General features: G+C 46.0%; 60 protein-coding genes and 2 pseudogenes (1 of these 62 running past the window's edge). 45 read left to right on the forward strand and 17 right to left on the reverse strand.

The genetic code is table 11. The features are described 5' to 3' along the window. A pseudogene (locus tag AB447_RS23220) lies at positions 1 to 252 on the forward strand (hypothetical protein); the annotation flags it as partial. Positions 253 to 375: 123 nt separating this feature from the next. On the opposite strand, the gene AB447_RS23225 reads toward AB447_RS23220, so the two are convergent. After that, the gene (locus AB447_RS23225; RefSeq protein WP_057957770.1) at positions 376 to 1,806 is read right to left on the reverse strand and encodes a lipase family protein; all 1,431 of its coding nucleotides are present in this window, start codon (positions 1,804 to 1,806) and stop codon (positions 376 to 378) included. Between the two features lie 53 nt (positions 1,807 to 1,859). Between AB447_RS23225 and AB447_RS23230 the strand changes: the two genes are divergently transcribed. Beyond that, complete coding sequence (locus tag AB447_RS23230) at positions 1,860 to 2,204, forward strand: DUF1433 domain-containing protein (protein ID WP_016885213.1); 345 nt, start codon at positions 1,860 to 1,862, stop codon at positions 2,202 to 2,204. A 25-nt stretch (positions 2,205 to 2,229) separates the two neighbouring features. Here the strand turns inward: AB447_RS23230 and AB447_RS26010 are convergent, their stop codons facing one another. The 5 genes from AB447_RS26010 to AB447_RS26435 form a co-directional block, all read right to left on the reverse strand. After that, entirely contained in the window at positions 2,230 to 2,403 is a 174-nt protein-coding gene (locus tag AB447_RS26010; RefSeq protein WP_017474553.1) for a DUF8096 family protein, read from the reverse strand. A 47-nt stretch (positions 2,404 to 2,450) separates the two neighbouring features. Next, on the reverse strand, positions 2,451 to 3,260 hold the full coding sequence (locus AB447_RS23235; protein ID WP_048354882.1) for an ATP-dependent DNA ligase: 810 nt from the start codon (positions 3,258 to 3,260) through the stop codon (positions 2,451 to 2,453). Between the two features lie 415 nt (positions 3,261 to 3,675). Continuing rightward, positions 3,676 to 4,008: a hypothetical protein gene (locus tag AB447_RS23245; protein ID WP_048354880.1), complete on the reverse strand. Its 333-nt coding sequence runs from the start codon at positions 4,006 to 4,008 to the stop codon at positions 3,676 to 3,678. Continuing rightward, complete coding sequence (locus AB447_RS23250; protein ID WP_048354879.1) at positions 4,001 to 4,201, reverse strand: hypothetical protein; 201 nt, start codon at positions 4,199 to 4,201, stop codon at positions 4,001 to 4,003. The genes AB447_RS23245 and AB447_RS23250 overlap by 8 nt, the downstream gene beginning before the upstream one ends. Before the next feature lie 204 nt (positions 4,202 to 4,405). Next, on the reverse strand, positions 4,406 to 4,552 hold the full coding sequence (locus tag AB447_RS26435; RefSeq protein ID WP_172796391.1) for a hypothetical protein: 147 nt from the start codon (positions 4,550 to 4,552) through the stop codon (positions 4,406 to 4,408). A 114-nt stretch (positions 4,553 to 4,666) separates the two neighbouring features. Here AB447_RS26435 and AB447_RS23255 point away from each other — a divergent pair, with 114 nt between their 5' ends. After that, positions 4,667 to 4,885 carry a helix-turn-helix domain-containing protein gene (locus AB447_RS23255; protein WP_023856046.1) on the forward strand — a complete coding sequence of 73 codons (219 nt, stop codon included), beginning with the start codon at positions 4,667 to 4,669 and terminating at the stop codon, positions 4,883 to 4,885. Between the two features lie 1,870 nt (positions 4,886 to 6,755). Beyond that, positions 6,756 to 7,112 carry a hypothetical protein gene (locus AB447_RS27100; protein WP_241494796.1) on the forward strand — a complete coding sequence of 119 codons (357 nt, stop codon included), beginning with the start codon at positions 6,756 to 6,758 and terminating at the stop codon, positions 7,110 to 7,112. A gap of 279 nt (positions 7,113 to 7,391) precedes the next feature. Here AB447_RS27100 and AB447_RS23270 read toward each other — a convergent pair whose 3' ends face one another. Next, the gene (locus AB447_RS23270) at positions 7,392 to 7,937 is read right to left on the reverse strand and encodes a tyrosine-type recombinase/integrase (protein WP_048354877.1); all 546 of its coding nucleotides are present in this window, start codon (positions 7,935 to 7,937) and stop codon (positions 7,392 to 7,394) included. 104 nt (positions 7,938 to 8,041) lie between these two features. On the opposite strand from AB447_RS23270, the gene AB447_RS23275 reads away from it, so the two are divergent. The 24 genes from AB447_RS23275 to AB447_RS23395 all read left to right on the forward strand — a co-directional run bounded on the left by AB447_RS23275 (position 8,042) and on the right by AB447_RS23395 (position 30,182). Beyond that, on the forward strand, positions 8,042 to 9,796 hold the full coding sequence (locus AB447_RS23275; RefSeq protein WP_057957771.1) for a hypothetical protein: 1,755 nt from the start codon (positions 8,042 to 8,044) through the stop codon (positions 9,794 to 9,796). Positions 9,797 to 9,812: 16 nt separating this feature from the next. After that, complete coding sequence (locus tag AB447_RS23280; RefSeq protein ID WP_048356424.1) at positions 9,813 to 10,241, forward strand: phBC6A51 family helix-turn-helix protein; 429 nt, start codon at positions 9,813 to 9,815, stop codon at positions 10,239 to 10,241. Positions 10,242 to 10,243: 2 nt separating this feature from the next. Continuing rightward, complete coding sequence (locus tag AB447_RS23285) at positions 10,244 to 11,881, forward strand: phage portal protein (RefSeq protein WP_057957772.1); 1,638 nt, start codon at positions 10,244 to 10,246, stop codon at positions 11,879 to 11,881. Then, positions 11,878 to 12,699 (forward strand): phage minor capsid protein, encoded by an 822-nt coding sequence (locus AB447_RS23290; RefSeq protein ID WP_048355737.1) that lies wholly within the window; start codon positions 11,878 to 11,880, stop codon positions 12,697 to 12,699. Before AB447_RS23285 ends, AB447_RS23290 begins: the two co-directional genes overlap by 4 nt. Positions 12,700 to 12,702: 3 nt before the next feature. After that, positions 12,703 to 13,257, forward strand: coding sequence for a hypothetical protein (locus tag AB447_RS23295; protein ID WP_053075428.1), 555 nt, complete (start codon positions 12,703 to 12,705; stop codon positions 13,255 to 13,257). A gap of 109 nt (positions 13,258 to 13,366) precedes the next feature. Beyond that, a complete protein-coding gene (locus tag AB447_RS23300; RefSeq protein WP_128748304.1) occupies positions 13,367 to 14,098 on the forward strand; it encodes a phage scaffolding protein in 732 nt (243 codons plus the stop codon). A gap of 54 nt (positions 14,099 to 14,152) precedes the next feature. Further along, positions 14,153 to 15,244, forward strand: a complete 1,092-nt coding sequence (locus tag AB447_RS23305; protein WP_048355736.1) for an SU10 major capsid protein — start codon at positions 14,153 to 14,155, stop codon at positions 15,242 to 15,244. 54 nt (positions 15,245 to 15,298) lie between these two features. Continuing rightward, positions 15,299 to 15,511, forward strand: a complete 213-nt coding sequence (locus AB447_RS23310; protein WP_048355735.1) for a hypothetical protein — start codon at positions 15,299 to 15,301, stop codon at positions 15,509 to 15,511. 14 nt (positions 15,512 to 15,525) lie between these two features. Beyond that, positions 15,526 to 15,912: a hypothetical protein gene (locus AB447_RS23315; protein ID WP_048355734.1), complete on the forward strand. Its 387-nt coding sequence runs from the start codon at positions 15,526 to 15,528 to the stop codon at positions 15,910 to 15,912. Beyond that, complete coding sequence (locus AB447_RS23320; RefSeq protein WP_048355733.1) at positions 15,913 to 16,251, forward strand: hypothetical protein; 339 nt, start codon at positions 15,913 to 15,915, stop codon at positions 16,249 to 16,251. Continuing rightward, a complete protein-coding gene (locus AB447_RS23325; RefSeq protein WP_048355732.1) occupies positions 16,248 to 16,658 on the forward strand; it encodes a hypothetical protein in 411 nt (136 codons plus the stop codon). The genes AB447_RS23320 and AB447_RS23325 overlap by 4 nt, the downstream gene beginning before the upstream one ends. 3 nt (positions 16,659 to 16,661) lie before the next feature. Then, the gene (locus AB447_RS27105) at positions 16,662 to 17,036 is read left to right on the forward strand and encodes a minor capsid protein (RefSeq protein WP_048355731.1); all 375 of its coding nucleotides are present in this window, start codon (positions 16,662 to 16,664) and stop codon (positions 17,034 to 17,036) included. 37 nt (positions 17,037 to 17,073) lie between these two features. Beyond that, a complete protein-coding gene (locus AB447_RS23335) occupies positions 17,074 to 17,637 on the forward strand; it encodes a hypothetical protein (protein ID WP_048355730.1) in 564 nt (187 codons plus the stop codon). Between the two features lie 51 nt (positions 17,638 to 17,688). After that, positions 17,689 to 18,057 carry a hypothetical protein gene (locus tag AB447_RS23340; RefSeq protein ID WP_048355729.1) on the forward strand — a complete coding sequence of 123 codons (369 nt, stop codon included), beginning with the start codon at positions 17,689 to 17,691 and terminating at the stop codon, positions 18,055 to 18,057. Positions 18,058 to 18,492: 435 nt separating this feature from the next. Then, the gene (locus AB447_RS23350; protein WP_326075223.1) at positions 18,493 to 21,228 is read left to right on the forward strand and encodes a phage tail tape measure protein; all 2,736 of its coding nucleotides are present in this window, start codon (positions 18,493 to 18,495) and stop codon (positions 21,226 to 21,228) included. Between the two features lie 17 nt (positions 21,229 to 21,245). Next, a complete protein-coding gene (locus tag AB447_RS23355) occupies positions 21,246 to 22,088 on the forward strand; it encodes a phage tail family protein (protein ID WP_048355728.1) in 843 nt (280 codons plus the stop codon). Positions 22,089 to 22,097: 9 nt separating this feature from the next. Continuing rightward, entirely contained in the window at positions 22,098 to 23,474 is a 1,377-nt protein-coding gene (locus AB447_RS23360; RefSeq protein ID WP_048355727.1) for a phage tail protein, read from the forward strand. A 15-nt stretch (positions 23,475 to 23,489) separates the two neighbouring features. Next, positions 23,490 to 26,045 (forward strand): peptidase G2 autoproteolytic cleavage domain-containing protein, encoded by a 2,556-nt coding sequence (locus AB447_RS23365; protein ID WP_057957773.1) that lies wholly within the window; start codon positions 23,490 to 23,492, stop codon positions 26,043 to 26,045. Positions 26,046 to 26,056: 11 nt separating this feature from the next. Continuing rightward, entirely contained in the window at positions 26,057 to 27,526 is a 1,470-nt protein-coding gene (locus AB447_RS23370; protein WP_053071213.1) for a phage baseplate upper protein, read from the forward strand. Between the two features lie 50 nt (positions 27,527 to 27,576). Further along, positions 27,577 to 28,386, forward strand: a complete 810-nt coding sequence (locus tag AB447_RS23375) for a DUF6270 domain-containing protein (RefSeq protein ID WP_048355726.1) — start codon at positions 27,577 to 27,579, stop codon at positions 28,384 to 28,386. A 60-nt stretch (positions 28,387 to 28,446) separates the two neighbouring features. Further along, positions 28,447 to 28,752 carry a hypothetical protein gene (locus AB447_RS23380; RefSeq protein WP_241494797.1) on the forward strand — a complete coding sequence of 102 codons (306 nt, stop codon included), beginning with the start codon at positions 28,447 to 28,449 and terminating at the stop codon, positions 28,750 to 28,752. A gap of 18 nt (positions 28,753 to 28,770) precedes the next feature. Next, entirely contained in the window at positions 28,771 to 29,508 is a 738-nt protein-coding gene (locus AB447_RS27110) for a peptidoglycan-binding protein (RefSeq protein WP_048355880.1), read from the forward strand. Positions 29,509 to 29,528: 20 nt separating this feature from the next. Beyond that, a complete protein-coding gene (locus AB447_RS23390; RefSeq protein WP_048350429.1) occupies positions 29,529 to 29,759 on the forward strand; it encodes a phage holin in 231 nt (76 codons plus the stop codon). Between the two features lie 120 nt (positions 29,760 to 29,879). Further along, complete coding sequence (locus AB447_RS23395) at positions 29,880 to 30,182, forward strand: hypothetical protein (protein WP_048355881.1); 303 nt, start codon at positions 29,880 to 29,882, stop codon at positions 30,180 to 30,182. A 51-nt stretch (positions 30,183 to 30,233) separates the two neighbouring features. Here AB447_RS23395 and AB447_RS23400 read toward each other — a convergent pair whose 3' ends face one another. Then, complete coding sequence (locus tag AB447_RS23400; RefSeq protein WP_048355882.1) at positions 30,234 to 30,443, reverse strand: helix-turn-helix domain-containing protein; 210 nt, start codon at positions 30,441 to 30,443, stop codon at positions 30,234 to 30,236. Between the two features lie 130 nt (positions 30,444 to 30,573). Here AB447_RS23400 and AB447_RS23405 point away from each other — a divergent pair, with 130 nt between their 5' ends. Further along, complete coding sequence (locus AB447_RS23405; RefSeq protein ID WP_048355883.1) at positions 30,574 to 31,389, forward strand: helix-turn-helix domain-containing protein; 816 nt, start codon at positions 30,574 to 30,576, stop codon at positions 31,387 to 31,389. A gap of 541 nt (positions 31,390 to 31,930) precedes the next feature. After that, a pseudogene (locus AB447_RS27325) lies at positions 31,931 to 32,530 on the forward strand (peptidoglycan recognition protein family protein); the annotation flags it as partial. A 28-nt stretch (positions 32,531 to 32,558) separates the two neighbouring features. Here AB447_RS27325 and AB447_RS23420 read toward each other — a convergent pair. Beyond that, positions 32,559 to 32,843, reverse strand: coding sequence for a hypothetical protein (locus tag AB447_RS23420; protein ID WP_048354377.1), 285 nt, complete (start codon positions 32,841 to 32,843; stop codon positions 32,559 to 32,561). Positions 32,844 to 32,848: 5 nt separating this feature from the next. Continuing rightward, a complete protein-coding gene (locus AB447_RS23425) occupies positions 32,849 to 34,567 on the reverse strand; it encodes a ribonuclease YeeF family protein (RefSeq protein ID WP_048354376.1) in 1,719 nt (572 codons plus the stop codon). 259 nt (positions 34,568 to 34,826) lie between these two features. Between AB447_RS23425 and AB447_RS23430 the strand changes: the two genes are divergently transcribed. The 3 genes from AB447_RS23430 to AB447_RS25550 all read left to right on the forward strand — a co-directional run bounded on the left by AB447_RS23430 (position 34,827) and on the right by AB447_RS25550 (position 36,373). Continuing rightward, on the forward strand, positions 34,827 to 35,924 hold the full coding sequence (locus AB447_RS23430; protein WP_172796392.1) for a response regulator aspartate phosphatase: 1,098 nt from the start codon (positions 34,827 to 34,829) through the stop codon (positions 35,922 to 35,924). Then, complete coding sequence (locus AB447_RS27330; RefSeq protein WP_269430267.1) at positions 35,924 to 36,055, forward strand: hypothetical protein; 132 nt, start codon at positions 35,924 to 35,926, stop codon at positions 36,053 to 36,055. Before AB447_RS23430 ends, AB447_RS27330 begins: the two co-directional genes overlap by 1 nt. Before the next feature lie 96 nt (positions 36,056 to 36,151). Further along, positions 36,152 to 36,373, forward strand: a complete 222-nt coding sequence (locus AB447_RS25550) for a hypothetical protein (protein ID WP_048354375.1) — start codon at positions 36,152 to 36,154, stop codon at positions 36,371 to 36,373. Between the two features lie 63 nt (positions 36,374 to 36,436). On the opposite strand, the gene AB447_RS23435 is transcribed toward AB447_RS25550, so the two are convergent. The 5 genes from AB447_RS23435 to AB447_RS23460 form a co-directional block, all read right to left on the reverse strand. Then, entirely contained in the window at positions 36,437 to 36,868 is a 432-nt protein-coding gene (locus AB447_RS23435) for an SMI1/KNR4 family protein (RefSeq protein WP_048354374.1), read from the reverse strand. Positions 36,869 to 36,900: 32 nt separating this feature from the next. Further along, positions 36,901 to 37,329, reverse strand: coding sequence for a hypothetical protein (locus AB447_RS23440; RefSeq protein WP_048354373.1), 429 nt, complete (start codon positions 37,327 to 37,329; stop codon positions 36,901 to 36,903). A 430-nt stretch (positions 37,330 to 37,759) separates the two neighbouring features. Beyond that, a complete protein-coding gene (locus tag AB447_RS23450; RefSeq protein ID WP_048354372.1) occupies positions 37,760 to 39,289 on the reverse strand; it encodes a glycoside hydrolase family 32 protein in 1,530 nt (509 codons plus the stop codon). An 83-nt stretch (positions 39,290 to 39,372) separates the two neighbouring features. Further along, positions 39,373 to 40,827, reverse strand: coding sequence for a glycoside hydrolase family 68 protein (locus AB447_RS23455; RefSeq protein ID WP_048354371.1), 1,455 nt, complete (start codon positions 40,825 to 40,827; stop codon positions 39,373 to 39,375). Between the two features lie 347 nt (positions 40,828 to 41,174). Continuing rightward, positions 41,175 to 42,269 carry an NADH-dependent flavin oxidoreductase gene (locus AB447_RS23460; RefSeq protein ID WP_048354370.1) on the reverse strand — a complete coding sequence of 365 codons (1,095 nt, stop codon included), beginning with the start codon at positions 42,267 to 42,269 and terminating at the stop codon, positions 41,175 to 41,177. Positions 42,270 to 42,441: 172 nt separating this feature from the next. Between AB447_RS23460 and AB447_RS23465 the strand changes: the two genes are divergently transcribed. The 8 genes from AB447_RS23465 to AB447_RS23500 all read left to right on the forward strand — a co-directional run bounded on the left by AB447_RS23465 (position 42,442) and on the right by AB447_RS23500 (position 51,416). Continuing rightward, positions 42,442 to 42,765: a winged helix-turn-helix transcriptional regulator gene (locus AB447_RS23465; protein ID WP_048354369.1), complete on the forward strand. Its 324-nt coding sequence runs from the start codon at positions 42,442 to 42,444 to the stop codon at positions 42,763 to 42,765. 99 nt (positions 42,766 to 42,864) lie between these two features. Continuing rightward, positions 42,865 to 44,583: a PrpR N-terminal domain-containing protein gene (locus AB447_RS23470; RefSeq protein WP_048354368.1), complete on the forward strand. Its 1,719-nt coding sequence runs from the start codon at positions 42,865 to 42,867 to the stop codon at positions 44,581 to 44,583. Positions 44,584 to 44,731: 148 nt separating this feature from the next. Further along, a complete protein-coding gene (dapA, locus tag AB447_RS23475; RefSeq protein WP_057957778.1) occupies positions 44,732 to 45,619 on the forward strand; it encodes a 4-hydroxy-tetrahydrodipicolinate synthase in 888 nt (295 codons plus the stop codon). 13 nt (positions 45,620 to 45,632) lie between these two features. Further along, a complete protein-coding gene (locus tag AB447_RS23480) occupies positions 45,633 to 46,799 on the forward strand; it encodes an iron-containing alcohol dehydrogenase (protein ID WP_048354367.1) in 1,167 nt (388 codons plus the stop codon). A gap of 3 nt (positions 46,800 to 46,802) precedes the next feature. After that, entirely contained in the window at positions 46,803 to 48,083 is a 1,281-nt protein-coding gene (locus AB447_RS23485) for a four-carbon acid sugar kinase family protein (RefSeq protein ID WP_048354366.1), read from the forward strand. Positions 48,084 to 48,086: 3 nt separating this feature from the next. Further along, a complete protein-coding gene (gene pdxA / locus AB447_RS23490) occupies positions 48,087 to 49,085 on the forward strand; it encodes a 4-hydroxythreonine-4-phosphate dehydrogenase PdxA (protein ID WP_057957774.1) in 999 nt (332 codons plus the stop codon). A 27-nt stretch (positions 49,086 to 49,112) separates the two neighbouring features. Next, the gene (locus AB447_RS23495; protein WP_048354365.1) at positions 49,113 to 50,063 is read left to right on the forward strand and encodes a phosphoglycerate dehydrogenase; all 951 of its coding nucleotides are present in this window, start codon (positions 49,113 to 49,115) and stop codon (positions 50,061 to 50,063) included. Between the two features lie 69 nt (positions 50,064 to 50,132). Continuing rightward, the gene (locus AB447_RS23500) at positions 50,133 to 51,416 is read left to right on the forward strand and encodes an MFS transporter (RefSeq protein ID WP_048354364.1); all 1,284 of its coding nucleotides are present in this window, start codon (positions 50,133 to 50,135) and stop codon (positions 51,414 to 51,416) included. A 39-nt stretch (positions 51,417 to 51,455) separates the two neighbouring features. On the opposite strand, the gene AB447_RS23505 is transcribed toward AB447_RS23500, so the two are convergent. Further along, positions 51,456 to 51,980, reverse strand: a complete 525-nt coding sequence (locus tag AB447_RS23505; RefSeq protein ID WP_048354363.1) for an NAD(P)H-dependent oxidoreductase — start codon at positions 51,978 to 51,980, stop codon at positions 51,456 to 51,458. A gap of 394 nt (positions 51,981 to 52,374) precedes the next feature. Continuing rightward, positions 52,375 to 52,833 carry an HTH-type transcriptional regulator SlrR gene (slrR, locus tag AB447_RS23510; protein WP_048354362.1) on the reverse strand — a complete coding sequence of 153 codons (459 nt, stop codon included), beginning with the start codon at positions 52,831 to 52,833 and terminating at the stop codon, positions 52,375 to 52,377. A gap of 236 nt (positions 52,834 to 53,069) precedes the next feature. On the opposite strand from slrR, the gene AB447_RS23515 reads away from it, so the two are divergent. The 4 genes from AB447_RS23515 to AB447_RS23530 all read left to right on the forward strand — a co-directional run. Further along, complete coding sequence (locus tag AB447_RS23515) at positions 53,070 to 53,822, forward strand: YveK family protein (protein WP_048354361.1); 753 nt, start codon at positions 53,070 to 53,072, stop codon at positions 53,820 to 53,822. After that, the gene (locus AB447_RS23520; protein ID WP_172796393.1) at positions 53,812 to 54,495 is read left to right on the forward strand and encodes a CpsD/CapB family tyrosine-protein kinase; all 684 of its coding nucleotides are present in this window, start codon (positions 53,812 to 53,814) and stop codon (positions 54,493 to 54,495) included. The genes AB447_RS23515 and AB447_RS23520 overlap by 11 nt, the downstream gene beginning before the upstream one ends. Before the next feature lie 256 nt (positions 54,496 to 54,751). Beyond that, positions 54,752 to 56,569 (forward strand): polysaccharide biosynthesis protein, encoded by a 1,818-nt coding sequence (locus AB447_RS23525; RefSeq protein ID WP_048354359.1) that lies wholly within the window; start codon positions 54,752 to 54,754, stop codon positions 56,567 to 56,569. Between the two features lie 11 nt (positions 56,570 to 56,580). Then, positions 56,581 to 57,671, forward strand: the 5' portion of a protein-coding gene (locus tag AB447_RS23530) for a glycosyltransferase family 4 protein (RefSeq protein WP_048354358.1). Its footprint extends 58 nt past the window's final position; only the first 1,091 of its 1,149 coding nucleotides appear in the window; the start codon lies at positions 56,581 to 56,583; its stop codon lies off the right edge, out of view.

Raw genomic sequence — 57,671 nt, forward strand, 5'->3', positions numbered from 1 at the left:
AATCCTTTCGAAAAGAATCCGAAGCATATCCGTTGGTTCAATAAGAAAGAGCTAGCGGCGGCGATCGGAGTAACACCGGATACGCTTGGCCGACGGCTGAAGCAGATGAAATTCGATGGGGAGTTCGTTGTCGCGCGAATAAAGGTTGGAAGTGAGCCGGAAAGGTATACGTTCAATCCTAACGTGTTTTATCGGCAGTCCAAAGCGCCAGATAAGACGCTGCTTGCGATGTTTAACGTTAAGAAAGTATAATTTACCATGTCGGAGGTGATACGGATGGGATTTACGGTAGGAGCGAAAGAGTTGCCGAAGCCTAAATACGGGTTTCCGCGCGGAGCATAAAACGAAAGAGGGCGCCTATTGGCGCCTTTAATTTTATAACTTTAGCCAGTTTGCGAGCATCTTGTCTTTTGATTTAAAATCTTTTGCGATTTGCGCCAGATAGCCGCTGATTTCTTCTAAATCTGAAATCGTGTCTTGTAATGAAGCGATATAGGCCGCTTCGGCATCGACATCGTAAAACAGCGGATTCCCTTTTTTATCGAACGACTGCGCCAAATCATTCAGCGTATTGTTTACATCATCGAGCGTAAGCTGATCGTATAAGCCGTGACCGACCTGGCGATAGGTATCGTATTTCAAATCGCTTATCGCAGCGTCATGTTCCTGGTAGGCGTTTTCCGCTTCTCTTTTCATCGTACGCAGGTCGTTTATAATCGCATTTACTTTTTCCGCAAGCTGCTTAGCGACTTCGGGGGTGACTTTAATCGCGCCGCTCCCTGATGCCACTTCAGCCGGCAGCATTGCTTTTAAATTTTTATCGTAGACGAGTTCATCGCCTTCAACATTTTGAACGTTGCCGTCTTCGTCGAAGGTGAAATTCGAATCATTGAGGCCGTGGGTGTCGGGCATTCCTAAGATTGCGGTCTGAAAGAAATACCCAGCGTTTTGCCCGATTTGTTGGAATACATCGCCCTGCATTCTCGCCTCGCGCACCGCATTTGATAATTCAGGGTCCTTCGTATAAATTGTCGTTCCATTGTGCCGGTCATATTCGTTCCACCAGCCGGCCCCGACCATGTCATCCGGATTGATAATCGATTTTATGGACCGGTCATATTCACCGTTGTTAATTTTCTTTTGCTGCTCCTCAGAGTGCAGCTTAACAATTGAAGGGCTGTTAAACGCGACGGCATAGATGTTGTTGTTGACCGCGCTGTATTCAGCTTCTGCGCCGCCAAGCGAGTGTCCGGTAGTTGAAATAACCGTCGAGGTGCCTTTATACTTTTGTTTAACTTCCCGCACCAGATCGTCAGCTTGCCCGATTTGGGACGTTTTCGTAATTAATTTGTAGTTACCGGTGCTAAGCATCGAGTCTTGTGACGGAGTTCCGTTATATTTTCCGAGTGTTTTAGAAGTATCTTTCGCATCTTTTTCGGCTATGTAGTGTTCCTTCTTTTTCGGGTCAATTCCCATCACAACGTTCCCGCCGTCTGCGTCAATAACATCTTGAAAGAACTGGCTTTTCGGATCAGTTCCCGCGAAGGCTACGACGACGTTTTCGGGATTATCTGATTTGACCCACTTGCCGTCTTTTGTTTTTTGACCCTGAGAAAAAACAACGGCATCAAGTCCCGTATCAGAGTCTCTTTTAATTTTTTCGACATACCAATAAGTTTTTTGGTCTGTCTGTATCGGTTTTCCTGTTTTCAATTTATCATCTAATCTTTCGCGGTTGTAAGATTCCTGACTTAGCGTATAATAAGTTTTATCTGTTATTTTTGGAACTTTTATCTTATCACTCATATACATCGCCTCTTTATTTTTGTAAAATAGGATAGGAAAGGGTTGATTTCCGATTGAAAAAGAAAAAGTACATAATTATCCTTATTTTAATAATTATAGCAGTTGGAGGACTTTTTATGAAGCATCAGCACGATCAAAAGGAAAAAGAGATTGCTTTATTCGAAGAAGCACAGAATCATATGGAAAAATTTTTAACAACTAACTATAAAGATGTGAAAGATATCCATTTTTCTGAGAATTACTATATTAATCCAATGGGTGGTATTACTGTGAAGGGTTATACTAACGGAGAAAAAGAGTTTGAAGGTCTATATGATCCAGCCAATAAAGAAATATTGTCATATACGGTTGATGCCGAACCCAAAGAAGAATGTAAAGATAAGCTTTGTACAAGATAAATTAGCCCGCTCGGCCTTATTTGTTTTATATGCTCTTCTTCATACCGCATCTGCGGCACTCGCGAAGAAATATGCCGTCCTTAACCGAACTTTTAAACAGCGTATAGTCGCAGTTATCGCAGCGCCCGTAGTGGACGTCTGGATACTCTTTATAATCGTATACAATTGACGTATCATAGCCTTTTGTTTCGTAATCCATTCGCTCTCGACCTCCGACTATTAGAATACGACAATAGTGCGATCAATTCAACGCCATTCATGAAACGAAGGAATCCGTAGCAATCCGTTTTTCGTTTTAAATCGGTGTTTGACGCGGCACATAATCGGCTCAATATAGACGTATTTCTCCGTCTCCTCGACGTCCTTCCGCTCCATATGCAACTTCCGCCGCTTATCATACGGCATAAACTCCATAACGCCGGCGTATTGACCGTCCAGGTACGATAGCAGCATCGCATTATCTTCCTTTCGTATTCCGATTATGAAAACGTCTGTATATTCGTAGTTAACGACCTTGAGCCAGCGGTCAGATCGTTTATTTTCCGCGTAAGTTGAATCAGCGCGCTTCATAACGATTCCTTCGAGCTTATTTTCGCGGGCTAATGCGAAGTAATCCGCAGCATAACCACGTATACCTTCGACTATTTTAACGTTCGGGTGATCGATTTTCAGGCCGCACAGCAATTCCTTTCGCTTATACAGTGGCTGAGACGTAATGGAAGCGCCGTCTATCCGCAGGACATCGAAAACGCAAAATACTATCGGATGATAACTTTTTCGCGATTGGAACCGTTCCATAACCGCTTCGAAATCGCCGGCGCCAGTCGGACCAGTTACGATAAGCTCTCCGTCTAACACGGTTCCGTCCGAGATGTCGAGCGTTAATAATTCGGGGAATTTAGCGGTGACTTCGTTATTGTGGCGCGTGTAGAGGCGGATTAGGCCGTTATTTTTGGACGCAATTAGCCGAATGCCGTCGAATTTGGTTTCCGTGATATAAGCGTCAGAGTTGAACGGTTCCTTTGCGGACTCAAGCAGCATGGGCGAAATAAACAAAAAGAATCACCTCGTTTCAGCGTAGTTACTATAATGATATAGTAAGAGTACGACGAGACAAAGCGATTCGGTTACGGTAATTTATGTTATTCCGTTCTTTTGCGTCTCATAGAATCTACATGCTGTTGCATTTCTTTAGAAATCCTCTCAACTTCCTTTGCTGCGTCTTCGATTACAGAAAGCCGGTTCGATGCTCTGCTGAGAACTGCATCATGTATTACTACATTTACTTGATCGTATAACTCATCTAACAAGTAACAAAGTTGAACTTGTTTCTTACTGATTCTCACAGGTTTCTTATACACCACACATACTCCTTTCAACGTTTTTTCCACGAAATTAAAGCGTAGGAGCCGCCGGAAGCTGCTGCAGGTATATTAGGTATCGGCGGCCGCTTAACGCCTGATTTCGTTTGTTATTCGATAACCTTAATCGCCTTAAATCCGCTGCCATTTTCGTATTGATCCTTCGTAAAAGTAACGCTAATCCTATCGCCAGGCTTTGCGTTTGTGGCTGCCGGATCGAAAGAGAAGCCGCCGTCATCCGCTGAAACCGCGTAGTTTTTCCCTTCGACGATATATTCGCGTTCGATCGTTTCCTGGGCGTCTTTGGCTTCCGCGGCCATGTCGTCAGCCACGCGATAAGCAATATCGACATCTTCGTTCAGCTTTGCGGCGTATATCCCGAGGGCCGCGTTTCCTGCGATTGATAGGCCGAGGACGGCCGTTAAAAGTTTCGTTTTATTCATCGTCATTACCTCCGTGTTTGGTTGCGATTAAATAGCCGAGACAGGTCAGCGCCGTATTAAACCCGATCTGATACGCCCTGCCAGCGTCTTTAAACGTTGCAATAGGGCGCTCATATAGATCGAGAAGTTGTTCGGCCTGCTGCGGTCTTAATGGCGGTGTGTCCGACCACAAACGTTTTACATAAAGCGTCATTTCCGATTCCTCCCCGATCTAAAGAATAGAAGCGCGATGAAAACGATCGCTGATCCGAGGCCGACGTAGTCCAGAACGGACAGCCGGCCGAAGTTCATATCCGCAATCCAAGCGAGCAAGACGACGACTAACAAAATTTCGGTGGTATCAATTCGTTTCATTCGTGTTATAATTGATTGACAAGGGGCGAAATGCCCCTCGGTGTTATAATCGGCGACGGTGTTTCTTGGTCGGAGCCCGTCGCTCTTTACTTTCGGAGTCTTTTCGCATCTTGCGGAGTTCAAGGCCGAGCTTGATAATTCCGAGCCAAGTTGCGGCGATTGCCGAAAGCTTCATCACTACGTCAATCAATTACGTTCACCTCCTTTCGTTATCTTAATTATAACGCATAACCGTTATAACGTCAATACGTTATTTACAAAAATATCGTTTTTACGTTATAATAATCGCAGGAGGTGCCGGCAAATGATCGTTAAATTAAAGATAGCCGAGCTACTTGATCGGAAGAATATGACGCAGAAGGAACTCGCAGAGCTAACCGGGATAAGGCCGTCTGCCATCAGCGAACTGTGTCGCGGGATTAAGGAACGGGTGCAGCTCGACCACCTTAGCCGGATTGCAACCGCGTTGAATATATCGGATATACGAGAGCTTATCGACCTAGACGAAGACGCTGACGAATGATTGGCGTCTATTTCTTCGTGTTATTACCGTATATTTATACGTTTATATGAATAATAATACGTTGAATGTAACGGTGAGACATCGGATGATTATCGTTATATTCTCAATTAGAATATCGTAATTGATAATGAACACGATCTTATTCGCACAAATCGGCCAAAAACACGACTTTATTCGCACAACCGAAAATAGGGTTCGTGCTTACAGCCGCAAGGGATACAGCGATTTTGAGTCCGGAATTACTTCTTAGTCTTCTGAATCCGAAGACTAGCGGGAACTACGTTTCACTCCGTCCCGCAGAAACGCAATCATGTATATTGTATAAATAATTGTATCGCGATAAAGGTCTTAATAATATCCGCGGACACGGAGGAGCGTAAGCGACGGAGTGGACGCTAGTATTTAAAACATACGAAAGGATAGCGTTATTATCACGAAATACATCAACTTTCATACCGTTATGCTGTATTACGTAATAGAAGGACGTGTAACATACGTTTCATACCGTTGTACTAATACGCAAGAGGTACCGGTTAGATACGGTAGGGTGCCGTTGGGATAGAGCGGGCGGTACCGGATATGCATACCGCCTGTTGCATACGGCAGGTATGGCGCAATAGATATAGGTAGGAATACGGTGAGGGATAGACGGACGGGACAACGGAGTGTTACCCGAACACCAGCGAGATAGTCCGAAAGGATAAGCCCTTCAGAAACTCACGGGGTCAGTCCGACCAACACCGCCTACACACTCCCGATATGCAATATCTTATACATAACGGCCGGCACCACGCACCTATCACATCGTTGATCTGACGCGGTTTGTCGAGTGCATAAAGTTCCTTCGTATCTTTGCGATATATGATGACCGATGAAGCCAGTCGTATCAACGTTTCGTTCATTCGTTCAATGTAACAAAACGTGATTGTGTTACATTCGATATACAAAAAGGTGAATGATTTATACAAACGGAATTTTTTCGGAAGGGCCCGGCCCCCAAGCCGCCCCAAAAACCCCCGGACGACTGCTGTTCAGAACTTGCGCACAATTTTTCGAACTCGGGGCGTAAATCTAACGGAGGTGCAGCCGATGATTCAGAAATGTGATGTTTGCGAAAAAGATGGCGAATTAGACTACGATGATATTAACGATCGGCAAATGTGCGAGCGATGTTGGGACGCATATTACGAGGCTTGTTATTATAGCGGCTTAACATAACGATTTTCACGCGCAAATCACACGAAATTAGACGTCTCAGCCTTCGCCGAGGGTATTCGGTAGGGTAACGGTTAGAAACGCTAATTTCGTGTAAATTTCAAACGTATGCGGTGGCGGAATAGGTAGACGCTTAAGACTTAAGACAGATACTTCCCGACCTGAAATCGGAGACGTGGTCGAATGCTGTCATGCGAGGTGCAAATCCTCGCCCGCATATCCGATAGCGACGGCGGATTCTCCGCCGGTGGGGACGTTAAATACGTACCGGAAAGCGTACTATACTGTCGCGAATTAATAAGGACTTGCGTTCGACACGGCCGACTTAGCCTACGTGAGTCCGACGCAATCAGAACGAGGCTTCCGCACCCTACGGCGGAGGTCTTTTTGTGCTTGCGTCTAGCAATAGAGCCGTAAAGGCATTCGGTTGACGTACGTACATTCACCGGCCGGGTAGTGCAGGGATCAGTTAGAAGCGCCTGTATCTAAATCGACATATGGGCGTTTCTCGTAATAACAAAGCCGGTCGGTGTAGCAAATAGGGGCGCATGTTCCTCGGTGGCGGATTATTTGGGCAGGTTCGATCCCTGCCGCCCCTGTAAAAGCAGGTTTCACGATGAAGCGCGCTTTGAGAAACGAAAAGGAGACGATGTGAATGGCGGATAAACGCGAATCAATAGAAATGGATAGCAGGAACGGAGTCATCCTCGGGTATCATAATCCGAATTTCGAAAAAAATGGAAAGATCAGAGACGTAAACGTAAAGGTAAGCGTAGAGGTATCCGAAGCCATCACTGGCCTTAAAGCTCTTCAACGCGAAGCAAAGGCGGCGACGCAAGCGCTGGCTGAATTGCGGCAGGAGCAGGTGGAGATTAGCGTTGAAGAGGTGGTGCGTACTCTCGAAAAAGCTCTCGAAAACTCTAATGTGGATGTGTCCAACCTAAAAGAGGGATTGCGGAAATGGTTCGAGACTATTAGTGAGGTTGATGCGGATGAAAGCAATTTGCGATAGTTGTTACAATCCGTTTGCCGCAACTCCGCAAGAGAGGGCGATCCGAAAAGGCGTTATCGAGACCTTCTTTTCGTGCCCTCATTGTGGTCATCATTATTGCGCGGCAGTAACGAATCATCAGGTTCGTAAGCTGATTAACGAGCTCCAAACGTTGCGACTTTCCGGTCCTCCTAGCGATAAGGAAGAACCGGCTAAACATAAAGACAAAATTTTGAGATTAAAAGCGGATATTGACGACAAAATGGATGATCTGAAACGAATATATTGCGTCGACAAGTCCTAAACCTCGATGCTTTCGTAAGCTTCCGATATCTCATCGGCCGTAATTCCGATATATTTCAACGTCTCGCGCTCGCTTGAGTGGTTGAGCATCGACATAATGCGCGTGATATCAACGCCGTTCTCGTATAGGCGATAACCAAACGTCTTACGGAGCGAGTGCGTACCGATGCTGCCAATCTTTTCGTAAATGCCGGCCTCTTTGGCTGCGTCGCTCAATATCCGATAGGCCTGAACGCGGGTGATCGGCTTACCACCTTTGCGACTGGCGAATATGTAATCATCGTCATCGCCTTTGAGTTGGGAAACGATCTTAAGAACGGAAGGGCTAAACGTGATCACACGCTTTTTCTTCCGTTTCTTTTCTTGGAGTGTAATCGATTTTTGGCCGCGAAGCTCTCCGATTTTTAACAGCAACAAGTCGCTGATACGCAGACCGAAAGCGGTACCTAATTGCGCGAGCCATCGATCCCGTCCCGGCTTGAGCGCCTTTATGAACTTATTGTAATCGCGTTTTGATTTAATCGGAAAAACTTCGTTAGCCATAACGATTCACCTCTATGTAACTTAAAAATGATTTTGTTACATTCATATTAACGAAAAAGATAACGAAAGTCAATACGAAATTGAAACGAAAGGAGGCTGCCAATTTGGCGTACATTAACGGAAAATGGCTGGATCGCGAAGAAAGGCAGGAGCGGATCGATTTATTGACCGAGCGTGTCCGTAAATTGGTGGCGCTCATTAAGTCCGGGAAGGCTACGGAATACCATATCGACACATTCCGGAAGGATAAAGCAGAGTTGACGAAGCTGAAGCGGGTCCATAAGGCTGAACTCGATGTCGCGTACTTCACCTACGAATACCTTAGTGACGGCCTAAACCCGGATAACGAGGACAATGTCGTTCGTAACTCGGACGACGGGACGCCTCATGACGGAATCGAAAATATTGCGAAGATCCACGAAGAGTTTTTTGATCTTTGTAACTACGTGAACCACGAAAAAAGGAACGCTAGGCTTGCGATTGCGGCGGCGCGGGGACATTCGAAGTCCGGTATGTTTTCGAATGCCCTTCCGTTACATCAAGCGGCCTTTCGAAAGCGCAAATATATTCTGATCATTTCCGAAACGGACTCACTCTCGAAAAAACTTATCGGATGGGTTAACAAGCAGATGAAATTCAATCAGAAGCTGCGTGAAGACTTCGGACCGATGATGCATGAATCCGCAAGTCGTAACGAAAAAGATAACGAAGAAGCGTTCATCACAACAACGAACATTCTGATTGAATCATCTTCTTCCGGCAAACAGTTGCGGGGGAAAAGACACGGAGCCGTACGTCCCGATCTCGTAATAATTGACGACCCATCATCCAGTAACAACGAAGGCACAAAGGAAGCTCGCGAAAAGCTCGTTCATTGGTTCAACTCCGTTGTCGTGCCGATCGGATCTAAAGCGACGGCGATCATACTTGTCGGAACAATGGTCTCGGCAACCGGTCTACTAAACCACGTCTTGAAGCGGAAGGACTTTAAATCGAGCTTTCATGGTGCCATCATTAGCGAACCGACAAATCCGCAGCTATGGGAAAAGTATTGCGAAATCTATGCGCGCTCAGAGTCGATGGAAGAAGTCGATGAGTTTTACGCGCAGAATAAAGAGGCGTTGGAGGAAGGCATTGAACTCGCGTGGCCGTGGCGGTGGACTTACCGGGAGCTCATGCACGAAAAGGTAAACATGGGAACGCGGGCCTACAATTCGGAGTTCCGAAACCTTGCGTTCAGTGAAGATGAGCAATTTTTCTTCCCGGAAAACTACGCTTACTACCATTACTACCACGAGAACGGTGTTGCTTATGTCGTTTATAACGATCTGAAAATACCGATAAGGGACCTATTAATCTGTGGTGCTTGGGATATTGCGCAAGGAAAGAACGCACGGTCTTGTTATAACTCGGTCATTACGCTCGGAAAGCATGAGCCGACCGGATATATTTTTGTACTTGACGAGTATGCGTCGAAAGAGCCGGCGCATGTTTACATTGACATCATCGTTAAAAAGATCAAGCAGTACCGTCACCGGATATTTAATGTTGAAACGATCAATGCTCAGCACGAGTTTTACCGGCAATTGCAGGAAGCGGTTAGAAAAGAAGGGCTTTATACGTGCCGCGTCAACGATGTTAAGTCGCACAGGTCATCGAAAGACGAGCGCATTCAATCGTTGGAGCCGATGCTGCACAACAAAACGCTTATTCTAAACGACCGCCACACGATGCTCTTAGATCAGATGGCGCAATACCCCTTTGGGGATTACGTGGATTCACTCGATGCGCTACAGCAAGCTATAGAAGGAGTTTTCCGACCTAAAACGAGACTTGTAGCAAAGCCGAATTGGATTTAAAGTGGGAGGCGAAATAATGTCACGATTAAAAGAACTAGAAGCAAAATTAACGTTACAACAACGTAAGGCTGCGCTTTTGCTTGTCGAGAACGAGTTGATGGCCGAAGCAAGAAAGACGCAAGAGGAGCTCGCCAAGGATATCGGCGCCGACCGCGTCACAGTCTACCGATGGCGGACGCAGAACAAAGCATTCATCGAATATATGAACCTACTTGCGGACGATATGCTTTCCGGGCACAGATCGGAAGTGTATGCACAGCTAATGAAGCTTATCCGAAGCTCTCAACCGTCAGTCAAAGCGATCGACTTGTTCCTCAAACGGTATGGATTGCTTACAGAGCGCCAAGTCACAGCGACAGAGAACGAGAGTGGATCGTCCAGTAACGAAGATATCGCGAAAGAAATCGAAGATATTGACGAATTGCTTAACGATAGGAAAGAGTAGCTATGAATTTATTTAACCGTAAACACGACGAAGCAGACGAATTCACATACGTAAAAACTTACGGAATCATCCAGAAGGGCGCTCAATTTCCGCCGCAAGATTCTATCGAAAGACTTGCGAAATATAAGCGGGCTAAAAAATGGTTTGACGGAAAGCAGCGTGATGTATACGAACGGGCAACGGCGATTTTAAAGGATTCGCCATTCTCAGCGCAGCTCGAAAAGCTTTATATAGCCGTTAACCTTGCGGATATTCTTGTCACCAAGCCCGCGGATCTGCTCGTCGGCGAGCCGGTCCGTTTTGAGAGCGGAAAATCCGATCAGAGTAAGGAGCAAAAAGCGCTAAATAGGTACGTTGAGGAAAACGATATTAACCAGTTGATACACGAAAGTGCGACAGCCAATGGATATCGCGGTGACGCGTGGTTTAAGGTTCGGTATGGCTACCGGCAGGACTATTCGGAACTTAAAAAGATGGGGCTGATCGAAGGAGATGCGCCAGAAGGCGTTGAGATGGAGCCGATTATTGAACACGTTAATGCAAGTTGGGTATTTCCGGAGACGTCAGCCGGCAATGTTAAGCAAACAAAAGCGATCAACATTGCACAAGTGGAATGGGTTGAAACCGAAAAAACAGAGATCCCTTTCCTAAATGTTGAGCGGCATATTCCGGGTTACATTCTATACTCGCGTCACCGACTTTATGAGAACGGTGTCGATACGTCAACAGGTACACCTATTCCGGTATTTACTATCGGAGATGAGGTTCCAACAGGACGAGATGAGAATTTAGAAGTAACGAATCTTCCGCACATTCCGGTTTTTCACATACCGTATAAATCGGTTGATGATTCGTTCTTCGGAATTGGACTTATCGAAAAGCTCGAAACGGTATTCGCAGCGATTAACGACCGACTTGTTCAGATCGATTATATTCTCTGGAAACACAGCGATCCTACAGCGTATGGTCCGGATTTAGAAGCGACTAATGGGGCCGTGCAGTTTGGCGGCAAATACATTCCGGTTACTAAAGACGACCCGACGCCTGGGTATATGGTATGGCAAGCGCAGCTTGATGCCGCATTCAAGGAACTCGATATTTTACTTAGCGTCGTCTTTCAGATGTCTGAGACTCCGCAATGGCTTTTCGGAACCACAATGTCTGGCGATAATTCGGGCGGAACCGGGACTTCCCATACAGATGGCGCGGCAATCAAAGCGCGATTCATGCCTATTCTTTCGAAAGTAAAACGTATTCGCGCCCATTACGATAAAGCAATCCGCGATGCGCTTTGGACGTGTATGTTGTTCGATAAAGAGTTTGGAGACTTAGACGTTTCTGATCCGGTTTATCCTAAAGCAATTTGGAGCGACGGAATTCCTCGAAACGAAAAAGAAGCTGCTGAGATCGCGAACATTCGGACCGGCGGTAAACCTACGATTGATGTTCGCTCTGCGATTAAAGAACTTGACGAAGTTGATGACGAAAAAGCTGAAGAGATCATTCGTAGAATTGAAGACGACGAAAAGAGCGTTAATGGATTCGTTGATGGTTCTGTTTTTAACGAGCAGGAAGAGAAGCCAGAGTCTCAGGGAGAGCCTGAAATTAAGGAAGAGTTTATCGAAGAGGATAGAGAATAATGCGGGTTCCAGAGCCGACATACCGGTACGAAGTAGATCAGCTCACAGCATATTATAAAGACGCCGTTCAGGACATTATGGCCGAACTAGATCGGGTAGACTTAGATAATTTTCGTCAAGCAAACGCGAAAGCAACTCTCTCGTCAATTGCGGAGATTTTATCCGAATTAGACGACAAGACGAAGGAGTGGGTTGAAAAGAATATCCCCATTGCAGCTAGGCAGGGCGTAATTAACACGATAATTGCGTTAGGAATTGCGCAAACAGTTGAAAAAGCATCTCAAATCGCTTCCTTTTCGTGGTTAAACAAGGAAATGATTGCGGCTGCTGTCGCCGATACTCAAGCGGATCTCCTCGCAGTGACACAAAATATTGATCGGAAAACGAAAGCGGCTGTCCGGAAAGCCGTTTCGGATTCCATGCGGTATCACATGACGCGGGGCGAAAACGGTCGTCGAACTATTGCGGCAGACATTCGCAATACGCTTCAGCAATCAGTTAGAACAGGAATCATAGACGCTGCGGGAAGGCGCTGGCGTCCGGAAGTTTACGCGGACATGGTAACCAGAACGAAGATGATGGAAACTTACCGGGAAGCAACGACAAACGAGGCTCTTAAAAGAAACGTTTATTATGCCGTTATTTCTTCGCATGGAGCAACGGATGCCTGCCGTAACTACGAGGGAAAAATAATGAAGTTAACCGATGATGCACCCGGCGATTATCCGACCTATGACCAGCTAAAATCGTCGGGTCAGATATGGCACCCGAATTGTAAGCATACCTTTTCACCAATAAGAAATCCTGAGGGGGGTTAAAAGTTGAACGTAAATAACAAAATGCGCGTCGGAATTTCTAACGATTCTCGGGGCGTTAGTAAGGTAGTAGACGAATCTCTCGACGGAACAAAAGCGATTCCGGTTGTATTCGTCCAAAAAACCGCAGACGGAAGCTTTTCGTACGGATCAGAGCCGGTAGAAGGAACACACCTCGATAACGAAATGAACCATCCTATCGAAACTGATCCGTCAGGAACCGCCGAAATAGTTGACGAAGATGTTAACGGAGTAAAGGCTGTACCGATCGTACTTGTAACGAAAAACGCCGAGGGTGAGTTCGTTTACACAAGTTTGGATAGCGGAAATTCTGACGTTGAATGGTCGGCCATCTTAAATAAGCCGACATCTTTTCCACCGTCATCACACACGCATCCTATTTCGCAAATTACGAATCTGCAAACAACGCTGAACTCGAAATTGACTGCGAGCCAAGCGGCTGCGCAAGCGGATAGTACAGCTACGGATATCGAAGGGTTGGTGGCGGACTTTAACGCTCTGCTTGCCAAGCTTAGAACCGCCAAAATACTGGCGCAATAGAAGCGGAGAAGGGCGTTTTTTTACTTTGTCCAAAACCGGCTATGACATTAAACTGTCCGATAAATTCGTCGCGTTGGACGTTAAAAACGTAATGGGAGGAAACATGGTTATGGAACAATCGAAATCTCTATTGCCGTTAAATTTACAGCATTTCGCGGAAGAAACTGAAGACCGGGCGGAACCAGCGGCTGCGGAGCCGAAAAATACCGACACACCTGAACCGCCAAAAGACGAAGCAAAGACAATTCCTTATGACAGGTTTAAGCAGGTTAATGACGATTTAAAATCGTTTAAGTCTACGTTTGAAGAATTAGGCATTGACGGAGTTGATTCACTAAAAGCGCTTGTCGAAGACTACAACGCAAAGAAAACTGCCGAAGATGAGCGTAAGCGTAGCGAAATGACGGAGCTCGAGCGCCTTCAAAATGACTTGAAAGCGAAAGAAGAGGCCGAGAAAACTCTCGCTCAGCAACTCGAAGATCTTCAAAAAGCTAACGAACGTGAAAAGATCCGCAATGAATTTATTAAGGTTGCTACGAGTAATGATATCGCCTACATCGACGACGCCTTGGCGTTGGCTGATCTATCCGCGGTAAAGGTCGAAGACGGAAAGGTTGTCGGAGTTGAAGACGTTGTCAAAACGCTCGTTGACAATAAACCGTTCTTGGTCAAGAAGAAGGCGCCAAAGCCTATCGGACAGAGCTCGAACGGATCAGACACAGGAGCTTCCGAAAAAACGGCGGAACAACTACTAGAAGAAGCCGCACAAAGAGCGAAGCACAGCGGACGGCCAGAGGACAAAGTGGCCTACGCAAAATTGAAAAGAGAATTATCGAAGTAATCAGCGCCCTTTAAAAAGGCGCTTTTTTAATGCGAAAATCAAGGGGGAAATTGAATGTCAAAAATTTTATCCGGTGAATTAGTAGGTAAAAAGGAATCCGTTGTAGATGAGATTCTACTCTTAAATGAGCATCAAACACCATTATTGAATCTATTGGGGTTCGGTTCTCCAGTTACTCAGGTTGAGCACCAATGGTTCGAGGATGAAATGATTGCTGATGAATCCAGAGTTGTCGGCGCTAAAACTAACGCGGATACTGAAATTGAAGTAGCTGACGCAGAGCCTTTCCGTTCTGATCAAGTTGTTAAGATCGGAGAGGAACTCCTCAAAGTTGTCGCGGTTAACGGAACGAAGCTAACTGTTGTACGGGGATACGCCGGAACAACTGCGGAAGCTATTGAAGACGGCGCAGTTATCCAAGTCCAATTCGTTGAAGGTCGCGAAGGTGCTGACGCACGCGATGCTAAATACAAGCCAAGAAAACGCGTGTCTAACATTACACAAATCTTCGATGAAACAATCTCAATCACCGGTACTGCCGCCGCCGTAAGTAACTACGGAATCGATAACCTGTACGAATATGAGAAGCAGAAGAAACAGCTCGAACTTGCTCTACAACTCGAAAAAGCAGCAATTAGCGGTATTAAGTACGAATCGTCAGACGGAATTGTTCGCCAAATGGAAGGAATGCGTCAGTTCATTAAAACTAACGTAATTGATGCGAAAAATGCCGCATTAACTGACGAAAAAATTAACGACGCTATGCAGAAGATTTATGAAAGAGGCGGATTCGCAAGCGGCGGAGCATTTAAGATTATGGTCGGCGCAAAACAAAAACGTGCAATCTCAAACTTCGATAAATCTCAAATCCGTCTGACTCGAGCCGAGAACGGTCGCGGGCAGGTTGTGGATCACTTCGTTTCTGACTTCGGCCAAGCGGAAATTCTTTTGAATAACAACCTAAACGCGGATGAGCTATTCATCTTCGACGCTAACCGTACAGAGATCCGACCACTAGCAGATCGCGGATTCTTCCACGAGTACCTTGGTAAGAAAGGTGACTACTTCGAGGGTCAAGTCGTTGGTGAATATACACTACAATTCCTACAAGAAAAAGCACACGCACGAATCAAAGGTTTGGCATAATCAACGGCCCGCACTTAGCGGGCCTATTTATTTTGACAGAGGTGTTGTGTAGTAATGGCTGAATTCAAATCAAGGTATCCCGAACTCGGGTTCTATGTGAATGACGTATTTAAGTCGTTCAAAAACGGCATTTATAAAACGGAAGATGCGGACGAAATCAAAGTTCTGTCCGAACTTAAAGACGTAACTCAGGTCGATCAACCAACGGAGGAAGCCGCACCTAAACCGGCAGCTAAGAAGCAGACGCGTAAATCCTCCGCAAAATAACAGGGGGTGGCGATATGGCACTAAGCGTCGAAGGTGCTGACGAATATATCAACAGTTACACGATTGATAACGAAGATTGGAACGATTATGCGGCGGAAAAGAAACAACGGATTATAAATGTTGCTGAGGACGTTCTCATCCGGAAATTTCCCGATTATAAGATACCGGATAATGCGGTTTATGAGTTTGCGAACGTGCTTGCGATTGCTTATAACGATACAAACCGTTTGAACAAGCAAGGCATCGCTTCCTATTCGATAACCGGCGTTGCTTCGTTCAATTTTAAAGACACGTTAAGAGTCGATGATGAGTCGCTTATTCCGAAGAAGACGCTCGATCTGATCGAAGAAGAAAACGACGTGAAACTCGGCGGAAGACGTATTCAGTGGACGGTGATGTAAATGCCGATCATTCCGATGCGTCAGACGATCACTGTTGAACGTGATAAAACCGGTCAGCTCGATAGATGGGGAAACCCGGTAAGCGCGGAGTCGTTTACATTAAAATGTCGAGTCGACGAAGGATCGCAAATCGTATCATCCAGATCTTCCGGACTGGTCAAAAGCGAAGAAGAGGTCGCAACTGCTCGTATATTAATCGATAAACTAGCCGACATCAAATATTCCGATACAATCTCCTTTACGAATGAGCTCGGAGAGATAATCACAAGAAAGCCGAAGGAAATAAACGTAAAGAGAACTATATCTGGAAAGCCGTTACTTACGGAGGTGATCGTTTGAATTTTACGATAAACGCAAGCGATTTCTTGCGCGGGTTAGAGGTCACCAATGATGAAGTAATAGAGGCTGCGGCTGAGGCGATGGAGGATAATACCGACGATCTTGCGCGTATAGCTCAAAACATCGCTCCCATCAAGAAAGGCATTCTCCGACGAGGTATGAAAAAGAAATTCACACTAACTCGAAACAGAATGATCGGCGAGGTTTCTTTCCGGGCTGTGGAAAATGGATTTAATTATGCGATATGGACGCATGAAGCCGATTACAATCTCGGACCTGCTTCAGCGCAGGCGAGTGGAACTGACGGATATACTGTCGGCAACAAGTATCTCGAACGCCCTCTAAAAGGAGAATCGGATAGGTACTTAAGAAACGTTGAAAATGCGGTAAGAAGGGTGTTGAGGTAGTCGTTGAAGATACTCGAATTAATATCGTTTATTGAATCGCGAGTCGATGGCGTCTACTTTCCGAATAGATTCCCTACCGAAGCTGTCGACGAGTGTATTTCCGTAAAACTAACCGGAGGCTTTCCGACATCGCAATGGACCGGAAAGAGGCAGCCGTCTTTTCAAATACTCGTTAGGGGAAGGAAGGGCGGAGAAGAGGGTTGCGAAAATAAAGCGTACGAACTTTTTAATTCGCTAACTAACCTTAAGGAAGTAATGATCGGGGAGGATTCTGTTGTAATTATCCGGGCTTCGACTTCGGATCCAATATTTATCGGTTATGACGAAAATGATCGTCCTCAATATTCTTTAAACTTCAATTGCGTTGTTAGGCCCTAAGTAGGGCCTTTTTATTTTGAAACAAGGGGGAAAATGAATGGCGGCAGGAATTAAAGGTATTGATGTACCTATCGGTCCAGCTATTGTCGAATATGGGGAAGGTGAAGATAAGGTCACATTCGACATTACAAAGGGTGGAATTAAGTTTAAAGTACAAACGTCTAAACAAGACACTACAGTCGATCAATATGGTGATACGATCGTCAAGTCGACAATGAAAGGGAGAACTGCGGAAGTTACCATTCCGTTTGCTCTACATGATCTCAATAGACTAGCGGCGGCAATTCCGAACAGCCGGCTTGTTACAGACGCTACTGATCCGAATAAGAAAAAGCTCGTAGTAAGTGGTAAGGCCGGTTACGATATGCTCGCAGCAGCTAAGAAGCTTGTTATTAAACCGACAGCACCAACGACCACACCAAACGATTATATCACTATTCCATTAGCCGGTGCGGTCGCTGACCCGGAATACACATACGATTCAGACAACGAACGGATTTCGAATTTAACTTTCGTTGCCTATCCGGATACAGATAACGACGGTGATTTATTCATCATTGGCGACGAATCTGCAAGTGCACAAACAACAACACAAACGTAAAGACATCGCTTAATCGCGGTGTCTTTTTATTTTTCGGAAAGGAGATGTCCTATGAAACTGTTCGCTAAAAAAGATTCGGATCGCTTGTATTTCGGTGAGTATCCGGTTGAAATTCCGAAGCTTACTCCGAAGAAGTGGAAGTTACTTTTCGGCGCGGTTGATCGTTTACCTGGGATTATCGTTCAGGTTTTGAGCGCGCCTCCGGAAGACTTTTATTCATACGTTGTCTCGGGTCTTGAAGTAGGGCTTGATGAGATCGTCGAAATCGTCGCAGCTCTTAGCGATATTGATGCGGATTACATTGCGGAAAACGTTGGAGCAGACGAGTTGTTCCAGTATTTAGCGCTCACTTTCGAGAAAAATAGCCTGTCATCAATGGCAAAAAACATAAAGAGCCTTCTTCCGAATCGCAACAAGTAGAGGGCGAAGAAGGCGAGCCGTACACGATAGATGACTATTTGATCGATGCCGCCGTTATCCTAGGCGTCACTCAACGGGAGATCGAAAATGATTTTTACATGGTAGATATTCCGAAGTTCATTAAATCCAAAACCAAACAAAAAGCGATGGCATCGTTAGAGCGAATTCGTCTTACGCTCGCTACCAACAACAGAGCGGTTGAGGACGATGTTTTCGACTCGCTGATGCGGAGTTTAACCAAAACGGCAGGGATAGATACAACTATGAAATTCGATCGTGAGAAGTTCGAACAATTACGAAGATTACAATCCGGTTTTTAGGAAAGGAGGTAACTAATTGGCAGGAACATCGGTAGGAGAAATCCGTGCGAGGTTAATACTTGAATCACAGGAATTCAGTAACGGTGTAGATCGCGCCCGGCAACAAATGGACGGTATGGGACGATCCGCCGCAAGCCTATCGAGTCAAATGGGCCTCGTTCAGAAGGCGGCGTTAGCTGTCGGTGGTGCGGTAGCGACCGGAGTTGGAGCGGCAACGAATGCGGCTGCGAACTTCGAACAGCAAATGAGCGCAGTAAAGGCCGTATCTGGTGCGTCGGGAGAGGAAATGAAGAAAATGACGGACCTCGCGATAAAACTCGGAGAATCGACGTCCTTTAGCGCAACCGAAACGGCAAAGGCTACCGAAGAGCTCGTCAAAGCGGGCGTTAGTGTTACGGACATCATTAACGGTGGCTTATCCGGAGCCTTGGATCTAGCAGCCGCAGGAAACCTCGAACTCGCGGACGCAGCGGAAATCGCTTCGACCGCCTTGAATGCGTTTAGAGACGATAATCTCGAAGTAGTTGATGCGGCGAACATTTTGGCCGGTGCTGCGAACGCTTCGGCAACCGATGTCGGCGAACTGAAGTACGGATTAGCACAAGTGTCGGCGGTAGCTTCAGGCGTTGGGATGTCGTTTAAAGATACGTCTACGGCGTTAGCGGTATTCGCGCAGAACGGACTGAAGGGGTCCGATGCCGGTACGTCATTAAAAACGATGCTTGCTAACTTGCAGCCGAGCACCAAAGCGCAAATCGAACTATTCCATGATCTCGGATTACTTACGGATGAAGGAACGAGTAAGTTCTTCGACCAAGCCGGCAGTCTGAAGAGCCTTTCAGAGATTGCGGATATTTTGCGAAAGTCAATGAGAGGTATGACCGACGAGCAGCGACAATGGACACTTCAAACTATTTTCGGATCAGATGCCGTACGTGGTGCGACGATCTTGTATAAAGAGGGCGCGAACGGAGTTAACGAGATGTGGAAGGCGATGTCAAAAGTAACGGCTGCGGATGTCGCGAAAACGAAGCTCGACAACCTCAAAGGGTCCTTCGAAGAGTTCAGCGGCGCAATGGAAACGCTCGGAATTAAAATCGGTAACGAATTCCTTCCAACATTCCGGCAAATTGTCGATAGTGGTACGGAGGTTGTCCGTGTTATCAGCGATATCAATCCGGGCATCACAAAGACCGGAATTGAAATGGTTGGGGCAGCGGCTGGAATCGCGCTGGTTGCATCGTCAGCCGTTAAACTTGCGGTGGCAATGCGGGGCCTATTTGTTTCGATGGGGCCGGCCGGATGGATTATCACAGGTCTTTCGTTGCTTGGCGGTCTACTTGTCGGCGTAAAAGAAGGCTATGACGCGATGAATACCGTCAGCTTGGAGACAGCGAATGCCAAGCAGAAGGAGATCGAGTCAATCGATAGTTTAGCGACTCAATTCGATAAGCTAAAGAATAAGACGAAACTGACTGCGGATGAGTTTGCGAGATATCTCGATATTAACGACCTCTTAAAGACCGAGACAGATCCGGATGTCATTAAGCGTCTTAAGGATGAGCAGGCCGGTCTTAAGAAAAATTCTGGACTAACAAATGACGAGTTTAATCGGTTTTTAAAGTTAAATGACGAAGTGATCAAGAAATCTCCGGATACAGCGGCGGCTATCAGCGGGCAAGGGAACGCTGTTGCTAAAAATACTAACGCTCTGAAAAGATTGAACGAAGAAAAAGCTGAAGAGTTGCGTATTGAATTAGATAAACAAAAAAACCTCGCTGAAAAAAATTACGATGAAAACCTAGAAAAACGCAGGAATATTACAAGAGAAATAAATGATTTGACAAAAGACCGGAAAAGACTCGAAGCAGATGTATCGGCTCAACTTGCTACTATAGAGAATACCGAGAAACGACTTTCACAAGCAAAAGCGGACGGTAATAAGAAAGAAGCTGAGTCCGCGCAAACTGTTCTAGACGTACAAAAAGGCACACTCGGAAATCTTCGAGGTCAGTTAGATACAATTTACGGAAAAATTAGTGCAAAGAATACAGAATTAAATAAAGTTAATGAAGAAATCGGAAAGCTGGATACAGTCAAGCAAAAAATGATCGATCTCGAATTACGTCAAGTCGGTCTAAACGCCAAAAGAGGTCAAGGCGTGAACGTGATAAATAAAGAAATTGCCCGTTTGAAAGACGCCAAAGCCAATCTCATAAATAACACTTCTGCGGCTGATAAGAAAACGAAAGAGTATCGTGATTCCGTAAGTGCTATCGACAAAGAGATCTCGCGGCTCGAGTCGGCGAAAAGTCGGGTACAAGAAATCGCCAAAGAAGCAGAAACGATGAATCAAAAACTGGCTCGTAGGATCAGCAAAAAGATTCATGTTACGTATAGCATGGACGGAACTGAGATCGAAGAAAGTGCGAAAACGTTCAAGAAGACGCACGGAAAAGGCGGACAAGAGGTGCCTTTCCACGTCGGAGGTATCGTTGGTCGCGGCCAGATAAACAAACTTCATACCGGAGGGCTTGCGTCTAAATTCGATAACCCTCCGATGAGTCACGAGGTCGACATCCGGGCGTTGCGGAACGAAATGGTTCTCACCGAAGCACAACAGGCGAACCTGATGCGGATGATTGACGCAGGCCATACGGCATCGATCGAAAGCTCATTCGGTTCCTCACCGGAAGTTTTGGCCGGCTTGGCAGCGATCGAGAGGGCTGTCCGCAATAGTGGCGGTCAGGTGGTCGTTATGGATTCCGAAATCGTTGGTCGATTAGTTGAGCCGTATGTAAGTCAGAAGCAAGCGGAGGAAGTGAGCGTTCTGAGCCAATTTAATACTTAGGGCGGAGGTGATCGCGGTTGGAGAAAATACCTATTACAGATAGTAACTTTAAGATTATATATCCAAACGGGTCCTCCGTCGATATGGCGAGGGACCTTTCTGTTTTGGTGAAGAGTTTCGTAGTTGTGGCGCCTTCGCCAAATATCTATTACGAAAAAATCGAAGGTAGAAACGGGAGTATACGTACTGGTAAAGATTTCGGAATACGATCGATCAAAGCCGAATGTATCTTTTTCGGAGAGGATACGGATGATTTCTTTCTACTAAGAAATGAGATCATCTCGGCATTATATAGAGAATCTCAGTTTTATATTATTACTGAGTCTGAGCCGTATAAACGTTGGAGGGCAGAAGTAAGCTCGTCGTTCGATCCTGATAGAATAGGGAGTTTCGGGAGTTTTAGCATCCAGTTTGATTGCGCTGAAGTCTTTGCCGAGTCGGTGGGAACTACATTAGATCCCTTTACTTTCGACGCTAATAAGTGGCTTTTAGGTGAGGGATTAACAGATACAATTCCTACTTACAAACACAAGGCAACAACATTCTCGATATATAACGCGGGAGATGTGAAGATCGATCCTGTCGATATGCCATTAATCATCACATACAAAGGTGCCTCGTCGAAGCTTACGATAACTAACCAGACAACCGGAGACTCTTGGCAGTATTTGGGCACAACTAGCTCCGGAGATACTGTTGTTTTGAATCGGGTAATGGCGACCAAAAATAACGTGAGCATATTCGGAAACACCAATCGAAAATTAATCACGTTAGCCCCGGGATGGAATCAATTTAAATTATCCGGTACATCCGGAAGTTTTGAGATAGCTTTTAATTTTCGTTTCTACTATTCATCGTGAGGTGGTGTTTTGAAACCTTTATATGTTCGAAGCATTCTCGGACAAGAGGAGGCTCTTACAAAATACGACGTAACTAGAAAGTCCGCAATTAGTAGTCAAAATACAGAAAAGTATATCGATGTTACGGTCGTGAAGCACGAATCGAATACGCACTCATATCCATTGATACAACCCGAAAATGTGCTGATATACGATGGTGAGGAATACATTATTCGACCGTTTACTGCGAGTTTAAATTCCGTCAAAGTCAAGGGAATTCACCGCATGTTTGTCGACCTGAATGACGTCTATATCTACGATTCCAACGACAAAGAGAAGGACTATACGATCGAAGATGCGCTAGGAATTGCGCTGAGAGGGACCGGTTACAAATTCGAAGTCGATAAGGCGGGATTGCCATCCACGGTAAAGCTCAGTAATTTCGGCGACAAATTTTCGCTTGAGCTGCTTAAAACGGTAGCTTCGGAATTTGGGGCCGAATTCACTTGCGTAGGGAAAACGATATATCTGGCGAAACAAATCGCGAGAAATACCGATAATCAGATCCGATATAAATTTAACGCCGCAAGTCCGACAAAAGAGATCGATACAAGCGATTTAAAAACGTATATTAAGGGGTTCGGGAAAAAGGATGATAAGACGAATACGTACGCAGTAACGGCTGAATATACTAGCCCGTTAGCCAGCGTTTACGGAATCCGCCATGCTGCACCGATCCGTGACGATAAGTATACGGAAAAAAATAAAGATCAACTTATCGCGCAGATGAAGAAAGAGCTGCACGATAAAATAGAGATCTCAATTTCTCTGACTTACGTAGAACTTTCGGAAATGGGTGTGCAAGATATCCGGCTCGGGGATTACGTTTGGTGCATTCTCGATCCGTTTGACATAGATGTCCATATACGAGTCGTCGAAGTCGAGGACTACTCTGATCCGATGAAATCGCCCAAGTTTACGTTCGGAAGTATAGTCCGGAAATCGACGAATATTGTTGCCGACTTTAAAAAGACACAAAAGACTATTTCTAAGATCGTCGATACACAGACCGGTAAAATACGAGAGAGTTCTATCAAAATCGGTAGCAATACGCAATTCGATCCCGGATATGATCCGACGTTACTAAACATTCCGCAATACGGATTAGCTTCGGCATCCTCAGACGGTTTGATGAGTTCAGGTGATTTCGTAAAGCTTGCGAACATTTTAGTAGGGCCTGACGGTAAAGTCATTGTCGATTTGGCTTCGGAGAGTACTAACGGCTTGATGAGTTCTGCCGATTTTATAAAACTGAAGCGGATTATTATGCCGGCAACAGGCGACGTGGATATGCAGTCGATATTGGACCGGTTAGCTGCTCTTGAAGCGAAAGTAGGAGGACAATAATAAAGGAGGAGACGAATGGCGAAGTATCCGTACAGAAAAGCCGGTATTGCGTGGGATCGCATTTTCCGGAACAACTACAATCAGAACCTAGAAGATATTGAATCTGATATTAAAGGAGTAAGTACGTCATTAGAAAATCATAAAAGAGCTCGAACCGCCCACACGTCGGACCAAATCGACCACGGCGGTTTTTCTGTGTCTACGGTTCTAGAAAGTCTAAAAACCCGGATGCGCAACTTAATTTTAAACGCTGACGGGACCAACGTAAAAGAGGTCGTCGATGCACGGGTCGGTGCTGACGGCGAAGTATTTCCGTTGCTTAAAGAGCGGTTAGATACGGAATACGTTAAACTTTTGCAGAAAATCAAACGGACAGTAAACGTTGATGATTTCGGAGCAGATCCGACAGGCGTTAACGACAGTACAGAAGCGTTTCAAAAAGCGCTCGGAACCGGTAAAGTCCGGTTGGTTCTTTCCGCAGGAACCTACATCGTAAAAGGCGTCAAACTTCCGTCTTGGACGTACATGGTCGGCCAAGGGATCGGAGTTACTACGCTAAAACTTCACGAGGATACGCCGGCCAGCGAATGGGTCGTAACAAACGCGGATCATACGAATGGAAACCGAAATATCATGGTCGAAGGGATGTCGCTAGACTGGAATCCGGATCGTCAAGGCGGTCTTGGGCCAACCGGCGGACTACACTCGAGCTGCCTAACTTTAGCGAATGTTAAGTTCGGAATCGTGCGCGAAGTAGAAGGTATCAATCCGGCCCTGCATTGTTTTGATGCGTCTGCGCCTACCTACAATATTTCGGACGCTGACTATACGAAAAACGGTTGCCGATATATCTGGTTCGATCGATGCGTCGGGTCCGGATATGGTGACGACGGAGTGACTACGCACTACAGCGAGTACATTTTCATAACGAATTGCGTCATGACGAATCCGAGCGGAAAGGCACATGCGACTGGGTCCTCGAACTCAAACGGTATCGAAGTCGATGACGGATCTAAAAACGTTTGGGTCATCGATTGTTTTACGTCCGGAAACGTTCGTGGAGTCGAGGTGAAGGCGCACACTGAATGGCCGGCACCGTCAAACGTTCATATTCGCGGTCACGAGTCTTATCGGGATGTCCGCGCGTTCGACCTTCGGCATATCGGCCATCACTTAGCAACCGAGCCGTGGAGCGAAACGGCACGAGACGTAACGCTAGTCGATTGTACGGCGCGTGAGCCGATATTCAACGATCTATATGCCGGACTTGAACCGAAAGCGCTCGTCGTTTCGGCCTATCAACGTGTCATGATTTCGAATTTCCGTGCGATTGGAGATCCGACATACGACTATAAAGGAACGTCAGCGATCGCATTCCAATACAAGAGTCGGAAAATAAACGTTAACGGGCTGCAAATGTACGGTTTCGCTAAAGCCGGTTCCGATATTCACGTTACCGGAGGAGATCAACGGACGGATGACGTCTTTATTTCGAACTTTGCGATTCATGATTCGGCCCCTACCGCCATCAGTTTGGGAGGCGGCGTATATCAGGTTACATTAACGAACGGTATCGCTCACACAAGCGGGGGTACTGCCGGAATCACATCTCCGAATAACCAAGCGAATATCATTGCGGTACGTGCCTACGGATACACAGACGCGGCCGTTATTGGGGGCGAGCGCTATTCATCCGTACCAAACAATATTAAGAGCGGATTTCGCGCAGCTTCGTCTTCTGGATCGCCTATATCAAATACAAGCGCAATTATTGCGTCTACTGGCAACGGAAAAACGAAAGGAGACGCGAACGCACTCATCGCAACTCGTACCGGATCATCGACAGAGGGTTCGCGTTCTGTCGTAATGGGATCGAACAATTCCCACGTAAAAGGAGCGGATGTGCTGTCAGCAATGGTCCTCGGTTCCGTTAACGTTATCAACGATAAAAGCTACACGACCATTTGGGGATACGGTAGCGAGCCGTCCACAGCGAATAAACGGGTTGAAATTAACGCGCAGGCTGGAACGGTTAGAGGAACCGGAGCCGTCGAAAGCGTTTCCGACCTAAAGGACCTTGCGGAGTATTTCGAGTCTAAAGACGGTAGCAAAATCGAGTCCGGATACCTAGTGACTCTTGATGGCGATAAAATTCGGAAGGCTCAAAAAGGCGAGAAGGTTCTCGGAGTTATTTCGGAGACGGCCGGGGTCGTTATGGGCGGTGCAGCGTTCTATTGGAACGATCGCTATCTTAGAAACGAGTTCGGCGGGATTATTTACGAAACAGTTACCGAAGATGGTCACGAATACAAGATTCCGAAGGAGAATCCAGCATACGATCCTGAATCCGAATATGTACCGAGAGAGGAACGCGATGAATGGCACGTCGTTGGGCTGATCGGTCAAGTATACGTCAGAGTCGATAATACCGTTCGAGCTGGCGATCTTATTGTACCGGATGGTGGTATCGGAACTAAATCGGAGGATGGAACGGGTTTTCAAGTGATGCGGATTACAAAAGAATATGACAGCAAGAAAGGATACGGGATGGCTCTCGTATTCATTCGATAGGAGGAGACGCTATGATTTATAATGATGCCGAGTTATCCCTCGATGTGAATTCTCGTACTAAACAAATGATTAGTACGGGGATTCAATTTAGTACACAGGATGTGAATACAGCCCGCATAATCTTCACAGTCACGAAAGATGGCGAACGGTTACCACTTTCTTCTGTTGTAGGAAAACTAGTCATGATTATGGCGGACGGCAGCAGATTCGTTCGGAACGTAGATATTGTAGATAAAGTAGAAGGCGTCGCACAGTACGTTTTATCTGAGGACGAGATCAAGCACTACGGGAATGTTCAGGCTGAATTAAATTTATACTATACAAACGAACAATCACTGTCTGTTCATAAATTTTCTTTTGTCATCGATCAAGCATTAATAGATTCGAACATCACTCCCGTTGCAGAATACTATATCGACGACTTTGAGTCGTTAAAGAGCGCGATTCAAGAGATTGTAGGAGAAATGAATCAAACATTAGCTGAACTCGAAGAAAAGTTCTCGAACTTAGAAAATATTGAGACAAAAACCGGTGCTCAAGCTAAAGCAGACAAGGCTTTGGCAGACGCTAAAGTATACACCGATGATCATGCGAACAGAACGGACAATCCGCACGAAGTCACAAAGGAACAGGTCGGTCTATCAAATGTTGTTAACAGCGAGCAAGCTACGAAGACAGAATTCACAGAACATGTGGAAGACAACGTTAGGCATGTAACTAGTGAAGAGCGCGATAAATGGAACGGCACAAGTGATGTTGCGCGATTTGAGGCCCTCGGCCAGTTAAGCTTAATTTTAAAAGGGTCGCTATATTTAAAAAATGATTATAATTTTTTCGGGTACTTGTCTAACGGAGATCACTCGAACCTCGCGACGATGGAACAAAATGATATCGCTAAATTCGGAGATGCAAAGGCAGTAACTTGGTTAGCCGGGAAGGATTATGTATCTGTCCGTTCTCCCAAAATGTATCTAGTTGAAAAATCAGATGAAGGCGGGAACGCCGTAACCCCAGCGAGAACGGTCTATCACTCTGGAAATCTAACTAATCACGCGATTTTTACGGCAGCCGAAACGCAGGCTCTTACCAAAAACACTAAAAATAAACTAACGTTGCTCAACAACATATCAAGCAGCTTTCCGGCTGGAAGTGCTACGGCGGGAACAGGAGCGTATAAAATTCCTAGAAGTGGCGCGTATTTTTTCCAGTTCACAGTCCGGCCAACAGCCTTAACTAACGCGAATTCTGTTATCCGATTAGGTATTTCGAGGGTTCGAAACGGAACAACAACTGAAATGGACATGCAAGACATTGTAGCTAGTAATGCTTTTCAGACCGGCTTTTATACCGGAACATTTATATATCAATTCAATCAGGATGATGAGATTACACCTTGGATTAACCCATTAAATGAAGACATCACGATCCAAGCAGGAACTCGATACAATATTTACTACCTAGGCGACACTCCGACTTCTTAATTTATTGCCTTTTATGGTATATTTGTATTAAAAACGTTGGGGGTTACTAAATGCTGAAGGTCGCGGTTTTGGGGAGCTGTGTATCGAGGGATAATTTCAACTCTAAATTCATTCCTGATTATAAAAAGTACGCAACTTGTGTTTTACATCAGAATCAAATGTCGATGATTTCTCTCAATTCTGATCCAATCCCTTTTGACGAAAAACTAATTGACAATTTAAGTCCCTTTGATACAAGGCATTTCACCACAGAGCTAAATAAAAGTTTTTTTAGTGAGATGAAAAAATACCAGCCGGACTATCTCATTGTAGATTTTTACGGAGATCTATTTTACGGAGTTCAAAAGGTAGGCGATAGCTATATAACCAATAAAAAATGGCTATTCAAACAGACATCACTATATGAGCGTCTTGATATCAGAGAAGAATTTCAGATGTTTTTCGATCAGAAAGACCGTTATCTGGAATTATGGAAAGCGGGAGTGAAACGATTATTCAACTTTTTAAAAGAAGATGTGCCGAACTGCAAAGTCATCATTAACAAGGCTAGATTTATCGATGAGTATATCGACAAAGAAACTGGAGAAACAAAAATTATCAGTGAGAGCGGGAAAAAGAGATATATTAACGTTCCGGTATATAACAAGTGGTGGGATGCTTTAGATAATCATGTAATTAAAAACTATGATGTAAAAGTTATCGATTATCAAGGTAGGCACTACAAATCAATCGAGGATCATCCTTGGGATATGTTTTATGTTCATTATGATATGTCGTTTTATCAGGATTTTTCTAGACAGCTTTTGACGATTGCTCTTGAAGATGCTTTAAAAGATAAGGGAGCATTAGCAACGAATTAACAAGGAGTTCAGGCGCCCATTTGGGCGTCTTTTTGTTTGGGCCAGAAGGAGGCGTAGTCATTGGGCGAACCATCGAACAACGAATTAAACGATAAAATAGCCGACATTCGCGAATGGCTCGTACGTATCGATACGAAGGTCGACTATTTCAACGAAGTAAAACATACGGCAGATCGAGCGCACGAAAAGGCTGATGAAGCGTTAGCGCTCGCGAAAGAAAGTCGGGCGCTCCGACATGAAAGCAAATACGAAATGGTTATGGGGCGTAATTCTCACGGTCGTCGGGTTGGTGATCTCGGGAATTGCGCTATTTTTATGAGCCCGTTCGGTGAGAGTCCGGCGGGTTTTTTATATACGCAAAATTAACGAAAGGGAGACGATTAAATGGCATGGAAACCTACGTATGATTCACGGAACAGGGAGAATATCGCGAAGTTGGCCGACAACACGAAAGCGGCTGCGCTCAAGTGGTACGACTATCTGATCGCCAATAAGATTGATCTGTTGATCTACGAAACTATCAGGACGGAAGCGCAACAACGGGAGAATGTAGCAAAAGGTGCGTCACAGACGATGAAGTCGTATCACCTCGTAGGCCAGGCACTTGACTTTGTACCGGTTGACGGTAAGAAGACGTTGTGGAACGGATACGGATCTGCGGATGTCAAAAAAGCAGTTGCTTACGCGAAGAAGCTCGGCTTTGAATGGGGCGGAGACTGGAAAGGATTCGTAGATAAGCCGCATCTTCAATTCAACTACAAAGGATATGGAACGGACACTTTCGGTAAAAAATCGGTGTCAAAACCTGCGTCTTCAGCTCCGAAAAAATCTGGATCTTCTAAAAAAGCGTTCACTCTACCGGGCGGTATCTACAAATACAAAAGTCCGATGATGAAGGGGAATGCTGTCCGACAGATTCAGGAGGCTTGCGCGGCTGTTTATTTCTACCCGGACAAAGGCGCCAAGAATAACGGAATCGACGGCTATTACGGTCCGAAAACAGCGAACGCAGTCAAACGATTCCAGATGATGCACGGACTCGCAGCCGATGGAATCTATGGACCGAAAACGAAAGCGAAACTTGCTGCGGCGTTGAAAAAAGCCGGCTATTCCGTAAACTAATCGAAAAGGGAGACGATATTATGAACGTAAAGACAATCGAAAAAATTAGCGCAGGCACAATCGCTCGATTCGTGCTTCTTGCGCTTGCACTCGTTAACCAGACGCTTACGATGACGGGTCACAGTCCGATTCCGGTCGATGAGGAAGGCGTGCAGCAATTTATTTCGCTCGCATTTACCGGAGCAACTTCGCTATGGGCGTACTGGAAAAATAACGACGTGACGAAGAAAGCGCGGACAAAAGGTGAATAGATAGCGGAACTTTTTGCGGGCGCCTGCGTATACAGTCGTAGGTGCTCGTGGTACATAATTGTGGTGACATATTACTGTAATTTCAGTTAAAATTGAGGAAGAAAATAAGGGGGTTTTAAAATGGCAAAGTTTATTAAAGTTGTAGGTTTCGCAATTTTGGCAGCCGGTATAATTTCTTTTCTATTTTTAGGTTTTGGAATGAAGACATATGAGGCTGGATTAACAGAAGGCTACACATACGAAGAGTTGCATCCTTTAAGATGGGTCTATGCGTTTGCGTCCCTGCTTTCAAGCTTTTTCTTCGGAAGTGTGTTACTTGGAATATCTCGACTTGTTGAACGTAAAGATGAAGAAACAGCTTATATAAAAGATATTCATACTGACATAAGACTAATGAAAGCCCGTAACGGTATAGTAGATTAATCAACTCCCCAACTTTAATCGGTTGGGGTTCTTTTTTTTATTTACTCCACATCATTTAATTGAATCTTGGACCTCAAAAAGCTCATTCATATCTGTGATATTAAACTTATCAATTATTTTTTCGAGCGTTTCTTTTGGATACCTCTTGGTTTTCCCTGAACACAATTCACTCACCGCGCGAGTTGATAACTCCAATTCCTCTGCGATTTCTTTTTGTTCATATCCGTGCTCCTCAAGCAGTTCCTTCAGACGAAGCCGCATCGATCCCACCCTTTCGCATTTTATATCCGTAGTATACGATAAAGTTAAAAATTACGCAAACCGTAATTGACAATCCCTTTTAGTGTAATTATAATTACGTTAAACGTAAATTACGGAAGGCGGAATCGTTATGCATTATCTAGCGGAATACCAAACGTTCGACTCGACGGCCGAACTCAACGCGGCTGTTTACGAACATATCAAACGCAATACATACGAATTGAACGACACGGACCGGCTTACGCTGAAGACGATCGCCCGTTACGCGGTCAAGTTCGCCGGGGCTGCGCATCTCAAAGCGGAAACACTCGCGGACCTGATCGGAAAGTCCGTCAAGACGGCGCGTCGTGCCGTCAACAAACTCGCATCACTTTCGATCATCCAAAAGATCGCAACGACCCGGAAAATAAACGGCGGTCACGGCGCAAATATTATCGTTATTTTGCCGGTCGGAAGAAGAGTCGAGGACACGCAATCGTCCGAAGATGACCAGTCGACAATGACCACGCGTGAGGACGCCGAAACACCAACGGAGACAACGGATGAAGCGCCTAAAACTACGAATGAACCATCGCATTCTATAAATCTTTCAAAAAATCACGTAATAGATACGGTCCCGGCCTGCGGTCTTAGAAACGCGTTACCAAGCGAAGTCTATTCCGCAATGGCGCGCTACTTCGAAGCAGACGAAATTTATAAATACTACGGAATCTTACTGCGGGCTAAGGCAAGCGTAGATCCGACGATCCTACTCGAAGAACATCCGCAGCCATTCGTCGAAGCGTGGCATGCAGCGATTCTCAAACGAAAACAGCAGAAAATTAGACGCTTTGACGACTACCTATACGCTAGCTTCCGTCAGGCCGCATGGACGGTAAAAGCCCGAGAAAATCGTGTGAAAAACGTTGGGCTATTGGCGGAGTTCGAAACGTTCCTCCAAACGTAGTTTAATTGTCTCAATTTGCGACAATTGCCGGAAGATGCAGATTGTAAAAGACGTTGACATACCGTTTAGTATCGTTGTATAATCGCACAAGATACATTCGATTTCGTGTCCGTAAAATGTCGGACCGTTATCGAAAATAAGTGTGCGTAAGGCTTTCGTAAGTAAATACGAACAGAATTTCGTAATAGGTTTCCGGTACCACGTCTGCCGGGGGTTCGAATCCCTCCGAGCGCGTCATAAGCATTAGACAGGTTTAGATTAATAAAATCTAAATAAGTTAAAAACCCTTGCCTCGCAAGGGTTTTCTTTATTTCCGCGGACTTATCGAAAACCTAAGAAAGCAATAAAAAACGTTATTATTTCATTTCATTTTGCACATGGCTTTTTACGCGATCGCTTTTTCGAGAGACGGCATTTGTTCAAACAATTCGAGTGTGTTTTGTGTATCTTCTTCTCGAAGTTCTTTCACCACATGTGCATAATATTTAAGGGCCGTATCAATACTAGCATGTCCTAACCGTTCCGACACATAATAAGCCGAAAACTGGTCGTCGATCTGTGCAAACGCTACGGCCTTTCTACAGACAAAATCGTACGCCATTACGATGTGACAAACAAAAACTTCCGGCACCGTGGGTGAGCGACTTAAGTTACAGCTTTCCGGAAACAAGTTAACAGCCTGCTCGGGAATAAAACCTTGTCGAACACGACGGCATCCACAAGCCAACCGAGCAAATCCACAGGAACTATTCATAAAAAAGGATCGTCTGGCTCAAACGTAAAGGCGCTTCAAAAACGTTTGATTGCTGCGGACGGTATTTACGGACCGGCTACCGAAAAGGCGCTCAAGGCTATTGAAGCGAAAAAGAAAAAATCATTATCAAGCGGTAAGAAATCGTCCTACACGCTGCCGGCCGGTATCTATAAAGTCAAAAGCCCGCTTATGAAAGGAACGGCTGTCCGGCAGATTCATGAGGCGTTAGCTGCCCTCTATTTCTACCCTGACAAGGGCGCTAAAAATAACGGCATTGATGGCTATTACGGGCAGCAGACGGCAAACGCGGTCAAACGGTTCCAGATGATGCATGGGCTTTATTTATGGGACGAAACGAAGGCGAAACATGAAGCATTATTGAAGTAATAAAAAAAGGGCTCTAAAAAGGGGCTTCTTATCTCCATCTCCAATTAATTTCATTATCATTTTCGTAAATCCCAGGTAAGGATATACCGACCTTTTTTTGTTTTTCATCAACAATAAACCAATTTTCATCATCTAACCATTCTTCGCTATACTGCTCAATGGCAAAAGGGTCGTTTTCGTTTACTACTGCCTTAAAGAAATCCTTAAATTTTTCCATGTTTTCATTAGGGATGATTGTTCCATACATCCAGACACCTTCAACAGTAGCACCTTTTATTTCACCCAAACATTCATTTTTATAATATAGAAGCATATCTATCACTCCTTCGGATGCAATTTGATAAATTGTTTTGGAACTTCACCTTTTACAAAGTATTCAGTGTCTCTCTGAGTCCATTTTAAAGCTTTGTTTTTCCAGTGTTCAGATTGTCGAGTATCATTTTTGATTAACCTTTCAATTTGTTTAGGAGATAAAATTACAATGTCCTTTACCTCACCAGACCTGATTGCTTTTCGGAGAGCAGATATGTCGAGCTCTATTGCATTTTCTCCATAACCCTTTGCAACCTGTTGATTTATTGTAAAACTTGTATATGGGCTGTTGGATTTCCCACCTTTTCTATATCCACCAAGGACGTGCTCTGTTACAGTAACTTGACGGCCTTGATACATACCAGTTTTGTTGGCGGGCACAAGATTGCCGGTTTCAGGAGATATATGAGACTTGCCTATGCCGTTTGGTCTTTTAGGCTCATAAGGAAAATCTTCACCTCTGTAAAGATTTGTGGATTTACCGCTGGATGACACATTAAGCACTTTTCCGGCTTTTTGAATGCCAAGAGGCGATAGCAATGCTATCGAGCGATTCAGGCTATCTTGTCTTTGCTCATCGGAAATCTTGTTCCCGAACATATCCCGGCCGGTGATTGTTTCGCTGAACCCGTTGGCAGCAGCAAGCCCGTATAGACCCTTTTCAGAGTTTTTCAAAGCCTGGAATGTTTTCGGCGTTCTATAGGCAGCCAGGGCTTTATCAACTGTTGTGACAGCCTTTTCGGCTTTGTACATGCTGTATGCGCCTTTGATCCCTTTAGCGCCTTTCCCGAACCACCCGACAACCGGGATGTATCCGGCGGCACCCATCGCTCCCGCAGCAACCCGTTGCCCATATGTCAGCTTCTCACCTGTGACGGGGTCGACTCCCTCAGTGGCCCTCTTGTAATCATAATAGCCTGTGGCTTCTCCTATAAATGTGCTGCCGGCATCAAGCACTTTTTCATACCATGGCCGGTTTGCAAGCTCTTCTTGTTCCTTGGCAATTCGGCGGGCTTCGGCCTGATCTTTTTTAAACTGGATATAGTTTTCAGCATTTTTATGTACATCATCTTTCAATTGATAGGCTTCGCTGGCCCGGTAAGCTTTGGCATCATAGTGAATCGGAGAAGCACTTTTCCCTTTGCCAGTTGCACCGATTAGAGCGGTATAGTCAGCGGTAACCATCTGCTGGTTGATTTCAGATGCGGCGTATTCCTCTTTGAGAGCGGCGTCCAGATCATCGACAGCTTTGATCGTGTCTTTGCGCTTATCGTTTGCATCATTGAGGTGTTGTTTGAACGTGTCAGTTGAAAAGACTTCTAAAGGCAGTATATCATGGATGTCTTGTAATATAGCCTTCATGTCTTTTTTCTGCTGAGAAACCATTACCTTTGAGTTTTTATAGGCATTGGCAAGCTGGTTTTCAAGAAAATCGATATCGACAAACGTGTCGCCGGAAAGCTTGGCATCCTCAAGGGCAGCGGAAATACCGTCGAGAAATTGAACCTGCATATCAATCAGATCGAGCCAATCGTCCACAATGCCTGCCAGATCTCTGTAAAACGCTTTGATATTTTCCGCGCCTTCTCCTTGAAAATCATCCCCCAAATCTGCGGTCCCTTGAAAAGCCTTTTTCAGGTTGACAAACTGTTCTCTGGTGCTTTGGTATTCCTTGGACCGTTTCTCCATAGCGGCTATTAAAGTTTTTGACTCATAGATTTTCATTACCAAACCCTTCCTAAGTCATAATCAATTAAGAGTTTACCACTATACGGAAAAGGATTGGTGAATAAATCCTGATTATCCATGAAAATGAATCTTATTAATCAGGTCAAAAAACCTAAGTCTTTTTGCAAATTCCAAAAAAGGAAAAACATTGTCAAAAAATAATCTTTTCTGTAAAATAATTACCATGAAAATAAAAGGATGTTAAATATTTTAAATGGTCTGAAAAATTCTAATCTTATGAAAGGATGAAGGAAGGGTGGAAAAGATAGCGTATGAGAAAATGGGGCAAAGGATTAATGATTGGTACAAGATAATCAAACAAAATGACATCCCTAAAGCTATTGAAATGAGGGATAAAATAAAAGAAAACCTTCCTCATATGGAAGAGAACCAAGACGTGTTAATTTACTTTAATCTAATTGATTCACGTTACAAGCTTATGATTGAAAAATACAATGAGTCAGGAAAATTGTTGGCCGACATTAAACCGGAAACTTTGGAAGCAAAAACCGATAACATGATTCAATACTACTTTTATTTTTTCTCAGGTATGTACGAGTACTACAAAAAGAACTTTACAAAGGCAATCAATTTTTACAGAATTGCGGAAAACAGGCTGATCAAAATTGAAGATGAGATTGAAAAAGCAGAATTTCACTATCAAATAGCTATTGCATATTATGAAATAAGGCAATATTTCTTTTCATTAAACCATGCAGAAAAAGCACTTGATTCATACAAAGCCTATGAGTCATATGCGAACAGAGTCCTCAAATGTAAAATGATCATTGCCGCAAATCAAGTTGAGCTGGAACGTTATGAAGAAGCAGAGAAGCTCTATAAGTACGTATTAAATGCGGCTTCCTCAAACGGTGATCTACTAACAGAAAGCTTTGCATCCTTTAATTTAGGTGTGTGTTATGAGCGGAGAGAGTTGTTGTCTGAGGCCAAAAGGTTTTTTGAACGAGCGGCAAGTATCCATGAAAGCGAAAATTCAGTATTCGGCATAAGAAGCATGTACATGCTGAGTCGGGTTAATTACAAGTTGAATTTACCTGAGGAAGCCCGTAAGTGGTACAGCAAAAGCCTTGAACGTGCTGTAGAGGAAGACGATAGTGTATATAAGGCCAAGCTAAAACTCATATACTCTTTATATGATCAGCGTGATTTGCTCACCATTGAAAACGCATTGGAGTATTTGAAAAATAAAAAGCTGTGGGCAGACGTCGCAGACCTTACTTTTAATATCGCAATTTTTTATAAAAAGCAGGGAGACAGTGACATTGCGGCGAAATACTTTGAGGAAGCCTGTCGCGCTAAAGATCAAATTCTTAAACTAACGGGGGAATTATGATGAAAAAAGTAAAAGCGATTATTACTGTTGCTGTACTTGGAAGTGTCGTGGCTTTTGGGTTATCGCACGTTTCATCTAATACAGATCAGCAAGCGATCATAAAGGTTGCTGAGAGCGCAATTTTTGGATAGGTCATAAAATATGCCCCTTCTCATTTTGGGAAGGGTTTTTTTGGGCTTGAAAAATCGAACTTATGTTCTGTTGTTGTTTTATAAGAGGTAATATAAGTGAACAATCTATCAAAAGAGGTAATTGAGGCACTTGAAAGAACAACCAACTTAATAAATGAAGTTGTGGAAATTTATGAACAGCATCAAGGTGAAACTAAGAAAAAGCCGGCTATACCTTGCCCTGAATGTCAAAATAAATCAACAAATTATGTCTGTGACTGGAAAGGTGAAAAACATGTTGATTTCATTTGTGAATATGGTTGTCGGATTCATCAATAAATAAAAGAGGCCTCTCGTTACTTCGAAAGCCCTCTTTACAATTCACCATGCCGCCCTTGTTTTTTATACATCAAACCAATCATTTTCTATCGCATTTTCAATTTCGTCCAACATAAATTCATAGAAGTGATCGGCCGTATGATAGATTCCTTCTTCGTACGCGCTCCAATTGACGACCGGACATTCTCCGTCTTTCATCTTTTCGGTATCAAGGCAATAGCAGTATTCATCAACATCCTGGATGATGACATACCCTTTTGGAATATGAAAAGACTTGAATGATTGATGGTACGCCAAGATGTCACGGCATCCATTGATATCAAGTTCATGGCCGCCGCCGCCGAATTCTTTTAAAAACCATCTGAAGCTTTGAGGAAATGTCACTTGAAGCTCTTTTTCAGTTGCTTGAATGTCTTCTTCACTTTGCCTCTCAAACGTATGTTCACGATGATGCTCTTTTAACAATTGCCTAATTTTATTTTTGTATGTTTCCAATTGAATCCCCCCGCAGTACCATTTTAGCAGCTTTAATCATTCACACCCATTTCAAGCGCATACATTGAATCGGACCCGACGAAGACAAAGTTGGTGCAAGACATAAAAAACACGCCGAACTCGGATTCCAATTCATATATTTGCACATCGTCGCCGAGAAATTGAAACAGGTGCTGAACGAATGCCTGAGTTCGATCGTCTTCGTCAATGGAATTTTCGCCTTTTGTTTCGTTTTCTTTTTCAAAAAACCAGTAATCAATTGCTTCTATTAATGTTTCTTTTGAACAAGGTTTATACCCTAATACATCTGTAACACCTTGAAAGGTGAAAGCATCTACAATGGAAGCGTGCAAATCGTGTTTGTCTTCCATCTTTCTCAGTTCAAACGTATACCCATGGTTTGTTCTATGATTTACTTCTTCCATTGCCTTCAAATATCCGTTCAAAAAATCAATTGTCATATTTCAGGATCCTTTCTTCGGGGAATCTTTACGTCTTATGAGGTGTAAACCTGCATATTTCATCGTATCACAGCCGGGTTAATTATTGGTTACCGGCGCTTCATTCGGGGTCGGGGAAGCCTTTGCCCGTGAACTTTCCAAAAAAAGAAGCCATTTGATGTTAACGGCGCGCTCGCGCGATAAGCTGGAAAAGGTTGCTTTGGAATTGGAAATGGCCCATAACATACAACGAGGGCGGCGGTCCTGGAAAATTGGAGGAAGAGATCAAGCGGCTCAGGTTTCAGCACACAAGGGAGGCAGGGAGCTCGATGGTCGCAAGCAGGATGAAAGAAGTAGCGGCTCAGGCTCCCGTTTATTAGAAGGCATATTTTTGAACGTGTTTTTCAATCACGATGACAAAAAACAGGTGCTCTTTAGACACCTGTTTTCGTCACTGAAAGTGTTTGATTTTCAAATGCTCAAAAACGGCCGTTCCGTTTGCGGCAAAAAGGGTGATGCCTTGGTCGTGCAAGCCGGGAAAAGCCTGATTTGAATGAACGACCCGGCCGTCGTCAACGAACATTTCCACCGTTGTTTTATCGACGATGATCGTGACATGGACCTTTTTCTTGTTTGCATCAAACGGCGCTTTGCTTTCAATATAAGTGCGGCTTTTGTCGGGCTGTTTCGTAAAGCCTCTGTTCACATAAGAGTATCCGTCTTCGGCGCATATTCCCGCATCAATGTGGCGCTTCCCGTCAGCTGATTCCCTGAGCCTTAATCCGATATTTTTAGCGTCAGACCAGGAGATATCTGCGTCAAGCATGTAGGTATCTCCTTTGACAGACAGCGTTTTTGACCCGTTCACTTCGATGTTTTCAAACTCATCGGTTGAAACGGTTAATTGGTCTAATTGGCTGATAGGCTGCGATGCGAGGCTGTATGTATTCCCATCGTCGTGTTTTAAGCGAATCTCCCGGACGATCGAATCTGTTCCATTGAAGCCGTCATTCTGCGTCGGCGTATCGTTTGCATAATCCCAATTGTTCATCCAGGCCATCGCATAGCGCTTGTCGTATTGATCGTTGGACTCGCCGTCTTCGAAGGTTACGCCGGCATACCAGTCAAAGCCGTAATCGAGCCATTTTGGTTCTTCCTGATCCGCTTTGAATTCCTTCCCGGTAAAACTGCCTGTCCAATACGCATACGTATTCGGCATGCCGGAAGGTTTACCGTTGGCGCTTGCGCCGAGCACCCATTTATACGTCCCGTCGTCTGCCCGCATCCTGAAAAGATCGGGACACTCGATCGTGCCGATGTTTTGTGTTAGAAATCCTCCGGTGTAGCGCCATTCTTTCAAATTGCGCGATTCGTAAAAACCGATTTTTGATCCTTCGGCCAGCGTCATCACCCATTTTTCATCTTGTTCGTCCCAGATTACTTTTGGGTCTCTGAAATCCACCGTACCGGGATTTGACAAAACCGGGTCGTCCCCGTAAGGAGTAAACGTTTTTCCGCCGTTTTTGCTGTACCATAAAAACTGTTCTTCTTTGCCGCTGTCTGATGCCGGCTGGGTCATAATGGCAATGACCGCCCCTTTTCCAAAGCCCGCCGTGTTCTTTGAATCAACGACGACTGATCCGGACCATGGATCACCGTTTTTGTTTGTATATTTCGGGATGGCAACTCCTTCATCCTCCCAGTGCACCAGGTCGCTTGATACCGCATGGCGCCATTCCGTTCCGCCGCCATCCGGATAATCGCGGTTGTAAAGATAATAGTAATGATACTGACCGTTCATATAGACAGGCTTTTGAGGGTCGTTTTTCCATTTATCCGGCGCAGTCAAATGAAACGCGGCACGGTGTGATGCGACGGTTCGGATTTCTCCCTTTTGTTCCGTCTCGCGGGCCGGCAGCAAGATTGCCGTGAAAACCCCGAGACAAGAGATGAAAACGCTTATCCTTTGATATACTTTCATATTCAAGCAAATTCCTCACTTTATGTTATAAGATGACACACGAAAAGAAAATGCCGATTGCGACCGGCATTTTCTTTTTCGCTTTATTGATCGATTGTTAATTGTCCTTGCGCCAGAATGCTGTTTTGAACGACAGATGTTTTTGACCCTTTGATGTTCAGCAAAAAGCTTGGCGCAAATGTGGCGTGATGCTCGTTCGAAATACCTCTGTTTGTGATATAGCTTGTGATCACAACTTGATTGCCTTTCGCTTGCGGTACGGCAAAGTGTGAATAAGTAAAGGTGATGTCATTGTAATCCTGATCCATATGTAGAACGAGTCCGGATTTGTTTAATGGTTTGAATGGACCGGTTGGAGAATCAGACACATAGCCGAGCATATAAATGTCCTTTGAACCGATGCCGTCAATCGTCATTTTTGAGCCCCTTGAATCTGTTAACAGATACCATTTGCCGTTCATTTTAAAGAGGTTGGCGCGTTCGATTTCGTCTGTCACCGTATTGGAGGCGATCAACGGTTTCATCACTTTTTTCAAGGTGTAATCATCGTTTAATTCAACCATTCCGAGCGCACCGTTTGCCAATTCAGCGTCTTTTTTCTTCGGTCCTTGGAGCAGTTTTTTGCTTTCTTTCTTGAAGAACGCTTTGCTGTTGCCGTAGTAAGCTCTGTTAAATAGAGAATCTTCGCCTTGATAGCCGGTTTTTGTACCTGTGTTTGCTTCAAACACGAGGTATTTATGGCCGTCGTCTTCGACATAATGCGGATCTCTCATCGTATGGTTGTCGCCTGAGCTGTAGTTTCCTTCGTCAATGAACTGCTGGACGTTTTGGTATACCGTGCCGTCAGCGCCGTCAAAGACTGATTTATGATCTTCCACACCTTCAATTTTGAGAGTGTCTGAATCCGGCCGGGAGAAATTGACTTGAGCCGTTGTCAGTGTCTGTTTACCGTACTGGGTTCCTGAGAACGCCGTATAAAACAGTCGGACTTTTCCGTCTTTTGTTAATGTGGCAGAACCTGACCATTCTTGTGTTTGATATTTGAGGTACGGATCGTTTGGAACGAATTTGTCGCTGTCCTTAAATACTCTGCCGGCGTTTTTCCAGCTGTCGATCGATGTCTCGCCTTTCTTTTGGTAGAACAGGTAAATCGATGTATCATCGACGTTTTTCGGATCACCCGCCAAGGCGAATACGAGATTGTAGCCGTGGTACGTTGCCACCGTTCCGTCAGGATTTTGCAGCGGCCAGCTGTCCCACACGTCTAAGTCGATTAATTTTCCTGAGCTGTCATATCCTTTTGCTGAAGGAATGTTTTTGATGGATGCCGGATCGAATTGAGGGACTTTAAATTGTGCGCTTTTCTGCTGTTCAGGAATTTTCAGCATATCATGTCTTGTAATGTGCGATATTCCGTAGCTCTTCCTGTAATCTTTCGTACCGGATTCTTTGGCGAAAGTCTGTGATGCTCCTCCTGTCAGCAGTGCGGCTGCAAAGGTTAGGGCTGCTGTTTGTTTTGCGATTTTTTTGATGTTCATCAAAATTCCTTCCTTTCATAATCGTAATAGGCCAATCTTTCAAAAACGAGCTTCTCGGTTGTCAGTCACCTCCAGATGTCGCCGGAACAGAAAAAAGACCTAAAATGTGTAAGGTCATAACGGCAAAAAGATAGACTTTGCCCTTCACACATTTTAGGTCTTGCCTGCTAAAGCACAGTAACAATCCCGACGTTATTGAATTACCATCATTCTAATATACCCGGGTCATAGACTCAACAGGTCTAAGTTCCTTTTTCCTTATACATTTTTTTGAAAGCGGCATTGATTTTAAGATAAAAGACACTTTTTTTATATGGATCTATAGTCTGTATAAGGAGGCAAAATCTTTAATCAGTGAAATCAATATACATCGGGATGCTTTTCCAAAAAGCGTCTGGCATCACGAGCTTTCTCTGGTCATGTCTTGACAGGGTTGTTTGAATATCGTCCTCTTTTCCGGCTTTAACTTTTTGAAGCCATTCCGGATCCATCAGAAGACCCCGGCCGATTCCGATGAGATCGGCTCCTGTTTTCAGCGCTTGAACGGCATCTTCCGGTGCGCGGACTTTCCCGGCTCCGATCAGAGGAAGACGGTCCCCGACCGCTTCTTTGATCAGTTCCATCCGCGTGCGGGATTTGTCTGCACCACGGCGCGGAAAAGACCGGAAATCAATCAGGGAAACGTGCAGGTAATCCAATGCTTGTTCCCGCAGTACATTGACGAAAGACAGCGTTTGATCCATCGTGATTCCGGGCGTTTCCGGCTCTTCGGGCGAAAATTTGTAGCCGATGATAAAGGATGGTTTATGGCAGCTTTCCGCTACGCGTCTGATTTCTTCTATAATCTGAAGCGGAAACCTCATCCGTTTCTCTAAAGTGCCGCCCCAGCTGTCATTGCGCCGGTTGTAATAAGGTGAGAAAAACTGATGGACGAGAAACCCGTTTGCGCCGTGAATTTCGACTCCGTCAAACCCGGCTTCTATCGCTCTTCGTGCCGCCTGGCCGAAAGAATGGATAAGATCTTGAATCTCTTGCTCAGACAGTGCCCTCGGCACCGGTGCATTCGGTTGATTCGGAGCGACGGCGCTGGCGCTGACCGTCCGCTCTATACCTTTGGCTCCAGGATGGAAGAGCTGGAGGATCGCTTTTGCTCCATGTTTCTTTAAAGTGGCTGCAAGCCGGGTTAGTCCCGGGATTTGATCATCGTTCTCAGCTCCTGGGATGCCGGGGAATCCGGTTCCGGGCTGTATGGTTGTCGCTGATGTGATGACCATCCCGACATCTGTCGCCCGCGCGGCATAATAGAGAAGTTCGTCGTCAGAAATGAATCCTCCCGGCATAGAGGATGAATGCCCCATTGGCGGCATGATGATCCTGTTTTTCAATTGGATGCCGTTTTTAAAAGTAAAGGGTGTGAATAAAGAATCGTATTGTTTTTTCATGTTTTTCCTCCTTTTGATATAACCATAGCAACCACCGTGAGGCTCCACAAGAACGCAATTTTTTTATATATGCTTTATAAAAATAAACCGTAAGATCGTTTTCTTGAATGCTCTGGTGTCCATATGGTAGGATCAAGTCAAAATTGGCGAATGAGGCAATGGAGGAATTGCTATGAATTCAGCTGTCGATCATAAAGAATGCTCTTCTTTAATTCAGGGTGTATTGAAAATTTTCTCTGGTAAATGGTCATTTTTGGTTCTCGCCGAACTCATTCAGGGCAAGCGGCGATTCAACGAGCTCAGAAGGAACCTGGGAAACATCAACACTAAAGGATTAACTGACACATTAAGACATCTTGAAGAAAGCGGTATGATTTCCCGGAAGGTGTTCCCGACGGTTCCTGTTACTGTAGAATATGAATTAACAGAAAAAGGTAAAGCGTTCCACAGCATTTTTAAAGAGATGGCCGCATGGGGAGAAAAATGGCTTCCGTAATGGAGCCTTTTTATTTTGCCTTCGTTTTGCAGTTCCAAATATTTCTGCCCTTTGGTATAGTGATAGTGTGTTTAAAATTGCAACAAAAGGTGATCGAATATGAAAGTGATGGCAATTGCTCCTTATGAAGGATTGAAAGAGCTGATGATTCAATTGGCCGGCGGCGAGGATTTTGAATTCGAGGCGGCTTCCGGAGATTTAGAGAGGGGCGTGGAGCTGGCGAAACAAGCGGAAGCAAACGGGACTGATTTGATTATCAGCAGAGGTGGAACCGCTGAGCTGATCCAGCAAGAAGTTTCCATTCCGGTTGTGGACATCGAAGTGTCGGGATACGATATGCTGCGTGTGCTTACGCTTGCCAAGGGCTATCCCGGCAAGGCGGCAATTGTCGGATTCCCGATGATTGCCGACGGCGCGTCGGCAGTGTGCGAAATTTTGGATATCCGGATCGACGCCTACACCGTATCAGACGAACGCGATGTTGAACCGGTGCTTCTTCAGCTCAAAGAACAGGGCTATCAGATCATTATCGGCGATGTGATCACAATTGAGAAAGCAGAGCGGCTCGGTTTAAACGGACTGCTTTTGACATCCGGAAAAGAAAGCATTGCCAAAGCTTTTGCATACGCTAAAAAACTGTATTCCTTTTTAGAGAGCATCAAGCAGAAGTACGCTGTGCCGTATCACATTTTACAAAAGGCCGAAACCGGTTATGCAGTATATAACAAGACATTGCGGCAGGTTTTTCAAAACGGCGTATTTGCCGAACATATCGGTTTGCTGGATAATCTGGAAGAGCTGATCGGGGAAGCGGAAAAGAAGGGAACCACCCATTTTAGGCTCCGAAAGCATGGGCGGACATGGAATATCACGGGGCGCAGGTTTTTCGCATCAGACGAGGCATTGACCGTATTTACCGCGGAAAAAGCAAAAGATGTTCGCGTTTCTTCTTTGCCCGGGGCAGCGATTTTTTCTCCTTTGCGGACGAGTTATATGGAAACATCGAGGAACGAAACGATGCAAAAGGTGCTGAAAAAAGCGGAGTTGTTCGCAGCAAGGCGGGAACCCGTCTGGATCAACGGTGCGCCCGGCTCAGGGAAAGAGAGCTTGGCCGGGCTGATCCATATGAAGGGTGAGGACAAGCATGAGCCGTTTCGAAAAATCGATGCCGGTTTGCTGTCTGAAGCGGAATGGGAGCAGGCGTGTGAAAGCGAAGAATTCTTTTCGGGGAGAGGAACGCTATACATCAAACAAGTCGATCGCATGCCGCTGTCCTCGCAACGGCTTTTGCTCAGGCGGATCAGCGAACCGTATGACGGACCGAGGCTGATCGTTTCTTCTTCACGCAGGCACGCCGGAGAATTTTCAAGCGATTTGTATGATGCGCTTTGTCATTTGGAACTTGACGTTCCCCCTCTTTCCGAAAGAAAAGAGGATATTTTGCATCTGGCTTATCAGTTTATTGCAGAAAGCAATGAGGCATTCGGCAAACAAATCGTCGGCTTTCGAAGTGAAGCTGGTGTTCTGCTTGAAGAAGCGAAATGGCCGGGCAACCTCAGCCAATTGAGAAAAACGGTCCAAAACTGTGTCCTCGAAGCGCAGGGCGTTTATATTGAGAAGGCTGACGCCGAACGGGTCCTGAGCCGCTTGAACGAAGAAGAAAGAGAAGACATCGATTTATCCGGAACGCTCGAAGAGATCGAAAAAAGGATCATTCAAAAAATCTATGCCGAAGAAGGGAACAACCAAACAAGAACAGCGGAGAGGCTCGGCATCAACAGAACGACGCTTTGGAGAAAATTGAAATCGTCACATTGATATGACACCCGGTTTAGCCGGGTGTTTTATTTTGTTTGTTTTAATATGCAACAACAAATAAAAATTATTTAGATAAATAACGTTGATTATTGAAACATTTATGTATATAATCGTTTTTGAAAACGCTTTACAGGAAGGGGAGGCAATCATGGGATTCGTACCAAAGGGGATTTATCCCGCCATGCTGACACCGCTCACAAAAGATCAAAGCATTGATATATCGGCGTTGAAACAGCTGACGAACCATTTGATCGATGCTCATGTCCACGGGCTTTTCGCATTAGGTACCAACGGGGAATTTCATATGTTCAACATCGAAGACAAGCTGAAAGTTGCAGAAGTCATCATTCAAGAGACGGCCGGACGCGTTCCCGTCATGGTAGGGAGCGGAGGAAACAGCACAGAAGAAGCGATCTGGCTTTCTAAAGAAATGGAGAGGCTTGGCGCAGATGCGCTGTCGGTCATCACGCCGTTCTTTATTCCGCCGACACAGGATGAAGCGGCGGCGCATTATAAAACAATCGCAGCATCCGTTTCACTTCCGGTCCTTTTGTACAATATCCCTTCAAAAACAGGTTTCCATTTAGAGCCAGAGACGGTGGCGGAGCTTGCAAAAGTGGATAATATCGTCGGAATTAAGGACAGCAGCGGAAAATTTGAAAACATACAGCAGTATATCGAGCAGACGAAAAATGAGGACTTTGCCGTTTTTGCAGGCACCGATTCGCTCATATTGGAAACGCTTCAAGCGGGAGGAGCGGGAGCAGTCGCAGCAACAGCAAATATGCTCCCGGATATCGTAACGTCGATTTACCGCCATTGGGCAGAGGGTGAGACTGAAAAGGCGGAGGCTGCCCAGAGGGAGCTTCAGCCGCTTCGCGATACGTTTCGTTTAGGTACGATCCCGGCGGCCCTGAAAAAAGCGGTTGAGCTTTATTCGACCCCTGTAGGCCCGCCGAAAGCGCCCGTCAAAGAGCTGACCGGTCCGGCGCTCTTGGAGGTCGAAAAAATGGTTGCTTACTATCAATCAAAGTAGGGAGGTTTCAAAAATGCCAGCGAATTATCAATTTCGGACGGCCGCTCATATCGTCGCAGGCGAACATTCGATCCGCCGGCTGAAAGATCATGTAAAAACGATTGTGCCGAAGGCGGACAGAGCGCTGATTATTACCCAGCCGTCGATCGTCAAGCTCGGCACGATCGGCGAAGTACAGGCTCAGCTTACAGAGATCGGCATTCAGTCAGATGTTTGCACAGCCATTTTGCCGGAACCGACCGCACAAAATATTGAAGACGTATTTAGAGGCATCCGTGAGAAACGATACGACATTCTCATCGGAATCGGCGGAGGCAGCGTTTTGGACGGAACGAAAATATTGTCCGTGCTGCAAACGAATTCGAAAAAGGTCGAGGAGTTGCTCGGGACCGATTTGGTCGAAAAGCCGGGAATCCCGACCGTGCTGATTCCGAGTACTTCGGGGACGGGCGCAGAGGTGACGCCGAACGCGATCGTTACGCTTCCCGAAGAGGAATTGAAAGTCGGCATCGTCAGTCCGCTACTGCTGCCGAAGCTGGTCATTCTTGACCCGGTCATCACCCTTGGATTGCCAAAACCGATTACGGCGGCTACCGGAATGGACGCGTTCACCCATTCGCTTGAATCGTTCATTTCGACAAAAGCAAACCCGATCAGCGATATGTTCGCTTTACAATCCATCAGACTGATTTCGGCAGGCATTGCGGAAGCATATGAAAACGGTTCATCGATACAAGCGAGAGAAAACATGCTGCTCGGTTCGATGTATGGCGGCATGGCGCTGACGGCCGCCGGAACTGCTGCCGTTCATGCCCTTGCCTATCCGCTTGGGGGAAAATACCGAATTCCCCATGGTGTCGCCAATTCGATGCTCCTTCCGCATGTGATGGAGTTTAATATGGATGCCATTACAGAACGGCTGTCTCTTGCGGCTGAACCGATGGGAATCGCCGCCTCTGATCTGACCGTTGAACAAACGGCTGAGGCCGTTGTGCAGAAAATAAGAGAGTGGACGAAGCGGCTGAATATTCCTCAGGATTTAAAAGCGTACGGCGTAACCGCAAGCGATGTGGACGATTTAGCCGACTCAGCTTCAAACGTGACACGCCTGCTTCATAACAATCCGAAACCGCTCAGTCTGGAAAATATAAAAGATATCTATCGAAAACTAATCAACTAAAGGATGAAAACATTGAAAATTGCAATCATCGCGGATGATTTGACGGGAGCGAACGACTGCGGCGGCCAGCTTGTTCATTACGGGATGGATGTTTCCGTCAAACTGGATGCCGAATTCACCAGACGGGAAACAGACGGCGCCGTTATTTTCAATACGGACAGCAGATCGCTGTCAGCCGCAGAGGCGAAGGCGGCTGTGAAAAACATCAGTGAACACATCTCCCGGCAATCGTTTGATATCGTCTACAAAAAAATCGACAGCACGATGAGGGGAAATATCGGAGCCGAGCTTCAAGCGATGGTCGAAGCGTTTCAGCCGGATTTCGTGCTGGTGGCTCCCGGCTACCCTCAACACGGACGCCAGGTCATCGGCGGCGTCCATTATGTGAACGGCGCAAAGCTAGAAGAAACCGAAGCGGCGAACGATCCGAAAACGCCTGTAGCAGAATCGAATATTCAAAGATTAATAGAAAAGCAGACTCGAAAAAAGAGCGGACATTTATCATATGAAGACATCCGCTGCGGATACGGGCATGTCCGCAACAAGCTGGAACGCTTTCAGGCGGAGGGGATTTCGTATGTGACGGCTGATTCGGTTCATGAATCCGATCTGCAGGATCTGGCGTTTATCCTGCGGAGTTTGCCGTACTCTATCATTTTAGCCGGCTCGGCGGGTTTGATGAGCTGTCTGCCTAAAGCGTTCAATCTGAAAGAAAGGAAGCCTGGTCAAACCGTTCCGTCTTCCGGTCTGCCGATCATGTTTATCGTCGGAAGCATGAGCCGGACGGGGAGGAAACAGCTTCAGGAGCTGTTCACCGCACGCTTGGCTGAAAAAGTAGAAATGAGATCAGAACGCATGCTGTTCGGCGAAGGTGAGAAAAGAAACGAGTTCGAACGGCTGAAGAAAAGGGCGGCGGACGTCCGGCGCCGTTCGAAGCACATCGTCCTCTGCACCTCGGACAATGCAGCAGAGACACAGAAGATCGGTGAAAGCCGCGGACTCACCCCGGTTCAAACGAGCAATGCGGTGTCCGGCGCACTTGGCGAAGTGGCGGGCGAGCTGATTCAAGCTTTTCATATGAATCGGCTGTTTTTAACCGGAGGTGACACGGCATACCAGGTGCTGCGTCAGCTTGGCGTTCATGAGATACGATTGCTGGACGAAGTAGAGCCAGGCATTCCGCTGGGGTCAGCCGGTGAAGATTTGTACATTGTAACAAAGGCCGGAAATTTTGGCTCACGTTCGGTGATGGCAAGTGCGGCAATCAAGCTACAAGGAGGATAAACAATGGAGAAACCGGTTATCGGCATTACAATGGGCGACGCGGCAGGCGTCGGTCCGGAAATTATCGTAAAAGCTCTCAATTCCCGCGAAGTGTATGACATGTGCAGGCCGCTCGTCATCGGCGATATGAAAATGCTGAAAAAAGCCGCCGGACAAATCGGATCAGAGGTTGTCATTAACAAGGTCAGACATCCGGACGAGTGTGGTTTTGTACATGGAAAGGTCGATTGTCTCGATATCGATCTGCTCCCTGAAAACCTGCCTGTCGGAAAGGTATCGGCTGAAGCCGGAAACGCAGCTTTTCATTTCGTGAAAAAGGCGGTTGAACTCGCTAAAAATGGCTGTATTCAAGCGATTTGCACAGCACCGTTAAATAAGGAGGCGCTGCATAAAGGCGGACACAGATACCCGGGGCATACGGAAATTCTCGCTTATTTAACGAATACAACCGACTACAGCATGATGCTGGTTTCGCCAAAGCTGAAGGTGATTCATCTGACAACGCATCAAGGGCTGATCGAGGCGATTCAGTCGATTACGCCGGAGCGGACCTATAAAGTCATCCGTCTCGCACATGATACATTGACAAGAGCCGGATTCAAACGGCCGAAAATTGCGGTTTGCGGAATCAACCCCCATGCAGGGGAAAACGGCCTGTTCGGAAGCGGCGAAGAAGAACGGCAATTGCTTCCGGGGATTGAGCAGGCGGCAGCCGAGGGAATCGATGCCGGAGGCCCATACCCCGCAGACACGCTGTTTTACAAGGCTGTTCGGGGAGATGTCGACCTTGTCGTAGCCTGCTACCACGATCAGGGGCATATTCCGGTCAAAGTCCTCGGGTTGGAAGAGGGCGTCAACATTACGGTCGGATTAAACGGCGGGGTCATACGCACCTCTGTCGACCACGGAACCGCATTTGACATTGCGGGGCAGAACAAAGCCGATGAAAGAAGCATGCTTGCTGCTTTGCGGTCAGCCGCTGAACTTGCGCCCAAATCGTAGAAAAATGAAAGAAGGTTGGTGCATCTCATGAAAGTCGTATGTACATCACCGTCATTTGCGAAATACTCTGATGATCCCGTCTTGTTTTTGGAAAAAAGGGGCATGTCGCTGGAACGCCTTCCTGCAGATATAACCGAGGAGCAGTTCATTGAAGCGGCAGGCGGAGCGGATGCCGCGATCGTGGCGTTTAACAAGATTACGCCGTATGTCCTGGATCGTCTCCCTTCTTTAAAAATTGTCTGCAAACATGGCGTCGGCGTCGACAATATCGATCTGCACGCTGCGAAAGAGCGCAGCGTCTGGGTGACGAATGCTCCCAACGCCAACAAGCATGCAGTCGCTGATTTTGTATTCGGCCTCATGCTGGCGGCTGCAAGGCAGATTCCCGCGGCCGACAGGGAGACAAAGCTGGGAAATTGGCCGAGGGTTTTTGGATCTGACGTTTACGGCAAAACGCTCGGCATCGTCGGACTTGGCATGATCGGTAAAGAAGTCGCTAAACGGGCGCAAGGCTTCAATATGAGTGTTTTAGCCTATGATGTATCTCCCGATCGTGCATTCGCCGCCGATCATCACATCCAATTTACGGAGCTTGATCAGCTCTTGAAAGAAAGCGATTTTATCACGCTTCATATGCCGCTCACAGCCGAAACGGAAAACATGATCGGCGAAAAAGAATTAGCCGCCATGAAAGAAACGGCTTATCTGATCAATGCTTCAAGGGGAGGCATCGTGTCTGAGCGTGCGTTATATGATGCCTTGGCGAACGGGAGCATCGCAGGGGCTGCGCTTGACGTGTATCAAACCGAACCGCTGAAGCAGCACCCTCTCTTTGAGCTGGACCGTTTTATCGCCATGCCGCATATCGCGGGGTACACCCGCGATGCCGTACAGAACCTCGGCATGATATGCGTCAAAAACATTGCCAGTGTACTGATCGACAAACAAAAACCGGAGTTTGTCGTCAACGGGCTGTGAAGGTGTTTTTATTCATGCCCTGCACCATGATTTGAAAGCGTTTTCTACAAATGGGATGAGGTGGATAACATGTTGAATCACCCGGTTCAAAAAAAGTCAAATGTGCGTTGGGTTGTCGCGTTTATGATGTGGGCTGCCATTGCCATCAATTATATTGACCGGACAGTGCTCTCGGCTGCCGCTCCCTATATTACCGAAGAGTTCAACTTGACAGCCGGCCAAATGGGAATCATCATGTCCGGTTTCTTCTGGTCGTACGCTTTGCTGCAGCTGCCTTCAGGCTGGGCGGCCGACAAGTACGGCCAGAAAAAAACGCTCGGTTTTGCGGTCGTCTGGTGGTCTGTTGCTACGGCGCTGACGGGTCTTGCGACAGGCTTCAAATCCCTGCTCGGACTGCGGGTCGCACTGGGAGTCGGGGAGGCTGCTGCATATCCGAGCAATGCGGGGATCGCCGCCAAATGGTTTCCGAAAAAAGAAAGGGCGACAGTAGCCGGAATTTTTGACAGCGGGTCAAAGTTTGGCGGAGCTGTTGCAATGCCTTTGATCGCCTGGATGATTGCGGTCTTTGACTGGAAGCTGACGTTTCTTTTGATCGGACTTGTCGGCGTCGTGTGGGGAATTGTCTGGATGATTTTCTTTAAGGAGAATCCCGCCGATCATAAGCGCGTCAATGAGGCGGAACTGGCCCATATTCGGGAAGGGCAGGCTCACATGGAAGAAACGGGCGGCGGCCAGCCGCTGAAGTGGTATCAGCTATTTAAATATCGCAACATATGGGCGATGTGCATCGGATTTTTCATGATCAATTATAATTCTTACTTCTTTATCACATGGCTGCCGACTTACCTTGTCAAAGAAAGGGGCATGGATTTAATCGAAATGGGGATCATGGCGTCTCTCCCGCTTTTGACTGCAATGGTCGTCGAAGTCGGAGCCGGGTGGATGTCCGACCGGATATATGCAAAGGGAAAACTGTCGCTGACAGCCGTCCGGAAGCTGTTTTTAATTATCGGGCTTGCCATGGCTTCGTGCATCGGTTTTGCCGCTTTTGCAGATTCCGCTATCTTGGCCGTCATCCTTCTTTGTGTAGCGAAATCGGGAACGACCGTTGCCGCGTCCCAAGTCTGGGCGCTTCCGGGGGATGTGGCGCCGAAAAATATGACGTCGATGGTTGCCGGTATTCAAAATACAGTCTCTAATATGGGCGGAGTCGTCGGACCGATCATCACCGGCTTCATCGTTGGCGCAACGGGTTCTTTCGTGCCGGCGCTCCTTTTTTCGGCTGGCTTGATCGTCATTGCCATTTTAAATTATCTATTCCTATTGGGAAAAGTGAAACAGATTCAAGTATAAGGAACAGCCCGGCTCATGAGCGGCCGGGCGTTCTCTCATTTAAAATGATTTCAGCACATGCTCCCTGTATTGTTTCGCACCTTCAGCAAGCTCGCTTTTTCCGGCCGTGCCCGCTTGATAGAAGACGTACGGCGGAAGGTATGTAGTGCCGATGAAGTTGCTTGTAGCCTGAAAAGGCCTTAACAGTTCGCTGATCGAATAGTGGTTTGAACCGCCGGCCTGATAGGCCTCTTCGCCGGACCCGGCAGAAACCGCAACCATGAATTCTTTCCCATGGAGCGCCTTGCCGGTCGATCCGTAGGCCCATCCGTAGAGAAGGACGTGATCCAGCCACTTTTTCAAAAGCGGCGGTGAGCTGTACCAATACAGCGGGAATTGAAACACAATCCGGTCGTGCTCCTCCAAAAGGCGCTGCTCTTTTTCCACGTCAATGACCTCATCCGGATACTCTTTATACAGCTCATGTACCGTGATATTCGGCTCGCCTTTCAGTTCTTCGACAAACGCCTTGTTCACCGCGGATTGTTCCATATTCGGGTGAACCGCCAGCACCAACACTTTCATATATTCATCACCTTCTTTTCCATTTTATTCATTTTAATCGATGTGGGATGAGCGATTCAACAAATATGCACAGCCGCCTCTTTTTAATCAAATCTGCCGATGACAAAAGTCACTTTATTTCAGCCGGCTGCCTGGTGTACGGGAATCAAAAACCGAGTTTCTTCATTATATATAAAAGTCTCTTTAAAGACTGTCATGAAATCAAAGGTTCGGTAAATAAAACAAACAGGTGAAAACGGAGCTAAAGACGCATGTCATTCGCTCGATTTAGTAATACGACTATTCCGAATTTTTGGTAATTTAGTATTGAATTGTTTTTGCGATCATTAGAAGACTCAGAATGATCAAAGTCAATGATCTCCGTTTTATGCAGGTAATATGAATGAGTGCGGTACTAACTGTTTCGTGCCCTCATCAAGAATGCTTTCACTTCCTGAATCGTCAACCCCAGTTCCTTCGCCTCTGTCATGAGCGCTCTCCAGTCGTCGATGTTGGCTTGTGTAATCTGTCTGCTTCGGTAAAAGGTCCGTTCTTTCTTTTGCTGCCTGAGACGGTGTGTAAATTGAAACAGTTCTTCCTGATTCATCCCCGCCTGAACAGCCTCTACCAAATGGGTTCTCCATTCTTCATCATGTTCGGCCCGGCGGTAAAGGATCACTTCAGTATCAAACAGCTCTTTCAGCTCCACTTTCAGCGCATGGGAGATTTTTTTGAGAAATTCGACAGAAGGGTTTCTGTGAACCCCGCGTTCAATCTTGCTTAAATACGATTTTGAAACGCCGGCTATGTCTGCAAGCTGGTTGATGGAGTAGCCTTTTCTTTTTCGGTACATGCGGATGACCTTCCCGATCATACTAAATCCTCCCCTTCCCCTTCACCATTCGATTTAAACGCTTTCTTGTTCATTATAAGAAATAAACTGTTCTTTATAAAATTCAAAAATTTAAGATATCAACAGAAAATAGAAGAAAACGAACGATTTTGTTCTCTAAAGAGAACTATATAGCTAAATTCAGCATTTTTCAATTCAAATTTTTTCTTTTATAATCCAATCATTAACAAACGGCATTCCTGAGGAGGCAGTCAAGCATGAAGGAAAACATAGATTTTAGAGAATTGATTGCGATATTGCGAAAACGAACTGTTCTAATCCTGGCTTTGACAATAGGTGTAACGATGATCAGCGGATTCATTCAGTTCTTTGTGCTGACACCTGTCTATCAGGCTTCGACGCAGATTTTAGTCCATCAGGTCGGTGAGAAAAAGGGGAGTGCCACATTCAGCGATATTCAAATCAACCTTCAATATACGCGGACGTTTCAAGCCCTGTTAAAAAATCCGGTTATTTTGGAGCAGGTAAAACAAGAGCTTGATTTACCGGAATCTGTCGGCGGATTGAAGGAGAAAATTACGACGAGCAGCGAAAGCGAATCAGAGATTATCAACATCTCGGTTCAGGATAAAAGCCAAAAAAGGGCGGCCGAAATCGCGAACACGTTAACGGCTGTTCTTAAAAAAGAAATTAAACAGATCATGAATACCGATCGTGTAACAGTTCTTTCAAAGGCTGACATTGTCAAATCGCCGACACCGGTCAGACCGAATTACAAAATGAATATTTTGCTGTCTTTTGGAGCTGCATTGATGGCTGGAATCGCCTTGGCGTTCTTTCTCGATTTTCTCGATGATACGGTGGCGCGTCCGTCACAAGTCGAGAAGGAGGCGGGATTCATTTATCTCGGAAGCATCGAACAGATGAAAAGCAAGAAAAGCAGTTTCCGAAAAGACTCTAATATGAACATTCACGTAAAAACCGGAAGGAGTGAGCCGCTTGGCTATTAGAAAAAAACGCTCGCGAAAATACGAGTCAGCGCTTGTCGCTTTGGATCAGCCAAATACGCCGATTGTCGAACAGTACCGGACGATCAGGACGAACATCGAATTTTCCTCTTTTGAAAAGCCGTTCAGATCACTGCTGATTACATCCGGTCTTCCGGGAGAAGGCAAATCGTTCACCGCTGCAAACCTGGCGGTCGTTTTTTCACAGCAGGAAAAAAAGGTTCTTCTTATCGACGCGGATTTAAGAAAGCCGTCTATACACAAGATCTTTCAGCTTGATAATCATTCAGGCGTCACAAATGTACTGATGAAAAAAACGCACCTGGAAAACGTCGTTCAGCAAAGCCAGACAGAAAGTCTCCATGTGCTGACAAGCGGGCCGATTCCGCCGAATCCGGCCGAACTGTTGTCATCACAGGCCATGGCGGATTTGCTTAAGGAAGCGTACGAGCAGTACGACCTTGTGCTCCTGGACTCTCCTCCGCTGTTGCCCGTTGCCGATGCGCAGATTTTAGCGAATCAGGTGGACGGAAGCATCCTGATCATCTTGAGCGGAAAAACAAAGCTTGATAACGCCATTAAGGCAAGGGATGCGCTCAATTCCTCAAAAAGCGAGCTGCTTGGCGCGGTCTTAAACGGAAGGAAAGTCAAAAAAGCGCGTCAATACAACTATTAGCAATTCTAAGGGCCGCATCAGGCCGAAAAAAGGTGATGTCTTCCTTACCTTTATCAATGGAGGCACTCGGCTCTACTGTGGGCAGGCGTTAATCGGCTGCCTTAGATGCAAGTCGTCGATGGCGGGGCGTGAGGACGGGTTAAATGCCCATTTTATTCTCATCATTCGGATTCATCAACGTTTGTATCTTTTTAGCTGATGGTATTTTGCCTGAAAAAATGTCATCAGCTAGAAAGATACTTGAGGAGGTAGGAAATTGACATATCGGAGAAGGCTTTCCATTATCACCGCACTCGATTCGTACTTGGTTCTGCTGTCTATTTTCATCGGGTACCAGCTGATTTTGCCATCATATGAATTATACCCTTCGGAAATGCTGCTGATGACCTCGCTGTTTCTGCTGGGCTCCCAGCATTTATTTGCCCATTTCTTTCATCTTTATAAAAAAGTGTGGGAATATGCGAGCATTGGGGAATTGTGCGTGTTATTAAAATCGATTACATTATCCCACCTAATGACAATATTCATTGAACTGCTGTTCTTTCAAAATGTTCCGATCCGCCTGTTATGTTTAAGCTGGCTGTTCCAGCTGCTGCTGATCGGAGGATCGCGGATGATGTGGCGGATCATCAGGGAGCGCGTGAACAAAGGAAGCAAGGGATCTGCCAGAGCCCTCATCATCGGCGCAGGTTCAGCAGGCAGCCTAATTGCAAAGCAGCTTCTGCAGAAGCACGAATTGAATATCGAGCCTGTCGCTTTTATCGATGACGACAAAACGAAGCACCGCCTCGAAATTATGGGACTGCCCGTATTGGGAGGGAAAGGACAGATCGTTCAGGCGGTCAGGCAAATGAATATCGACATGATCATCATCGCCATTCCGTCCTTGACCGTCACTCAAATGCAGGAGATGTACAAAGCGTGCGCACAAACGGGCGTCAAAACGCAGATCATGCCGAAAATCGACGAGATTTTGCTCGGCAGACATCCCGTCGGCCAGCTTCGCGACGTCAAGGCGGAGGATCTTCTCGGCAGGGAGCCCGTTCAGCTTGATACGAGCGGAATCTCAAATACCGTAAAAGACCGCGTCGTTCTTGTCACCGGTGCAGGAGGCTCAATCGGCTCGGAAATCTGCCGGCAGATCAGCAAATTCAAGCCGAAATCAATCATTTTGGTCGGCCATGGAGAAAACAGCATTCATTCGATATTGCTTGAGCTGCAAGAGAAATTCGGAAGCAGTGTCAGCTACTATCCCGAAATCGCCGACATCCAGGACAGGGAAAAAATGTTCTTGCTGATGGAGCGCTATAAACCGAATGTCGTCTATCACGCGGCTGCACACAAGCATGTTCCGCTTATGGAAAAGTGTCCGAAAGAAGCGGTCAAAAACAACATTCTCGGCACGAAAAACGTCGCCGAAGCCGCTGATGAATCAGGCGTCGAAACGTTTGTCCTCATTTCGTCGGACAAAGCGGTCAACCCGGCTAACATCATGGGCGCGACGAAGCGGTTTGCGGAAATGCTGATTATGAATCTCGGCAAAACGAGCAAAACAAAATTCGTCGCCGTCCGCTTCGGGAATGTGCTCGGCAGCAGGGGAAGCGTCATTCCGATTTTCAAAAAGCAAATCGCCAAAGGCGGTCCCGTAACCGTGACACACCAGGATATGACCCGGTATTTTATGACGATTCCGGAAGCCTCAAGACTGGTCATTCAAGCGGGAGCCCTTGCAAAGGGAAGGCAGATTTTTGTGCTTGATATGGGCGAGCCTGTAAAAATCGTCGATCTCGCGAAAAATCTCATTCAGCTGTCAGGTTACACGACAGATCAGATCAAAATCGAATTTACCGGCATACGGCCGGGCGAAAAAATGTACGAAGAGCTGCTCAACAAAAATGAGGTGCTGGCTGAACAGGTTTTTCCGAAAATTCATATCGGCAAGGCGGTCGATGTCGAATGGACCGTGCTCAAAACCTTTATGGAAGAGTTTATGTATCTGTCGGACCGCGAGCTGAGAGAGCGTTTGTTCAGCGCTATCGGACAGCGTGAGAAAAAGCTGGTGACAGCGCATTAGGAGGATGAATCATGACGAGAACGGTTTTGTTTTGCGCGACGGTGGATTATCACTTTAAAGCATTTCACCTTCCGTATTTTAAGTGGTTCAAAGAGCAGGGCTGGACGGTTCACGCAGCGGCGAAAGGGAGCATGAAGCTGCCTTTTGCCGATCGGCAATTCGATATCGGGATCGAGCGTTCTCCCTTTCGTACAGGCAACCTGGCGGCATACCGAGAGCTTTCACGCATCATCGATGAACATGAGTACAGCATCATCCATTGCCATACTCCGATGGGCGGCGTATTAGCCAGACTGGCCGCCCGGAAACAGAGAAAACAGGGAACGGCAGTGATGTATACCGCCCACGGCTTCCACTTTTGCCAGGGAGCGCCCTTGAAAAATTGGCTGCTGTACTATCCGATCGAAAAAGGGCTCTCCTTTTTGACGGATTGCCTGATCACGATTAATCAAGAAGATTATCAGCTTGCAAAGGGCCTCAGCAGCAGGATGCGGACGGAAAAGATCCACGGCATCGGCGTTGACACCGGACGGTTTCACCCTGTTGATGAGGAAGAAAAAAGACGGCTTAGAACAAAACACCGACTGAATGAAGACGATTTCGTTCTCATTTATCCGGCTGAGCTGAACATGAACAAAAATCAGGCGCTTTTAATCGAAACAGCAGCGTATTTAAAAGAGCGGATTCCAAACGTCAGGCTCGTCTTTGCCGGGAAGGGGCTGATGGAAGCCGAGTACCGCCGCCTGGCTGAGCGAAAAGGAGCTGCTGACCATGTTACGTTTGCGGGGTTTCAAAAGGACATTCACGAATGGATCAAGCTTGCCGACGTATCTGTCGCCTCAAGCATAAGGGAAGGCCTCGGCATGAATCTCCTTGAAGGAATGGCAGCCGGAAAACCCGCCGTTGCCACCGACAACCGCGGTCATCGCGAAGTCATCAAAGACGGAGCAAACGGCTTTCTCATTTCGCAGGGAGACGCCCGAACCTTCAGCGACCGTCTTTTCCAGCTTTACCATTCTCCCGAATTGCGAGAACGGATGGGTGAAGAGGGAAGAAAAACGGCTGCCGCTTATTCGCAGCAACACACGGTTAAAGAAATGGC

This window comes from Bacillus glycinifermentans, assembly GCF_001042475.2.
Classification (GTDB): domain Bacteria; phylum Bacillota; class Bacilli; order Bacillales; family Bacillaceae; genus Bacillus; species Bacillus glycinifermentans.

Coding starts and splice junctions, on each gene's coding strand:
- AB447_RS23225 (WP_057957770.1), bottom strand. CDS start 1,806: ATGAGTGATAAGATAAAAGTTCCAAAAATAACAGATAAAACTTATTAT.
- AB447_RS26010 (WP_017474553.1), bottom strand. CDS start 2,403: ATGGATTACGAAACAAAAGGCTATGATACGTCAATTGTATACGATTAT.
- AB447_RS23245 (WP_048354880.1), bottom strand. CDS start 4,008: ATGAATAAAACGAAACTTTTAACGGCCGTCCTCGGCCTATCAATCGCA.
- AB447_RS23250 (WP_048354879.1), bottom strand. CDS start 4,201: ATGACGCTTTATGTAAAACGTTTGTGGTCGGACACACCGCCATTAAGA.
- AB447_RS23255 (WP_023856046.1), top strand. CDS start 4,667: ATGATCGTTAAATTAAAGATAGCCGAGCTACTTGATCGGAAGAATATG.
- AB447_RS27100 (WP_241494796.1), top strand. CDS start 6,756: ATGGCGGATAAACGCGAATCAATAGAAATGGATAGCAGGAACGGAGTC.
- AB447_RS23270 (WP_048354877.1), bottom strand. CDS start 7,937: ATGGCTAACGAAGTTTTTCCGATTAAATCAAAACGCGATTACAATAAG.
- AB447_RS23280 (WP_048356424.1), top strand. CDS start 9,813: ATGTCACGATTAAAAGAACTAGAAGCAAAATTAACGTTACAACAACGT.
- AB447_RS23285 (WP_057957772.1), top strand. CDS start 10,244: ATGAATTTATTTAACCGTAAACACGACGAAGCAGACGAATTCACATAC.
- AB447_RS23300 (WP_128748304.1), top strand. CDS start 13,367: ATGGAACAATCGAAATCTCTATTGCCGTTAAATTTACAGCATTTCGCG.
- AB447_RS23305 (WP_048355736.1), top strand. CDS start 14,153: ATGTCAAAAATTTTATCCGGTGAATTAGTAGGTAAAAAGGAATCCGTT.
- AB447_RS23310 (WP_048355735.1), top strand. CDS start 15,299: ATGGCTGAATTCAAATCAAGGTATCCCGAACTCGGGTTCTATGTGAAT.
- AB447_RS23315 (WP_048355734.1), top strand. CDS start 15,526: ATGGCACTAAGCGTCGAAGGTGCTGACGAATATATCAACAGTTACACG.
- AB447_RS23320 (WP_048355733.1), top strand. CDS start 15,913: ATGCCGATCATTCCGATGCGTCAGACGATCACTGTTGAACGTGATAAA.
- AB447_RS23335 (WP_048355730.1), top strand. CDS start 17,074: ATGGCGGCAGGAATTAAAGGTATTGATGTACCTATCGGTCCAGCTATT.
- AB447_RS23340 (WP_048355729.1), top strand. CDS start 17,689: ATGAAACTGTTCGCTAAAAAAGATTCGGATCGCTTGTATTTCGGTGAG.
- AB447_RS23350 (WP_326075223.1), top strand. CDS start 18,493: ATGGGACGATCCGCCGCAAGCCTATCGAGTCAAATGGGCCTCGTTCAG.
- AB447_RS23365 (WP_057957773.1), top strand. CDS start 23,490: ATGGCGAAGTATCCGTACAGAAAAGCCGGTATTGCGTGGGATCGCATT.
- AB447_RS23370 (WP_053071213.1), top strand. CDS start 26,057: ATGATTTATAATGATGCCGAGTTATCCCTCGATGTGAATTCTCGTACT.
- AB447_RS23375 (WP_048355726.1), top strand. CDS start 27,577: ATGCTGAAGGTCGCGGTTTTGGGGAGCTGTGTATCGAGGGATAATTTC.
- AB447_RS27110 (WP_048355880.1), top strand. CDS start 28,771: ATGGCATGGAAACCTACGTATGATTCACGGAACAGGGAGAATATCGCG.
- AB447_RS23390 (WP_048350429.1), top strand. CDS start 29,529: ATGAACGTAAAGACAATCGAAAAAATTAGCGCAGGCACAATCGCTCGA.
- AB447_RS23395 (WP_048355881.1), top strand. CDS start 29,880: ATGGCAAAGTTTATTAAAGTTGTAGGTTTCGCAATTTTGGCAGCCGGT.
- AB447_RS23400 (WP_048355882.1), bottom strand. CDS start 30,443: ATGCGGCTTCGTCTGAAGGAACTGCTTGAGGAGCACGGATATGAACAA.
- AB447_RS23405 (WP_048355883.1), top strand. CDS start 30,574: ATGCATTATCTAGCGGAATACCAAACGTTCGACTCGACGGCCGAACTC.
- AB447_RS23420 (WP_048354377.1), bottom strand. CDS start 32,843: ATGCTTCTATATTATAAAAATGAATGTTTGGGTGAAATAAAAGGTGCT.
- AB447_RS23425 (WP_048354376.1), bottom strand. CDS start 34,567: ATGAAAATCTATGAGTCAAAAACTTTAATAGCCGCTATGGAGAAACGG.
- AB447_RS27330 (WP_269430267.1), top strand. CDS start 35,924: ATGAAAAAAGTAAAAGCGATTATTACTGTTGCTGTACTTGGAAGTGTC.
- AB447_RS23440 (WP_048354373.1), bottom strand. CDS start 37,329: ATGACAATTGATTTTTTGAACGGATATTTGAAGGCAATGGAAGAAGTA.
- AB447_RS23450 (WP_048354372.1), bottom strand. CDS start 39,289: ATGAAAGTATATCAAAGGATAAGCGTTTTCATCTCTTGTCTCGGGGTT.
- AB447_RS23455 (WP_048354371.1), bottom strand. CDS start 40,827: ATGAACATCAAAAAAATCGCAAAACAAACAGCAGCCCTAACCTTTGCA.
- AB447_RS23460 (WP_048354370.1), bottom strand. CDS start 42,269: ATGAAAAAACAATACGATTCTTTATTCACACCCTTTACTTTTAAAAAC.
- AB447_RS23465 (WP_048354369.1), top strand. CDS start 42,442: ATGAATTCAGCTGTCGATCATAAAGAATGCTCTTCTTTAATTCAGGGT.
- AB447_RS23470 (WP_048354368.1), top strand. CDS start 42,865: ATGAAAGTGATGGCAATTGCTCCTTATGAAGGATTGAAAGAGCTGATG.
- dapA (WP_057957778.1), top strand. CDS start 44,732: ATGGGATTCGTACCAAAGGGGATTTATCCCGCCATGCTGACACCGCTC.
- AB447_RS23480 (WP_048354367.1), top strand. CDS start 45,633: ATGCCAGCGAATTATCAATTTCGGACGGCCGCTCATATCGTCGCAGGC.
- AB447_RS23485 (WP_048354366.1), top strand. CDS start 46,803: ATGAAAACATTGAAAATTGCAATCATCGCGGATGATTTGACGGGAGCG.
- pdxA (WP_057957774.1), top strand. CDS start 48,087: ATGGAGAAACCGGTTATCGGCATTACAATGGGCGACGCGGCAGGCGTC.
- AB447_RS23495 (WP_048354365.1), top strand. CDS start 49,113: ATGAAAGTCGTATGTACATCACCGTCATTTGCGAAATACTCTGATGAT.
- AB447_RS23500 (WP_048354364.1), top strand. CDS start 50,133: ATGTTGAATCACCCGGTTCAAAAAAAGTCAAATGTGCGTTGGGTTGTC.
- AB447_RS23505 (WP_048354363.1), bottom strand. CDS start 51,980: ATGAAAGTGTTGGTGCTGGCGGTTCACCCGAATATGGAACAATCCGCG.
- slrR (WP_048354362.1), bottom strand. CDS start 52,833: ATGATCGGGAAGGTCATCCGCATGTACCGAAAAAGAAAAGGCTACTCC.
- AB447_RS23515 (WP_048354361.1), top strand. CDS start 53,070: ATGAAGGAAAACATAGATTTTAGAGAATTGATTGCGATATTGCGAAAA.